The sequence below is a fragment of the Flavobacterium psychrotrophum genome (assembly GCF_003403075.1).
GTDB classification, from domain to species: Bacteria; Bacteroidota; Bacteroidia; order Flavobacteriales; family Flavobacteriaceae; genus Flavobacterium; species Flavobacterium psychrotrophum.
Map to the genome: position 1 here is coordinate 4266754 of NZ_CP031557.1, position 57671 is coordinate 4324424.

A 57671-nucleotide genomic window follows, 5' to 3' on the forward strand; every position below is an offset into this window, starting at 1 on the left:
ATGGCCTGCCAGAAGAACAAACCAAACGAAAAATCATTAATTAACTTATCCATTATTTATAATATAGAGGTTGTAATTGCTTTAATTGTAAAACAACACCTGCAACCAACCGTTGCAGGTATCGCTTTGTTTTTTTGTCTTAGTTTTTACCAAGGATAAGTGCACCGAAAGCAAGACCTTCAAGTAGTGCACCGATGATGATCATCGCAGTCTGGATTTTACCAGCAGCCTCTGGCTGACGAGCAATAGCATCCATTGCAGAACCACCAATTTTACCTAGACCTACACCAGCTCCGATTACGATAAGACCGGCACCAACTAAATTTGGAATTTCCATAATATATAAATTAAATTAAGTTTCTAAATTTTAAAATCAAACACAAATTATACTACAGGTATCTCAGGATCTTCTTTATAATGATCGTCATGAGCGTGGTCATGGTGATGATCGTGTTCCTGAACCGCCATACCAATAAATAATGATGACAACATGGTAAAGATAAATGCCTGAAGGAATGCCACAAGAAGCTCGATAAGCGAGATAAATAGTGTAAGCAGCATTGAAGCTCCTATACTACCACCCACGGTAAGCTGTTGTTTCATTACATATATTACTGCTATAAGTCCCATTACTACAGTGTGGCCCGCAGTGATGTTTGCAAATAAACGTATTAAAAGTGAGAATGGTTTTGTAAAAAGACCCAACACCTCTATAGGCGCAAGTATTATCCTCATGATGTAAGGCACGCCCGGCATCCAGAATATGTGGCCCCAGTACTCTTTGTTAGCACTAAACTGTGTAATAACAAAAGTAAATAATGCAAGACATACTGTTACAGCAATGTTACCGGTAACGTTTATACCCAGTGGCGTAAGGCCAAGAAGGTTAAGCGTCCAGATAAGAAAGAATACTGTAAGCAGGTAAGGCATGAATTTTTTATACTTGGTCTCACCGATGTTTGGCCTTGCTATCTCATCTCTTACATATATTACAAGCGGCTCAAGCACACGGTTAAAACCTGTAGGCAACGTGTTTGGCCCTCCTTTTTTGAAACCTCTTGCAAGGCTTGTAAAAAGGATAAGTAATAATGCAGATGTAAATAATAACGCCACTACGTTTTTAGTGATCGAAAAGTCAAGCGGCATTTCGTTAGACGGGTGGTGGTGCTCATCAAAGTTAAGCGTACCAGCCGCATCTGTCTTATATATTTTTCCGTGAAAAAGTTTGTAGTAGTTGCCATCAGCTTCAGCTACGCTTTCACCGTGGTTAAATTTAGCAGCCGAAAATACTTTAAGGCCGTTGTCAACAAGAATTACAGGAAGCGCAAAACCATAGTGCTCATCGTTCTCCTCATCAGAAAAGAATACAAACTCATGAGCATCCTGTAAGTGATGGCTTATGTGGTCGTTAATCTTGTCCTGAGGGCTTGCCTCATGTGCGGTTTCATGTTGCTCACCGTGCTTTTCAAGCTTGGCTGTGTTGTACGCTTCTTCTCCACCATGAACGGTGTCCTGAGGCGCGTTAGCAAAAGAAATAAGGGGTACAATAGCAAAAAGGGCTGCTACAGTGGTCTTTAATTTTTGTGTGGAAAACACCATCTTATTAACTATCTTAATTTTACAGTCCTGAAATTTTGCGCAAAGGTACGTTATTAATTAATATAGCAAAGGTGTAAATGAAGTTTTTTTGAGAATAATCAACCAGTAAATTAAATTACTGCTTTTTGTTTAAGAGCTGCACTGTAAAATAGGCTTCTATAGATAGAAACAGCATAAATATTAACAAAAAGTTAACCCGCTCTGTTGTGGTATCAATCGTTTTCGAAATAATGGGCTGTGCAACAAAATAACTGCCAATGGCTTTTAAGGTAATTAAACCCAAAAAAACAAAGCCTGTTTGCGAAGCGCTGATCTCAGAAATTTTATACAATGCAAACAGTATAATTACAGAAAACACAAAGTATAAAAGGTATAGCGTTTGCACAGGATAAACAAAACCAGCATATTGGGCGTTTAATGATGGTATTTGAAACAGCAACAGGTTGGTAATTAGAAATACACCCGCTATGCCGGCAGTTTTTACTACTGCCTTAAAAAAGTCTTTGTTCATTTAATTGTTTAGTTTATTTACCTGACGGATAACATTATACAACGCAATGCCTACACCTGCCATGGTAAGTATGATAAACCAGATGTTGTTTTCGTTAGGGTATTTGCCATCGAGCCATTTACCCAGCCAGGAAAAAGCCACGATAATTATACCCATCTGGAACGGAATGTTTATGAGGGCAAGCCATTTGTTTGGCCTTTTATCATCCGGCTTGTTGTCGTTCATTTACGGGTGCTATGGGTTTTACATTACTCCTCATGGTACAGCTGGCTGTAAATACAGCGCCGGGTTCTACAGCAAGTTTGCCGGTAATAACCTCGCCCTCTATTTTAGCCTTGCCTTTTATGCTCAGCAGCTCTTCTACCTCTATGCGGCCGCTGTATTTGCCTTCTATATCGGCAGTTTTGCATTTTACATCTCCGGTAACGCTGCCTGCGGGGCCTATAACAATTCTGCCCCCCGAGGTAAAGTTGCCTATAAGGTGTCCGTCGAGCCTAAAGTCGGCTTGCGAAATAATGTCGCCTTTTATGGTAGTACCCTCTACAATACGGTTGGTCTTACCTAAAAGGTCGGTATATGATTTTGGTGATTTTTCGAACATTGCCATACTTACTGAATTGCTAAATACTGAACGTAATTCTTTTTAACCTGCACCACCTTGTAATCTTCGGTACTGATGATAACAGGAGTTTCGGTAACCTTGTATGCCTTATAATCTTTAAGGATGCTCACGCCGTCTACCGCCGCCAGTTTATTCATAAAGCCGTGTATAACCACCAGGTTTTCGTTTACGGTATAGATGTCTGTACTTACAGTAATGCTGTTGTTATTGCCGTCTTTAATAAACAGTTTTATTTTCTCAAGCAAAACCTTGGCTTTTGGGTCGTCTGCATTAAGCTTAAACATTATTTTATATGAGGTAGGCTTGGCGCCATAAGCCAACTTATCTAACGCAGGCACATTCTTTTTAAGTATGGCATCGGCCTCTTTACCTTCGCTCGCGTTAGGGTAGGTAAGTGCTACATAATTTAGCGCCGTTTTATATTCTTCAAGCCCTTCGAGCCTGCCGGTAACCTGAGCTTTAAGCAACTCAAATTTAGGGAGTATTTCTTCGCCGTTATAGGTATCTATCAAATCGCCTATTTCTGCATTTACCTCGCGCAGTTCGCCATTGTTATACCTGCTGTACAGGGCGGCATACACCGCGTCCGGGCTGCCTTTTGTTGCAGCATCAGACCCCGGGTTCTTAATAATTTGGGCATAGCGGCTGTCTGGGTACTGGTTAAGTACCTGCTGTTTATACTTTTCTGCATTAGCGGTGTCGCCCAGTATTTGGTATAATTTGTACAGGTTGTATTTAGACGGAAGCACCAGGCGCTCTTCGGGCTGGTTTTGCAATAGCTTCTCCAGCCTGTCTACCGCGCGGCGGTATTCTTTAAACTTTTCCTTATATATAACGCCCAGCTGGTAGTAAGCCGTATTACGGTCTTTAGCAAGGCTGTCGAGTACTTTTTGGTCAGATGGCAATTGTCCTATATAAAACGTAGGGTTGTATTTAGGTTCCAGCTTAGCATCGGCTGTAGCGTCTTTTCCGCCAAGCGAGTCTTTTGCAGTTTCATCATTCTCATCAATGGCCGCAGCACCTCCTCTTATTTCAGAGAAAACCCTCCAGTTATCAGCCTGTGGCCTTTTGCCCCATTGTGCCTGAAATGTCATTTTGCCATAGGATACAGATGCCGGTGTGTAAAAGTAAAACACCCCGCCCGTTGTGGATCCGCCGCCGTTTGTCATTCCCGCACCTTTAGCATCTCTGCGGGGAGCAGCACCGTTTAGCATTTTGCTGCCTGATGGGGCGCCTGCAATATCTGCGGCACTTCCTAAGCTTGTTACACCGTTCATAGTGGGCGCATTTGGCGACGTAAGGCCTGCTGCTGCACCCCCTGCCGGCCTGGCAGCTGCATTAGCAGCAATGTTAGCCTGCCTGCGCGCTTCATCTTCCGCTTTTTTGCGTTGTATTTCTTCGGTAACCTTTAGCCTTTTAATGTAGTCTTCATAGTAAGCCACCCTTGCATCTGCAGAAAGCGACACTACGTGCAAAATACTGTCGTTAGCTGTAGCTATGGCTTCATATTTAATAACATCGGCCAGGTTGTCCCTTTTTTTCTTGATGGTTTTGTATTCGCGGGTACGGAAGTCCATATTAACCAGTGTACTGTCATAATACCTACCGGCCATAACATATTTTGCTTCCCTAAAATTTATCTCAGCAATGTTGCGGTAGTTAGAGGCCGCCAGGTAGCCATCTGTAGCTTTTTTGCGTAACGACCTGTTGTAATAAGTAACTGCCTTGTCGTTTACATTTTGCCTGTCATAAAATATACCCACCTGGTGGTTTATGATGTCCAGGAAGGGGCGGTTTTCGCGATCATCCAGCAGGTCGCGGTATTTTTCCATAAAAGCCAGTGTGTCTCCTGTTTTATAGTCAAACTGCCCTGCCTGCATGGCGTGTGCCTGTATGGTATATATGCGTGGCGATTTGCGCTTCATTTCTATTACCTTTTGGTAAGCGGCAAAAGCGCTGTCTGGTTTTTTTGCCTTAGTATACAGTTGTCCTTTAATAAAATAGTAGCGGGCTTTTTTCTCGTTATCACGGCTGTGGTTTGCGGCATTATTAAGGGTAATTATGGCGCTGTCGCGTTTTTCTTCCTTAATATAAGCCTGGGCAAGCATGGCATTAGCATCGCTGTAAATCTGCTCGTCCATCTTACCTGTTTTCTCTTTAAGCAGTTTGGTAAGGTTTTTAATGGCTACACCATCATTATCCAGGCGAATGTTTGTTTTTTCGCGCCATACCTTTACCTCGTCTATCCTGCTGCTGGCAGGATACTTAAGCAGTACATAGTTAAATGCCTCCAGTGCCGGTACAAAACGGTTGTCATAATAACGGGATTGCCCCAGTAAAAGGTGGGCTTCGTCCATTTGTGGGTTGCGTTCGCTGCCGCCTATGTACATAGAGTGTTTTTGAATGGCTTTTGTAGCTTTAGCTTCGGCACGTTCAAAGTTGGCATTACGCTTATCTGTAGGTTCCATTTCTTCTACCGGACGCTGCATGCGCTCTACCGAGAGTATATCCCAATAGTTATCTGTATAACTGGTTTTAAGATCGGTAACGCCCGCAGTAAGCGCGTTGTTGCCGTTATATAACACGTTATACTCGGTAGTAACCGCATGAAAGTTACGGTTTACAAAAGAGTCCTTCTTGGTAGAACAGGCTATGGTAATAGCTGCCGTACCAAAAAGTAAAATATATTTATACTTGCTGGTTTTCAATGCAAAAGCTTTTTATCCTTAACTTTTAAATTCCCTTTTTAGTATAGGGAGGGGTAAAAATACGCTTCTTTTTTTTAATGCAATATATTTTAAGAAAAAACAATGCACTATTAAGCCCACTGCAACACTGTATACGGCATCAATAAATGTTATCTTAACTGCCTTGCAATAATTATTTATTGTTTTTTAAATAATTATTATTGTTTTTCGATAATTTATATATCTTTGCCTTAACCAAAACATACAACCCGTTATGACAAAGATTAAAATACTCCGTTTTGCCCTTGGGCTTTTTATTGGTGCTAATGTTATTTCTGCATTTATCATTAGTTACATCGCATTTTTTACCGACCTGTATTATAACCTTCCCAGGCGTTATGAAGATTCGCTACGCATTATTCAAAATTCCTTTTACTTAAACCAGGCCGCGTTACTACCTGCTCTGATATATATATACTGCGCCGTAAACGGATTTATTAGTATGGGATATTTTAATGATACCAGCGCTAAATATCTTAAACGCGGAGGTATGTTTTTAATAGCTTCAGCGCTTATAAAATCTTGTCTTTCGATATATAAAGTAGCGAATTCTGACGATGAAAATAAGTATGTTTTTTTAGAGCCTGCAGTATCCGGCATCTTAGTGATCCTTATCATTGGATTTGCCTTATTTATAATAGCCGATTTTTTACGCAAAGGCGAAGCCATAGAACGCGAAAATAACCTTACCATATAATAACCTGAAATACTTTTTTAATGAAACGATTACAATTACTCAAAATTCTGGTTACCATAGCCTTTGTACTACTAATGGTTGGGCTTATTTTTGGTTTGCCGTTTATACTGATACTTGCCATAGCGCCAGATCAGGTTCCATTTACCTTTAGCGGAAGATGGAGCCCCGTTTTAATGCTGTCTTTCTTATATGTAGTATATGGCATTATTACCTATGGCGTATACCAGTTTAAAACTACGCTGGAACTGTTTCAAAAAAATGTATTTTTTGATGACCGGGTTATCAAATCGCTAAACCATACCGGGCTGAGTTTTATAACAGCATCGCTCCTTAGCATTGTAGTGCCTTTTATATATACCATGCTTGTGCTTGGCGAGTTAGAGGTAACGGCAGGCTTTTCATCCGGTAGTCCGTTGTTTACGCTTGGTTTAGGATTATTCTTTATTGTACTGGCAGAAGTATTTGGCAATGCCAAAAGACTAAAAGAAGAAAACGACCTTACTGTATAAAACCAACCAACTTTATATCATGAAACATCATTTATATGTATTGCTCATTGCCCTGCGGGTACTTGTTGTGGTAGTGGCCTTTGCCGCCATCGGAAAGTTTTTGTATGCTTACTCTTCTTTTACCGATGCAACAGAGGCAGACCGCCTTACCCGCAGCAGTTTTAGTGTAGCAGCACCGTTATCGCCTGCGCACTATGAATATGTACCGTATTACTTTATAGGCTATGGCCTGCTGCTATGCTACCTTACATATGCACTAGTTATGCTTTACAGAAGTTTTAGCCGCCTGCACAGTGGCGAGGTATTTTATGATCAGCAGGCAACACAATTTAAGCGGGCAGGTGCGGGCATTATTATTTTTGCCAAATGTTTTTACCTGTTGCATTGTGCCTTTGGTGCCATATGCTTTAGGGATATTACCAGCTTTATAAGCCAGGTGCCATTTTTTCTGGGTTTGTACCTGGGCGGAAAAGTGATACTGGTACTGTATTACATGGCCGAAAAAGGTACTGTACTACGCGAAGAAAATGACCTTACCGTATAAACCAACCAACTTTATATCATGAAAAGAAACATTACCATTATTACCATAGCTCTTAAAGTGCTGCTTATAGCACTGGCACTATATATTGCAGTTTACGCACTGGCTATGCTGGCGCAGTTTATTGTTAACGGGTCTGATGTAAGCCGTGCCCTGCTAGACGACGTTTTTACACCACTTAAGCCTGCCGCACCGGGCGTAGAAGCGGCCTTTATGCTGCTTTACAGTGTGTTGCTGGTATTTTTGTTTACCCGCCTTAATAACTTTAGGCTTACCCTTAAGAGCCTTAAAACTGCCGAGGTTTTTGAAACCAACCAGGCAGAAAGCTTTCGTAAAACGGGTAGTGGCATTATTATTTTTGCTAAACTTAAGTATTTGCTTATCTGTGGCTTTGGGTCAATTGGCATGCTCGATATCCGCACGTTTTTTAATCAGGCATTACCCTACCTTGCCCTTTATATTACAGGAAAATTTATACTGATACTTGCAGAGATGCTAAAGCGTGGAGAAATGCTGCGCGAAGAAACCGAACTAACAATATAACCCATGCCCATAATTATAAACCTGGATGTAATGCTCGCCAAACGAAAAATGCGTAGCAACGAACTGGCCGATAAGGTGGGCATTACCACGGCTAATCTTTCTATATTAAAAACAGGCAAGGCTAAAGCCATACGCTTTAGTACCCTTGAGGCCATTTGCCAGGTACTGGAATGCCAGCCGGGCGATATTATGGAGTTTATTGAGGAATAGTCCTGTCATTTATTTTTTAGCAAGTTGCTCCAGTAAAAAACTATACATCTCTGCATCTAAAGCTATGCGCTCTTCGGTAGTATTACTGCCGTTATGCCCTGCATTATGTATGGTGCGCAGGTAAACGGGGTTAGTTTGTGCTTTGCGGTTTTGCAGGCGTGCAGCAAATTTATAGCTATGCATAGGTGGCACACGATCGTCAAATTCTGATGTTACAATAAGTGCGGCAGGATAGTTTACGTCTTCTTTAATATGCTGGTACGGCGAGTAGCCATACACGTTTTTAAAACCAGCTTCGGTAGCGGGGTTGTCATACTCTGCCATATTGCGGGCACCGGTGCCAAAGTCTACCCTGCGGCACATATCCAGCACGCCCATTTTGCATACTACTGCCTTAAACAAATCTGGCCTGAATATCATGGCGTGCCCCACTACCAGCCCACCGTGCGATGCCCCCGTTATGCCCAGGTGCTGTGGCGCCGTGTATTTTTGTGCTATCAAAAATTCGGCAGCATCTATAAAATCGTTCAGGCAGTTTAGCTTGTTTATACCTTTTCCGGCCTGTGCCCATTTGCTGCCCTTTTCGCCGCCGCCCCTTATTTCTGCGTAGGCATAAACGCCACCCTGTTCTAAAAAGTAAACCAGCGCGTCGCTGTAATTGGGTTCGCTTACCATGCCAAAGCCACCGTAAGCTTCCAACAGGGTAGGGTTAGTACCGTCTAAGCGCAGCTTTTTTTTATGGATGATTGTTATGGGCACATCCTTGCCATCGCGGCTCTTATAGGTTATAGTCTTTGTTTCAAAATGATCTGAAGGAAAAAGGGTAGGTTTTGGTTTGATGTAATCGTTATAAAAAGGTTCAAATTCGCCGGTCTTTAAACTCAGCGAAAAATTTTGTGGCGATGCCGTATACGATTGTAGCTTTAAATACAGCTTTTGTGTTTGTTTATCATAAAACATGGGCTGGGCATCTACGCCGGGCGCAATGTCTATTTTTTTAAGAAATGTGGCATTTGCATCATACACCATAAAGTGGTACTTGCCCAGTGTTTTATATTTACAAATAAGGTAGTCATCATAAAAATATGTACCATCAAGCAGCTGCCCATAAAACTGCGGAACTATAATTTTTTCGTCGGCACGGTTATCTAAAGGGCACGACCGCACATCGCCCCACTCAAATTTACTGCTGCTGTAATACAATTTTCCATTACGGTATTTTATCAGCCTGAAGTCATCGTCTTCTCCTTCAAAAAGGCGTTTTACGGTAAAAGGTTCTGTGGCAAGGTCAGCATAGTAAATATTTCGTGTTCGCTCTGCGGCATTCCGTTCAAATATAAAAAGCTTGTCCTGTTCTACATAATAGGTAAGAAAACCTTTGTTCTTAGTAGTGTCAAATACCAGGGCATCGTCTTCCTGTTTGTTGCCCAGTGTATGGTAATATATTTGGTACGTGCTGTCCTGGGCAAACATATTTACATTGCTGTTTCGGGTATAGAAAATACCTTTTTTGCCGTTCCAGCTCAGGTCTGCAAATTTTACATTTTTAATTACATCATCAAGGGGCAAGCCTCTCAGCATGTCTTTAAACCTAATCGTCCTGCGGTCGCTGCCATCGCCGGATATGGTATAAGCCAGGTAGCGCGACGCTTCAGAAGGTTCATAATCTGCAATAACGGCTGTTTCGCTAACACCGCGCGACATATCTACCAGTAATTCGGCACGGCTGTTAAGGCTCTTAAAATAATATAGTGATGCGGCCAGCCCGCGTGGTTTCATCAGGGTATAAAAATAGTCGCCTTTTTTTCGGGGCATACTGTGTATGCGCGATTTACGGTATTCCTGTATGGTGTTTTCAATGTCATACTGCGTGCCTATGTCGCGTATCTTTTGGTCTGTATAATCATTTTGCTCGTCAACCCATTTTTTTACTCCTTTGCTGCGCATTTTTTCCATGGCAGAATATTCATCGGTATAGGTAATGCCAAAGCTTGTATACATTTTCGGTGTTTTTTTGACGATGGGATAACTTTGCGCAAAGCAAAAAAATGGCAGTAGAAATAGTATTGGCAAAAATGGTTTCATTGGTATTGATTGTAGGGTAAAAATACAGCTAAAAGTTTATAGGCAAAACCATCTGTCACATTATATTGCGGTTAAAAAGAAAAGCACGAATTACAGCAATTTTTATTGTGATTGCTATAATTCGTGCCTCAAACTGGGTGAAGACTCTTACTTCATTAGATGATACATCAAAAAGCTGTAAAATTCTGATTTTTCTTCGATACGGTCTTCATAGTTTGTAAGTACACCATAATGGCCGGAGTCAAGCCTTGTTTTTAGGAAAACCGGATTAGTTTGTGCCTTGCGGTTTTGCAGCCTTGCGGCAAATTTATAAGAATGCACGGGTGGTACCCTATCGTCATTATCGCTTGTAATAATTAGTGTTGTAGGGTAGTTTACATCTTCTTTAATGTTGTGGTATGGAGAATATTCCATCATGGCATTAAATTCGGCGGCCACTTCGGGATCGCCATATTCGTCATAATGAAAACGGCCTATGGTATACTGGTGAAACTTAGCCATATCATAAACCCCTACTTTAGGTATTGCCACTTTAAAGAGTTCCGGATGTTGTACAAGTGCAGATCCTATAAGGAGCCCGCCCTGCGAACCTCCGGTAATGCCCAGCCTGTTTGGGCTTGTGTACTGCTGGTCTATCAAAAACCGGGCGCCGTCTATAAAGTCATTCAGCGTATTTATCTTTTTAAGGCGCATACCATCCCTGTGCCATTGCTGGCCTTTATCGCCACCACCGCGCACTTCGGCATACGCATATACGCCGCCATTTTTCATAAAGTAGATAATGCCATTGTCATAATCACGGTCTGATATAGACCCAAAGCCGCCATAAGCTTCCAGCAGGGTAGGGTTGTTGCTGTTTAACTCTAATCCTTTTTTGTGCACTATGGTTATGGGCACCTTAGCGCCATCCCGGGCGGTATAGGTTGTAGTTGTGGTTACAAAATAATCTACAGGAAACGGTGCAACGGTTTTTTCAAACGTTTTGCTTACATAGCGGTCATAAGCGCCAGATTGTAAGTTTAGCGTAAAGAGTATGGGTGGTATGGTATATGAGGTAACGTAAAAGAAAACATCGGTATCAAAATAATCATTGCCCGCCAGGTTTACGTCCATACCCTTTTGGCCTTCTATCTTTTTGATGAATTTACCCGTATAGTCAAACAGCATAAAATAACTGCCCGATGTGTTTTTGTACTTACACACAATACGGTCTTTAAAAAATGTAGTACCCGTTAAAAGCTGGTTTTGGTACTGAGATATGAGTATGGTACGCTCTTCGGGCTTATCGGGGTCAAAACTGCGCACATCTCCCCAGTTAGATTCTTTAGATGAGTAATATACACGCCCGTTTGTATAACCGGACAGGTCAAAATCAGGCGGTACATTATCAAGAAATTTCTTTAGCTCGAAAGTTTCTTGAGTAAGGTCTGCATAATACACATCTACATGGCTTTCGTTTTTGTTTGCTACTTCCAGAAACAGGCGTTTACCGTCCTGGCTGGTGAAGTAGTAGGTTTGTCCGTTTATTTTACTGGCATCAAAAACCATTTCGTCCTTAAGCACATCGGTACCCAGGCGGTGGTAAAATACCTGAAAGGTAGAATCTACTGCAAACTGCGATGCATTGATGTTCTTGTTGTAAAAAACACCTTCATCGCCCTTCCAGGCCATACCGCCAAATTTTGCATTAATTATTACCTCGTCGATCTTTTTACCTGCAAGTGTTGTAAACCTTATCTCGTGCCTGTCGCTGCCGTTTATCATTAGCTTATAGGCAAGCATCTTTGAATTTACCGATGGCTCATAGTCTATAACCGTAACCGTTTTTCCGCTGTAAACGTAATTAGGGTCTACCAGTTTTATGTAATTACCATCGAGTTTCTTTTTATAGCATAGTACAGCTCCCTGGTCCAGCTTGTCCTGAAAATAAACATTTGCATAATAGCTAGCCCTCTTTTTGTTAGGGATGCTATAAGCCGTCTGGCTCTGGTATTTTTGTAAAGTGGGCAGCGGGTAAATACTTTTTATTAAGTTGCCCTGATGACTTTCGGTAACTTTATTCTGGGCATTTATCCAGTTTACAACCTCGGGGCTGCGCATATCTTCCAGCCAGGTATAATCGTCTGTGTATGTTTTGCCGTGTTTGGTAATTTTTTGAGGTGTTTTTTTAGTTGACGGAAAATTCTGGGCTACAGCAATAAAAGGCAACAAAAGTGCCAGTAGTAGTATTGGTTTCATTTGGTTAGTTAATTATGGCGCAAAAGTACTGTAAAGTTGGCAAACCTGCATTAAGCAAGGGTTAATACCAAAAAAGAAAGGGCTACCCAACCGGGTAGCCCTTTTATAAGAAGCAAGCTGTATGCTTAGTTTTTTACAACTTTTATAGTACCAGATTTGCTTCCGGCTGTAACCTGTAGCAGGTATGTTCCGGCAGCAAGGCTGCTTACATTAAGCTGGGCATTAGTACCGTTAGCTTTTTGCTCCATTACTTTTTGGCCAAGAAGGTTATTAAGCACCAAGTGCGTAATGTTTTCGTTAGCAGTAATGTTTAGTACGTTGTTTGCAGGGTTAGGGTAAACCACAAGCGATTTAATGCCAAACTGATCTGTATTTGCAGTAAGGTTAGCTATGACAGCTGTGTAGTCGCTTGTACAAGTACCTACAGTTTGTGCTACATAATAAGTAACACCGTCTGCAAGTGCAGTTGTAGTTTCTACAGCAACATATTCGCCATCAGTAAGTACATACCAGGTAGCAGTAGCGCCGGCGGCAAGTGTTACATCAAGGTTAGCAATAGTTTCGCCTTCTGTAAATGATTGCTCTCCAAGAGCTTCTGGAGCATCAGGAGTTGCGTTTACAGTAACGGTAACTGCTGTTGTAGCACTGGTACATGTAGCTGCAACCTGTGCAACATAGTAAGTACCTGTTTCAAGTACTGTAGCTGCACTTAGCGGCGTAGTACCATCTGCATCTGTATACCAAACAAGGTTTGTACCTGTTGCAGTAAGCTCTGCAGCGGTAGCGCCAGAACAGAATGCCTGAGCCTCAGCTGTAGGAGCAGCAGGTATAGGGTTTACTGTAATTGCTACAGTAGTAACAACGCTGGTACAAGTACCTAGTGTTTGTGTTACATAGTAGTTTCCTGTTTCAAGAACAGCAGTTTCGCTTAGCGCGGCACCACCTTGTGTAGCAGACCATGTAAGTGTAGCACCGTCCTGAGCTGTAACATCAATGTCAGCAACAGTTGCGCCCTGACAGAAAGTTTGTGTAGCAGCTACCGGAGCAGCAGGTGTAGCGTTAACAGTTACAGAAACAAGAGTAGCAGTACTTGTACAGCCATTCAAAGTTTGTGTTACATAATAAGTACCTCCGGCTAGTGTAGCGGTAGCAGCAAGAGCTTCGCCACCCGCTGTAGCAGACCATGTAAAGGTAGCGCCAGTAGCGCCTGTTACCACAAGTTGTGCAACCGTAGCGCCAGAACAAAATGCCTGGGCAGCAGCTGTAGGAGCATCAGGAACAGCGTTTATAGTTACGGCTACCGTAGCAGCAGCACTTGTACAACCGTTTAGTGTTTGTGTTACATAATAGTTACCTGCTGTAAGTGCTGCAGTAGCCTCAAGAGCTGTGCCACCCACTGTAGCATACCATGTAAGTGTAGCACCTTCAAGCGCAGTAGCAGTAAGCTGTGCAGCAGTAGCGCTTCCGCAGAATGTAAGCGGAGCAACAACCGGAAGGGCAACCGTATTTACAGTTACTGCAACAGATGTTCTTGTACTTTCGCAAGTACCTACTGTTTGAGATACAAAGTAAAGGCCAGCAGTTACCGTTGCAGTAGCTGCAAGCGGTGTAGTTGAGGCAGCACTTGCATACCATGTAAATGTAGCACCTGTAACACCTGTAACTGTAAGGCCGGCAACAGTTGTTGCAGCACATACCGCTTGAGCCGCAGCTGTAGGAGCCGCAGGAGTAGTACATGTAGTAGTAAAGGTACCGTTTACAGGAGCAGATGTACACGCACTGTTTATAGCTGTAGCGCTATAGTAGTAAGTGGTAGATGCCTGAAGTCCTGTAAGAGCTAAGCTTGTAGTTGCAGATGTAAATGGCGAACCAGCTACAGGAACAGTCATTGCCTCATCTGTATACAGCGATAGGCTGAAAGATGTAGCGGCACTACTGCCCGCAAGTAAGCCAAATGTTATGCTTGCGCCATTTGCAGAAGCAAAAGGGAATGCAGAGTTAAGTACCGGACACTCATCTATAACTTTACCAGATACGGCAAAGATGTTTGGTACCGGCTCTGTAGCGCCTGTAGATGTTTTAGTAATTGTTATTGATGCAACCAGTTTTGTCTGGTTAGCTTCAAGTATTGGCAGGGTTACATAGAATACTTTAGAGTTACCCGTTTCTATATTACCATTTGTATCTGCCCTGTTTACACGGCCAATGTTTGAAATAAGTGCAGGCTGTGCTGCTGTACCGGCATTGTACCAGTCGATAAGCGAGAAGCTTGTTGCAGCCTGGCTTGTACCATCCTGGAAGTTTACTACCGCAGATATGGTAGACGCGCCACTACCCGATGTAAGGGCAAGGTAAAGGTTACTTAGTTTTACAGGTTGTGTAAGTGTAAGTGTACCCGACTGGTTTTGTGCTGGAAGCCTTAGTGAGTTGTTTCCTGTATAATCAGGGAAGATAAACTGCATGCCCGCAAGGCCTGTATCTGCAAGTATTCTGTTTACAGGTAAGCCAACAGTAGCAACAGTGCCACTTACTCTTTCATAATTAAGAGACTGGTAAGCATTGTTTACTGCATCTACAGCATTTGTTGTAGAAAGGTTTGCAATGCCTGTACCGTTAGCAATAACGTCTGCATTATAACCTGTAACGTCTATTGGTGTAAAGCCACTTTGTGTAGTAAAGCTTGCAAGTGCGCTCCACGCGTCATCATAACAATCTGTAGTTACTGCTTTAACGCGGTACCAGTAGGTAGTAGCTATTGTAAGGCCTGTAAGGGCATAGCTGTTTGTAGGAGATGTATATGTGTTAAGTAATGTATTCATGGCCTCATCAGTATATACCTGAACGGTATATGTAGCAGCGCTGCCATTATTACCTACAACATTTGTAAAATTAAGGTTTGCACTATAGTTGCCTATGTTACTTGCACCAGAGTTAATGGTAGCAATTGCGCAGGTAGAAGAATCTGCCGCTGCAACAGGGCTGTACATAGGGCCAAAACAAGTAAGGCCACCATCGTTATATGCAAATGCATAATAGTAGTAGTGAGAGTTAGCTGCAAGGAAATGGGTTGTTGTAAGGGTAGTACCGTTTACAACTACACGTCCGCCGCCAAAATCAGTACCTACAGCATAGCTGGCACCGTTTACCGGAGTGGCGCTAAGTGTAGCATCTGTACTGCGGATGATAAGATATTTAGTAATATCAATAGCATTTGCAGGAGGTGTAACTGTTGCAGTTATTTCGCTCGATGTAATGCCGCTAAGGGCAAGTACCGGCGCATCCGGCGTAGTACAGTTTGCAGGTTGTTCTGCAACGGTAACTGTATAATCTTCAGTTTCTGAATAATAAAGCTCGCCACATGGAGCCAGTGTGTAGCCACTATAATAAGTAGTCCTGATACGAAGCCTGTAGCTGCCAAGAGGTGTACCTGCAGGTATTGCTATAGCACCAGTATGTACTGATGGCCCGTTTGCAAGAACCGCAACGGTTTCGCCGGCATCGGTAAAGCTAAGGTTGTTATTCCAGTCAACATAAATTTCTGATTTTGCAAGTGTGCTTGATTTAGTAAGGCTAAAATCAAAACTTGTACCTGCAGCTTTACTAACAACCATAGCAGTATAATCAGTATAACTGTTTGCGGTTGTAGTATTTGCTATGTTACTGTAACCACCTGTTGTAGTAAAGTTAGAAACACTGTAGAATGTAGATGTACCTGTAGGTGTACAGTATTGTATAGTTGTAGAACCTGTTACAAAAGCAGACTCACAAGCAGTAGTTACGGCTTTAGCCCTAAAGTAATATGTGTTGCCAAAGGTAAGGCCGCTTACTAACTGAGATGTGGTTGTAAGGCCTGTAAACGGAGAGCCTGTTACAGGAGATGTAAAATCTGCATTATTATATACCTCAAGCGTGTAAGTAGGGGCATCGCCGTCGCCTACAGAAAGTGTTGTCCAGCTTACGGTAATACCAGTAGCAGATGCTGTAGCACCTGTAACAGCATTCATTACCGGGCAGCTTCCTACCACCTGACCTGATACTGCAAACACGTTAGGTATTTTTGCAGTTGCAGTAGCACCTGTTGCAGTACTGTTTTTAATGGTAAGGCTGGTAACGTTTTTAGACTGGTTAGCAGCAGATACCGGTACAGTGATCTGGAAGATTTTTGAAGCGCCGGTTTCTGGCGTTGTACCTGTTCTTGATACACGGCCTATACCGCTAACAAGAGCAGGCTGTGCAGTTGTAGGAGTACCAAACCAGTCTAAGATAGATATGTTAGATACGGTTTCGTTAGTGTCATCGGCAAAGTTTACCTGTACATCTATTGCAGATGCGGTACTGCCCGATGTTACTGCAAGATATACATTACTAAGCTTAAGCGGCTGGCTAAGTGTAAGGGTACCTGTAGTATTTTGCAGGGCAAGCCTTAGACTGTTGTTGCCGGCATAGTCCTGAAGTATGAACTTAAGGTCTGCATTAGTACCATTAGTAAGTATCCTGTTTACAGGAAGCCCCACAGTAGCTGCCGCCGCAGTAGCATTAAACTTATAATCACGGCTTATGTAAGCATAGTTACCACCGTCTACGTCGTTATCAGTGCTAAGGCCAGGAAGCCCTGTTCCGTTAGCAATTACGTCAAAGTTAAAACCTGTTACACTTATAGGTGTATAGTTACTTTGGGCAACAAAGCTGCCGGTAGCATAAGTAGCGTCAGAACAAGCGCCTGTTGTACTGCCCTGTATGCGGAAGTAGTATGTAGTACCATTAACAAGGCCTGTAACATTCTGGCTTGTGTTTGCTGTAGTATAGGTAGTGCCTACCTGTGTAGTATAAGCAGCATCGCTGTACACTCCTACAGTGTAAGTGGCAGTGTTACCACCGGCACCTGCTATAGAAGACCAGTTTAATGTAGCCGTTGTAGATGTAATGTTGCTAACCCCTATAGTAACCGGGAATGTAGAACATGTAGTAGTATCTGCACTAACAGCAGTTGCACTATAGGCAGGGCCTAAACATGTAAAAGTGCTGTCGTAGTTATAAGCATATGCAAAATAGTAGTAGTGCGAGTTAGGGTTTACAGCAGTATCAGTAAACGTAAGTGAAGCACCCGAAGCCACTACTGTACCACCGCCAAGGGCAGCACCTGCAAGATATTGTACATTAGCAACAGGCTGTTCTGTTAGTGTTGCAGCTGTGCTTCTCACTATAAGATATCCGCCTGTAGGGGCAGTAGCCGATGCTGTAACAGTACCGGTTACCGATGTAGAAGTAACACCCGAAAGTGCTACCGATGTTGCAGCATCTGCCGCAGCACACGCCGCAGGCAGTGCAGTAAGGCTTAGCTGTATGTTTGGCCTGTTATACGTCCTGGTAAGTGTAGAAGACCATGGAGTGCTATCGTTTTGATAGTAGCTGGCTCTGTAATTAGTTGATGTTGAGGTATACGCATAATTAGGCGCAACAGCCGCAGAACTTGTCCATTGCTGGAAACCTTTAACTACAAGTATAGAAAGGTTAGCAGCGGTGCTTGGATAAATAAACGGTGTTGTAAGTGTTACCGTTTGCCATGCCGGAGCCGCAGTGTTAGTATAAGATCCGCTATATACCTGCGTGTATCCTGTAAGGCTTGAAGAAGTACCTACCGTAGTTTCGTTTGTACTTTTCATATAAATAGTAACCGCTTCTATAGGGTCGTTGTTTGTACCCGATAGCTTATTAAAGCCAATAGAAGTAATAACGCCGGCACTGCCTACCTCTGTACCAAGGTAAAGAATCTCGCTGGCAGAATTGCCATAATACCTGTTTAGTGGTGCCAGGTTTGAGCCACTGGTACCATCTCCTATTGTAACAGGTGTTTGTGCATAAAGCGATGCTAAGCCGCTGCTAAAAAAAGCTGCCAGCATAAGCAGGCAATATGCCATGGATGTTTTTTTTGACTTGCCGGACCCAGTTTGGGTAAGTCCTGCAAAACCTCCGGAATCTGCCGTTTTTTTTTGGCAGACGCCCTGAGGGGCTGTGTAATTTTCTCTCATGGTTTTTAATAAAATTTAATGTTTTTAAAAATAGTGCTTTTAAGGATAGGTTAACACTATTTTGTTAATATTGAAACATAGTCAATATTTGGTGTTTATAAGTGTAAAGTATTCTTTATTTTAATTAAAAAAAGAGGTTATACTTAATATTTTGTATTAAAAAAATGTTAAACACTATCTTTGGCGGCTGCTTGGTGTTTTATATAACAAATTAGATAAAATTGTGTTTTTATATAACTTTACGGTTTAAAATATATATTTTTTCAATAAATATTGTGGTTTATTTAGTTTTTATGATAACTTATATGTTTTTACTGCTGCTTTTTGTAATGAAATTTGTTTTGTGTAAATTATTGGTTTTTAATCAATTAATTTGACGGCTTGTTGTTTTTTTAATAGCTATAATTCAATTTTTTAACAAAATATATCAAAAATTTAATTTCAGGCCAGTACGTGTTTTATTTTTGTGATATGTGTACACATTTGTGTTGCGAATGCCTGATAGTTTAGTATGTGCAGTTATTGTATGATATATTTTTAAAAAATTGTGTTAAGTATCGAATAACAAATAGGTAAAAAAATACCTCCGCAAAGGGAGGTAAAATATATCGTGAAATTACTGAATTTACATAAACAGTGCTTTCAGCTCAGTAGCATCATGCGGACTCATTTTACCTGCAAGTACCAGGCTAAGTTGTTTGCGGCGCAGTGCGGCATCAAAACGTAGTTTTTCGATATCGGTTTGCGGTTCCAGTGGGGGTACTGCAGTAGGCTTCCCGGTTTCATCTACCGCTACAAAGGTATAAATGGCTTCGTTTGCCTTAGTGCGCACACCGCTTACACGGTCTTCCAGCCATACATCAATAAAAGTTTCCATACTCGATGTAAAGGTGCGGCTCACTTTAGCTTCTATAGTTACCACACTGCCCAGCGGAATAGCATGGTTAAAGGCTACGTGGTTTACAGATGCCGTTACTACAATGCGGCCACTGTGCCTGCGTGCGGCTATGCTTGCGGCACGGTCCATGCGGGCAAGGAGTTCGCCTCCAAAAAGATTGTTTAGCGGATTTGTTTCGCCTGGCAGTACAATGTCGGTCATTATACAAACAGAGTCAGAAGGGGATTTTGGCTGCATGTGTATTTTAATTTTGCACAAAGATAGCGTTAAGGCACGTGCAAAAAAAATCCTCCGCATTAGGGAGGATGTCTTTTTATTGCTGCTGAACCAGTATCCAGGCTTCTTTGTCGTTTGTGGCGTGAATTTCCCTCATGGTTTTCTGCGCTTCAGTATAGGTTGTAAAGCTGCCGTATACTACAGGATACAATCCGTATTTGTTTAAAGGAAGAGAATGTGCTTTAAAGCCTTTAGATTCAAGCTCGGCTACAGCCTTGTTTGCATTAGCCTCACTTTTGTATGCCCCTGCCACAACGTGGTAAGGCGTTACTGCCGGAGCCTCTTCTTTAAGCGGAAGCGTAACGGCAGGTAATGGGTTTTCTATAAAAAAGGTAGCTTGTTGCAGGCGTTGCTGTACTTTAGCCTGTACGGCGTTTTGCACCGCAAGCGTTTCTGCATCTATTTGTGCATCGCGGTAGTTTTTATAACTTACGCTGCCTGCGCCTAACAGCACAGCAAATACTGCGGCATACTTAAGGTAGCTGTAGCTGCGTTTCCTTTCGGGCGTAAATATAATAGGGGCTCTTTCTTCAAGCGCCTCTACCTCGGCTTTAAGTGCTTCGCGTTTTATCGCAGAAGATACCACGGTACTAAGCCCGAATGAGCTTGTAAGATAGTTAACGGGCGCATCTGGCGTAAACACAATGCTGCCTTCGGCGTTAAGCCCAAGCTGGCCTATGTTTTTAAGGAAAATGATGTCAAGATTGTCAAGCGTTTCTTTCCATTGCGCTACGCCCAGGGCAATTGCTGCCACGGCATCGGTATAAGAAATTTTTTCGGCTACTGCGATATGGTTCGCTAAAAGACCGTCATTATTTTTTACATTCGCGTTAAAAGAAACCACTTTTTTTGGAGGATAGAAGGTATGCTGCGCCGCATCTAAAAATGCAGGACGAAGCTCTGTAAGGAAAGCGCCAAAACCGGGTACAGTAACACACTGGTAACGGTATAGTAAAGCGGGTAAGTGTTTTTCTATCATCATAACAACAAAATTAAGCATTGAGAGGGCTGTGCAAAATTTTATTCACAAATTTTATTAACAATAATAAGGTGCTTTTGCACAACGGTTTACATTTTTAATGACAGAATCAGAATTATTTAATACCCTGGCTTTGATGCGTATAGAGGGTGTGGGCGATATTGTGGCAAAAAAGCTGATTAACCACCTGGGCAGCGCCGAAGCCGTTTTTAAGGCCAAGCGTTCGCAGCTTTTAGCTATTGAAGGTGTGGGCGAAGTGCTGTGCAATAACCTGCAAAATACATCGGTTTTTAACCATGCCGAAAATGAGGTGCGGTTTGTACAGGCTAACAATATTAAGGCCTCTTTTTACCAGGATGCAGATTATCCTGAAAGGCTAAAGCATTGCATAGACGGCCCGGTGGTACTGTTTAGTTCCGGGAGGATAGATTTTGCGAAGCGCAAAACCATAAGCATTGTGGGTACCCGCCAGATGACCAGTTATGGTGCCGATTTTTGCCGTAAGCTTATAGAAGATCTTGCGCCGCTAAATCCGGTTATTGTTAGTGGCTTTGCTTATGGCATAGACATACACGCTCATATACTGGCTATGGATAACAACCTGCAAACAGTAGGGGTGGTAGCGCACGGCCTTAACCAGGTATACCCCAAGGTGCATAAAAAGTATGTGGCAAAAATGGAGGAGAATGGTGGTTTTATGACCGAGTTCTGGAGTACCTCTAACCCCGATAAGGAGAATTTTGTAAAGCGTAACCGTATTGTAGCGGGCATAAGCGAGGCTACCATTATTGTAGAAAGTGCAGATAAGGGTGGTTCGCTTATTACGGCTAACCTGGCCAATGATTATAACCGCGATGTGTTTGCCGTGCCCGGCCGCGTTACCGATAAGTACAGTATGGGCTGTAACAACCTTATAAAGAGCCAGCGTGCCAATCTGCTTACCAATGCCGCCGACCTTATATATATGCTGAACTGGGAACTGGAAGAAAAAAAGAAAACCCCGGTACAAAAACAACTCTTCATAACTCTGGAGCCCGAAGAGGAACTGGTATACAACTACCTGCTTAAAAACGGTAAGGAACTAATGGATATAATAGCATTGCGTTGTGATATGCCGGTATATAAATTATCATCGTTACTACTTACTATGGAACTTAAAGGGGTAATACGACCATTGCCGGGTAAATTGTTTGAAGCGGTGTAGGGTTTTTGTAATTCATTTATGGATAAGACAGAATCAAAAAACTAGGTTATAATTAAAGGTTGCCAAATAATCTTCATCTTTTGCCTTTTGCCTAATGCCTTCACTTCTTTCCTCCCTTTTCCTTAATTTTACAGTATGGAAGAAGCCCCCAAACCGCAGCGTAAAATAATCCATGTAGATATGGATGCCTTTTATGCATCTGTAGAGCAGCTGGACAACCCCGAGCTTAGGGGCAAGCCACTTGCTGTAGGCGGCGGTGAAATTCGTGGGGTGGTTAGTGCAGCCAGCTATGAGGCGCGCAAGTTTGGCGTGCGTAGTGCCATGAGTGGCTATCTGGCTAAAAAGCGTTGCCCACACCTTATATTTGTGCCGCCCCGTTTTGACCGTTACCGCGAAATTTCCCAAAAAATACGCAGCATCTTCCATGAGTATACAGATCTTGTAGAGCCACTTTCGCTTGATGAGGCTTACCTTGATGTTACCGTAAATAAAAAAGGCAACCCAAGTGCCACGCTTATTGCGGCCGAGATTCGCCAACGCATACTGGAGGTTACGGGGCTTACGGCATCGGCAGGCATTAGTGTAAACAAATTTATTGCCAAGGTAGCCAGCGACTATAACAAGCCTAATGGACAAAAAACCGTAAATCCACCCGAAGTATTACCGTTTTTAGAAGACCTGCCCATAGGTAAATTCTACGGGGTGGGTAAGGTTACTACAGAACGTATGTACCAGTTGGGCATTTTTACAGGCAAAGACCTCAAAGAAAAAACCGTTGAATACCTTACAGAACATTTTGGCAAGTCGGGTGCCTATTATTACCATGTAGTGCGGGGCGTGCACAACAGCGAGGTAAAGCCCGACCGTATTGTAAAATCGGTGGGTACAGAGCATACCTTTGACGAAAACCTGGTGTCTGAAGTGTTTATGCTCGAAAGGCTGGAACGTATTGCCGATGAGCTGGAACGCCGTTTAAAGAAAAAAAAGATAGCCGGAAAAACGGTTACCCTCAAAATTAAATACTCTGATTTTACGGTACAAACCCGCAGTAAGACCATGCCTTATTTTATATCAGACAAAAGCCTGATCATCGAAATTATTAAAGAGCTGCTTTACCAGGAAAAGCTTAAAGAGTCGGTACGGTTGTTGGGTATTTCGCTGGCCAACCTTAATAATGAAGCCGGTGAGAAGAAAGTGGTGGCAGTGCAGCTAAAGTTTGATTTTTAGGGGTATTAATAAATGCGATTAGCTTATATGTCAGTATCTTAAAATTGTTTATCTTTGCGGTATGCAAGACAAAAAAAATGACAGCCAAATTTTGACATCCGCTAAAAAATTTTTAGAGGATAAAAAAATGGTGTCTGCTTATTTGAGAGGTGAAGTTACTAAAGAAGCCCTGGATGATAAAGGAATTAAACTTGCCATGCCGCTATAAAGTTTCTTTTAATTCAGAAACATTACTGTTCTTCTTTACTACTAAAAACAACATTCACTATCAGGTTGCATTCATTGATAGTATTCATCTGTTTTCAGGGACATCAGTAGAAGCAAAAATCGCAAAAGTTTACAGTCTGAATATAGAAAAAATTTCAAAAGTTACAGAGCCCTTAGATATTGATGTAAAGGAGGCTGTAGATTGTATTGTGACAAACTTTTTTGAGGATAAAGAAAATTCACTTATATATTGTTGCGACAGTTCTGATGCGAAAGAAAGGCTAAGGATGAAGAAGTTTAGTAAATGGTATGAGGAAAGTTTATTTAAAAATAATATTATAAAGCTTGATGATGAGTTAGGTACAGAACCTATAAATTATACGAGTTTTTTGTATCACTATCAAAATCCAATCAGGGATTATCTTGAGAAGGGATATGCTGAAATTATACAGGAACTGCAAAAACCGGAATAAATTTTCCAACAAATCTTATAAAACTAAAGAAACCGGTAATGGGGGCAACCGGTTTCTGTAAGGTGGCATTAGTAATTAAAATGAAGAAAGTTTGGACAATGCCTAATGTAGAGTTTGAAATACAGTGAATAACGTTGCCTGCATTAACCATTAGCAGGCCTGTATTTCTATATCAAATGTACCATCTGTTTTGTGTCGAAATCTAAAATTTAGGCAAGCGCTTATTTTGTGCCGACGAACGGAACTTTAGCTTCGTTAATATGTGGCGTCGCTTTATTAACGTGTATTAAAATATAAGGTGCAAGTGGTTATTTTTAAGTGTATTTTTGAAAATACCGTATTTATAAAATACTTTTTTTACACAAAATATAAATAGTATATATTTGGGGGTACATTGTTTTGGGCGCTTTTCGATGATAAAAAAACTACTTATACTTTTATTGCTGCTACTGTTTCGGTTAGGCTTTGCTGCCGGAAACGACTCCCTGCTTACTGCCCTTGATAAAGAGATGGCGAAACGGGAGGTGTATGATGCCGCTAAAATAAACCGTATAAATCAGCTCAAGCAATACCTTGCTGCCGGCGGGCTTACCACGCCCGAACGCTACAGCCTTAACGGGCGGCTGGTTGCCGAATTTATTCCGTACCAGTTTGCGCAGGCAGTACAGTATTTAGAGCATAATATTAGCCTTGCCCAAAAGACGAATAATCTGCTGTTTTTGTATAAAGCTAAGCTACAGCTTGCAGAACTATTGTCGTCATCCGGCAACTATGCCGAGAGTGCTGCTGTACTGACTCAGGTAAACCGCAGGCAGGTGCCGGATGAACTATTAGATTACTATTACTACTGCCACACATGGCTTAATTTCAGGCTTAAATTTTACAGCGCTTATAATGCTACCCGCGATGCTTACAGCCAGCGTTACCATGCTTATGCTGACAGTGTTATGGATCGCCTGCCAAATAATGGCGAAGATTATCTGCAAATAGCCGAAACCCGCTACCGCGATACCGGCGAAAACCTAAAGAGCCGTGAGGCTAACCTTAAACGCCTTGCTATGGCTGCTCCGGGTACGCGTGCCTACAGCCGTATTACATTCTTTTTGGCGCAAAGCTACCTGCCCGATGATATTGGGCAGTATAAAAAATACCTTATACTCAGCGCGCTTTCAGATATACGGGCATCGGTAAAAGACAATGCCTCGCTTACGGCACTGGCAGTACAATACTTTAAAGAGGGCGATATAGAGCGTGCACACCGTTACATCAACTTTGCTTTTGACGATGCTTCGTTTTACAATTCGCGCCTGCGCCTGCAATCCATATCCAGTGTGTTGCCGCTTATAAACAAGGCTTACGAAAAAGCCGTGCAAAAAGAAAAGGCTAAACTTCAGGTTACAGTAATTATCATAAGTGTACTTGCGCTGTTGTTGCTTGCGCTGTTTTTTTACATTTACAGGCAGGTAGCCAACCTGCGCCGCGCCCGAAAAAATTTACAGCAGGCCAATGAGCAGCTTAATGCGCTTAACGGTCAGTTACAACAGGCACATAATGAACTTAAACACTTGTATACCGAACTTACCGATACCAATCGTATTAAAGAATACTATATAGGTAATTTGCTTAATGTATGTTCTGACTATCTTGATAAGCTTGATACTTACCGCAAAACGGTCAAGAAAATGATCATGGGCAGGCAGGTAGCAGAGCTGTTAGAAAAAACCAAATCATCTGAACTTATTGATGAAGAGCTTATCCTGTTCTACAAAAATTTTGATGCCATCTTTCTCCAGATCTACCCTGATTTTGTAGAGCAGTTAAATGCGCTACTTTTGCCCGAAGAACAAATTACTCTTAAAAACGGCGAATTGCTTAGTACCGAGTTGCGTATCTTTGCCCTTATCCGTCTTGGCATAACAGACAGCGCCGGTATTGCACGCCTGCTGAGGTACTCTGTAAATACAATTTACAACTACAGGGTAAAAATTAAGAACAAGGCCTTATTCCGCGATGATTTTGAAACTCAGGTTATGAAAATTGGTGCTTTCAATAATCTGTAGTAGTTAAAATATGCATGAAAGGTCAATTAATGTGTCCACTTTTTATAAACGGCTATCTTATTTCAATCTGTTGTTATTTAGTGATTTGTAGTTTTTAATTTCCACGTCGAGTCCACTTTTTTACTGTGTTGTCCGTAGTGGCGTATATATTCGCAGTTTCTTCGCAAACGATGTAGAATAACCCAAACCTCACATCCTATTTTCATATGAAGAAACTCTTACTATTATGCGGCCTGGCACTTGCGGGCTACATGCAGGGGCAAACACTCCAGCAATCTATGTACGTAGATTTTGGCCCCACAGGCGGTACAGGCGGGGGCATAACACCCAGCCCCGATGCTAACGGCCATTACTGGAACAATGCTACAAACGGCGCGCTAAATGCTACGCTCGACATTTTTAACAGCAATAATGCCGATACCGGTATCGACATGACCGTGACGGATAATTTTGTGGTAAACACCACTACAAATTATGGTCCTACGGCTCCTGCCGCGGCACTGCTGGGCGACCTTGCCATAGGCACCGCCACGCAGGATTATTTTTACCTTGAATCAGGCGGGTCTGCAAATGCAACCGGGCAGCTTACCCTAAGCGGGCTTAATCCGCAAAAGGGGTACAAATTTTATGTGTTTGGCTCACGCCCTACAAGCAATACACGTATTTCGGGCTATACTTTTACAGGGCTTAACAGTTTTACCGGCCAGTTGCAAACCAGTAACGGCACCACCGGAAACCTGGATACCATACTTGCTACGACCATGCTTTCGCCTACGGCAGATGGGCGCATTACCATTAATGTAGCCATTCTGCAAAATGCATTTGCCTATCTTAACATTCTTAAGGTAGAAGAATATACAGATCTGCCTGTGGTAGATGTTACCGCAATAACCGTTACGGGAACTGATATTACCGTAAGCGGACAAAACAGCCAGATGGTAGCTGCCATAGCACCGTCTAATGCTACATTTAGTAACGTATCATGGACAACCAGCAACAGCAGTGTGGCTGTAATAAGCAGCTCGGGCGTGCTAATGCCTGTGGGTAATGGTACCGTAACTGTAACGGCTACAAGCGCGCAAAACACTGCTATAACGGGTACGGCTACCATTAACGTTAGCAACCAGAACACGGCACTATACTTTAGCGGTACCGCTACAGAAAATGGCGATAATACCGCAACTGCCATCCCTATGCACATGGTTACAGGTACGCAGGGTACGGTAAGCAATGTTTTTGAAATATATACATCGCTAAACGAGGCGGGTACATTTAACTTCTATACTTCGCAGGCGGCAGGCGCTACGGTATTTGGCGCAGGTTCAGCTGCGGGTACACTTACAGCTGCGGGCGCGGGTATCGACCCAACGCAAGCGGGTCCGGTACTTATTACCGTAAACCTTACTACAAATACCTACACCATTACACCAATAAACTGGAGCGTTACCGGCAGTACCATTGCTAACGGCTGGAATGGCGATGCGCCACTTACTTACCAGGGTAATGGTATATGGAGTGCTACGTTAGACATGAATGTTGTAGGTACAGATACCAACCCAAGGTTTGTATTTAAAGGCAACCAGTCTTGGAGTTATGTGTTTAAAAAAGTAACAGGCAGCCAGCATTCAGTTGCGCTTGAAGCACAGGCGGGAGAGTTTGGCATTGCGCTTCAGGATATCGACCTTACCTATGGTAATTTTATCATTACCCTTAACCTTGCAGATTATACCTATGGTATAGCGTGTGTGGCGGTAGACGAAAACAAGATCGCCTTTATGGGATCTAGCGTAATGAATGGCCAGGGCGGTACTAACATGCAGGGCTATGCATACCTGTACAACCAGATACTTGCACAAAGGGCTACCGAAGGAAGTCCGGCATTTTACAGGTACAATGTTTCGGTTAACGGAAACAACACTACCGCAGCACTGGCTCGCGTAGAAAAAGATATGCTGGGCAGTTGTTCTGCTTATGTGGTGTATGGCCTTGCCCTGGGCAACGAAGGCATTCACGAAAACGGACAACCGGCTTACGACAGCTACAATACCAACTTACGACGCCTTATTCAGTTAGCGCGCGATAACGGTAAAACACCGGTAGTGGTAAACAACTATGTAAGGGCAGATTATACCGCTGCTGATTACAACTTTGTAAAACAAATGAACCTTGCTATGGCACAGTGGGATGTACCAAGTATAAACACACTGGGCGCTACAGACAACGGTACCGGAAACTGGGTAGAAGGTTACTGGTGGGATGCACTGCATCCTAACGATGCAGGCCATGCAGAAATGGCGTATGCCATAGTACCATCTTTATTTGATGCGCTTGAGGCAGAAAAACCACAGCCGGTATATACCGCAACAACATCGGTAACACCAGATCCTGTTACAGGCGGCGGTAAGCTTACCTTTACTCCGGAAAATACAATCCATCCTTTTACAACATCCTTTGGTATAAAAACTACAGGTACCGGAAACCTGCTGGCATTTACTACAAATGGTACTGCTACAGGCAGCCTTTCTATAACAGCTGAAGGATATGTACGTTATACTTCGCCGGCAGGCACAACTATTACAGGCACAACGGTTGTAAACAATGGCGAATGGCACACCATAACCCTTACGCATTACTATGCATGGGGTAATACCCAGCTGTATGCAGATGCAGTGGCACAGGGCAATGTAAGCGAGCAGCTTCAGGCTAAGGCATTCAGCCTGCACGGTACTGCTGCCCCGGCAAACATTCAATACCGCAACTGGTTCTTTTACCGTTCGGGTATGAACAACCTTGAGGTAGAAGCACTGCACAATGGTACCATGCTTAAATCGAGCCTTGAGCTGTATGCCCCGTTAAATGACGAAGCTGCAACTCCGGAAGCGATGTTTGCTAACCTTGCACAAAGCACTAATACTATAGATGCTACGGGATTTACAGCATTGGGTACTAATACCGTGGTGGCAGATAACAGCACGATGACGGCTTATCCTAACCCTACAAGCGATATTCTTACCATAAATACGCGTGCAAACGTGATGGCAGATACCATACAGGTATACAATAGCCTGGGTATGGAGGTAGCTACAGCAATACATAGCCGAACAATTAACCTAAGCAGGCTACAGGCAGGTGTCTATATCGTAAAGGTAAAGGCAGGAAATGCGACAGGTGTAATTAAAGTGGTTAAGAAGTAGATAGTTTTTAATTCATGTATTTTTACAGGGGCTTCCGGGAAACCGGAAGCCTTTTACATTGCTGATATTGATGTATTTATATGCTTCTGAATAAAACTTTATTGTATTTTGTAAAAAATACGAACAATATGATTTTTACGATTTGTTTACTTAAACAGTCTTTAAATTGTTTACTTGTTAAAATTTATCCAAAAGTGCTGTTTAAATATGTAATTAAAAGTACTTAATTAGATGTTTTTAAACGATGGAATGTGTATTTCATCTATAACTTGCTGATATGTAAGTTGTATGAAGCAAATCTTCGGTTTGCTTTTGGGCTATCTAACCCCAAAATAAAATGAAACTAAACTATTACTACTACTTACTTATAGCCGTTGTTACACTATTTACAACAACTGCAAACGCACAAATGACTTTTGGCCACGATGAGGCATCTTACTACACTACTGAAAGCTGGACGCAGTGGAACTCTCAGGGTGGTATCGGTTTTACGCCCTGGATCATGTTTACTAATGGCGGCGACCCTGCGGGGGCAGCAGGTCATTTTATAGGCAGTGCTGTTGAGGCTGGTTTTGGCAATGCAGATACAGATGATAAAGCCTTTGGTACTTATGGTTACGGTGCTAATGAGGCAGTGATATACCGTTATTTTAATAATACCGGTGCACCCGTATCAGACGGCAGGTCACCATTAGTTACAGGGCAGGTATTTTCTATAGATCTTGCCGTGGCATACAGAAACGGTTATAAGGGTATTGACCTGCTTACAAGCCAGGGTCAGTTTTTATGGAACTTTGGTATGGATGGCGACAGGCGTTACCAGGTAAACCAGGAAGACATTTTTCAAAATGAGTATTTACAACAATCGGTATTTGAAATAAAAGCAACCCAAATAAGCGCCACTACTTTTAAAGTAACCATTACCCGTGGCGAAGAAGTTTGGCAGTCTGGAATTTACAATGGTACAGTAGGGGGCTTTAAAATTTATGAAGGTAATACCACAAATAATGATCCGTTAAACAGGTTGTACTTTAACAATCTTACGGTTAAAGGCTGTATTGAATCTACCACATGGAATGGTACTGCATGGAGCAACGGCGAACCCGATGTTGCTAAAACAGCCATTATTGAGGGTAATTATACTTCTACAGCAAATGTGTTTGCCTGCATGCTTATTGTAAGGAATAATGCAGCTGTAAATATTCTTACGGGGCATACGCTTACGGTGGTAAATACTGTTGAGGTTGTACCGGGGGCATCGCTAACGCTGCAAAACAATGCGGCATTGGTACAAAACAATAATAATGTACAAAACAGCGGAAACATTATACTTATAAAAGAAAGTAACCCACTGCGCAGGCTTGATTATACCCTTTGGTCGTCGCCGGTAGCAGGACAAAACCTAAAGGATTTTTCTGAAGAAACATTAAATAGCCGCTTTTACGAATATAAGTATGCGCAAAACAGTAACAACGCCTGGATAGAGGGTTACTGGTCAGTAGATCCTGCAACTCACAATTTTGAAACTGCAAAAGGCTACCTTATCCGTATGCCCGATACCGCAAGCTAGCCAGACTACAATGGCGGTACCGCTATGGCAACTTTTACAGGTACGTTTACCGGTACGCCAAACAATGGTATCATTAGCAAATCACTTTCTACAGATGCTAACCGCTACACAGCCATAGGTAATCCATACCCTTCGCCTATAAGCTTAGAGATTTTTTTGATGCAAACAGCGATATACTTTATAACGGTACAGGGCTTTACCTGTGGAGGAAACATAATAATGCAACGTCATCATCTTATGCTACCGTAAGTATGGCGGGCTACGCAGCTAACCCTTCAGATACTACTACAAGTACATCAGGGCTGGGCAGTTTTTACAGTGGCAATAACAGCAGCTGGGTAATAGCACAGGGGCAGGGTTTTATTGTAAAAACAGTCGCGAATGTAAATAATCCCGTGCTAAAATTTAATAATAGCATGAGGCGCGCTTCGGCGGCATCACAGGCATTTTTCAGGCAGGGGCAGGGTTCAGCATCAAAACTTTGGCTTAATGTTAAAGCCCCTGATGCGGGTGCGGCACAGGCGCTTGTAGCTTATATGGATGGCGCTACTACAGGGCTTGACTATGCTCTGGACGCTACAGGATTAAATGATGCAGCAACCATAGGCCTGTATTCTATTGCAGAAAACACAAAACTTGCCATACAGGCACGACCGGGCTTTACTGCTACAGATGTAGTTACTATGGGCTTTACTGCGCCAACATCAGGCCAATATACCATAAGCATTGACCATACCGAGGGTATCTTTACACAAGGCCAGGCCATTTACCTTAAAGATAATACTGAGGGCATTACCCGAAACATAACCGACCGCGAATATACCTTTACCTCTGAAGCCGGTACGTTTGAAAACCGTTTTGAGGTTGTATATACAACTACTGCGCTGGATACTGATAACCCGGTACTGAATGTTGAAGCAGTTATGGTATACAAACAGGGTACTGGCATAAACATTAATACAGGCAGTACACTTATAAATAGTGTTGCGGTTTATGACATTAGTGGCAGGCAATTGTATAGCAAAGAAAACATCAATGCTACTGAAACCGTTTTAAATAACCTTAGCGTTGCACAGCAGGTGCTTATAGTAGAGGTCACTACACCAAAAGGCAAAGTGTCTAAACGAATTGTTTACTAAATTACATAGGTATTCCCCAGATAAAGAAATCCCCTATTGCTTTTTGCAACGGGGATTTTGATTTTTAAGACTGATGGGTTAAACTCCGGCTGTTAATTATGCCCTCTCCCAAAAGAAAGGCGGCTCTATGCCCAGTGCGCGCAGGTATACATAACCCTGGCCGCGGTGGTGCACCTCATTATCCATAAAATAAAGGATGGTGCTTAAAATGGTACCGTCATACATGCCAAAGGCTTTAACGGCATCGTCAAATTTTTCTGTTGATATTTGAGGCCAGTAGGTTTCAAGGCGATTTGTAGTTTCATCCCAAATGGTAAGCAGCTCCTCTTTAGTCTTTGGCATACCCTCGCCAGAGATGTGTGCCATTGGATTCTCGCTCCATTCGCCTGTGGCTAGCCCTTTAATACCGGGGCCGGTAAGGTCTACAATTTCCATAGCCAGTACCGCAAAGGTGCGCATACCGCCAATACTGAATTCAAAAAGGTCTTTCTCAGGAAAGGCTTCAATAGTCCTGCGGGTAAGGCCGCGGTGACCCTGCCAATGTTTTAGTAATGCTTCGGAAGTTAAAAGTGCTGCTGTTGGTGCCTGTACATTTTCCATAATGATTGTTGTTTTAAGATTTATATGGCAAAGGTAAAAGCGCCTTGTGACAACCCAGTGTCAGCAGTGTTTATAGAAAGTGAAGATTTTTATTCTTTGTAAGAATGCCGTTCATTTTTTTCTCGCAAAGATGCGAAGGCGCAAAGCTTTATGAGTTATCACTAACATTATTCAGTCAAATATTCCATAGTCACTTTGCGTCTTCTCGCCTTGGCGAGCCACTTAAATTATTAGATAATGGCAACCTGCAAAATGCTGTAAATAAAGCTTAAGGAGGCGAAAAGCAAAAAGCCACCTGAATAAGATGGCTTTTAAAAGATGATGTGTGTGCAATATTTATACGGCAATTGCCGAAATAGCCTTATCCAGTGCGGTTTCCTGTAATGTAGGCACACCCAGCCCTTCGGCACGAATTACCTCAATATCTGTAATCCCTATAAAGTTAAGTACTCCCTTAAGATACGAAATGGCAAAATCAAAAGAGGTGTACGGGCCTTCAGAAAATACAGCACCCGATGCTACAGCTATATATGCTTTTTTGCCCTTAATCAATCCTTCGGGACTACCTGAGGCGTATGTAAAAGACTGCCCTGCGCGTACTACATTATCAAGCCAGCTTTTAAGTGTTGAGGGAATGCCAAAGTTATATATTGGTGCGCCTATAACAATTATATCAGTAGCAAACAATTGTGCTAGTGCGTCGTCAGAGCGTTTAAGTAATGCTTTGTGCTCAGCAGTATGTAAATCGGCCGGTGTGCGTAATGCTTTTATCTGTTCGCCATCAATATGCGGAAACGGGTTTACAGTAAGATCCAGTTGGGTAACACTGCTCCCCGGAAAAGTTTCGGCAACCTGTGCGGTAATTGCATTGCCTAGTTTTACACTTATAGATTCTTCACCACGCGGGCTTGATATGATGTGCAGGACGTTTTTCATTTTTATGTCGTATTTAATTTGAACCAAAATTACTTACATTTGCTTTCAATAAGTTAGTACTATACAAAAGGTAAGCGGTTACCTTTTGGTAACTCTAAACAGAAAGACCATGGTAAACGATTGTAACGGAGAACATTCGGCAACAGCGTGCTCTGCAAGACTGCGAAATGTGGGCGATGCACTATATGTAATTGGTGGTAAGTGGAAGCTGCGCATTATCATCGCCCTGTCTGACGGGCATATGCGGTTTAACGAGCTGCAACGCATTTTAGACGGCATTTCTGCCAAGGTGCTGAGCAACGAGCTAAAAGACCTGGAGATAAATGGTTTTGTAAAACGATCTGTAAATACCGGTACACCCGTGGTTGTTACCTATGAGCCTACAGGGTACACATCGTCGCTAAAAGAAGTTTTACAGGCGCTGGGCAACTGGGGCGAACAGCACCGCGAAAAACTGCGCATGGAGGGCAGGCAGGCTTCTTAAAGAACTGCGATTTTACCACAAGGGGCACAAAGTTTTCACAAAGAACACAAAGCTCGTGTGACAGATATTTTTATTTATACTCTCTCAAGAGTCCTGTCTAATACGACGGCGTTGTGTTCTTTTTAATTTATTAGTAAGTAATTATTGATGCAGCTTTGTGTTCTTTGTGAAAACTTTGTGCCCCTTGTGGTTAGATTATCGGTATAATTCCTAATTGTTTCCTGTTTGCGGTTATAGCTTGCCGCAAAATGAAACGATTATGAAGAATGTATTTGCCATTATTGCTTTTACCTTAAACATTGTTGCGGCCTTTGCCCAAACTACTACCGACAAGCCTAAACCACTAAAGCTTTCGCATGCAGAGCCCTTGTATATCGACCTGATACGCGACCTTGGTGCACGCAAAGGCGAGCACGAACTTAATGTGGGTTTTGGTATTAACGATGAAAAAAAATACATTACCTACTCCGGTTTTGCCGAGTATGAATTTGCTGTGGCAAACCGCCTTGGTGTTGAGGTAGAAGTGCCTTTTGAAATGTATGCGCCGGCATCTGGCCATACAGATGCTACATTGCCGGGCAACCGTGTAGAGGGTATTAAGCTGGCTACGCAATATACCTTTTGGGTTTCGGCAAAGCACCAAACCAGTATGGCAATAGGCTATATACAGGAAATGGAACTGCCCGATTTTGATGCCCTGGGCAGCAATGCGCCGCTGTTTAAAGGCACGCTTTACAATCCTATTTTTATTGCTGCCAAAAGGCTTACGCCAAACATTCATACGCTGCTGTATACCGGGCCTGTAATTTCGCAGGAATTTGCTACCAATGCTACAGAAACCCTGCTACAGGTAAACGCTAACCTGCACTATGTGTTTAACAACGGGAATTTTGCAGGTGTAGAAACCAACATGGAATTTTCTGATGAGAAGCCCGAAATTGTACTACGCCCACAGTTTAAGGTGGCATTTTCTAAAAGTGTAAGCCTGGGTGTGTTGGCGGGTATTCCTGTAACGCACCACAACCACGGCCCCAGTGCCATGACCCGCATGATATGGGTGCCATAAAAAAGGCTACCCATTGGGCAGCCTCGTTATTATTGCTTTTTAGATATAAGTTCAATTGCTTTTTCCAGTACTTCGTCGCGGCCTGCCTGTATTCCTTTTATGGTAGGTTTTACCTCAATGTCCGGCACTATGCCTACACGCTGGGTTTCGGTACCATCGGGGTAGTATACGCCTATGCCGCTAATCATGGTACGCACCTTGCCCGGTAGTATAATGTCGCTTGCGTTACCATCTGCCCCGGCTGTAGTACTGCCTATAATTACAGCACCGGTAGCACGAAATGCCATTGCGGTATACTCAGCCTGGCTTTGAGAAGTTTCGTTAACCAGTACTACCACTTTTCCTTTATACAATTTTTTACCGCCAACAGAAGCGTGGTCGCCATATGTAAACTCTCCCGGATTTTTAAGGCCGCCCTGGGTAAACTTTACAAAGTCTTTGTCCTTTTCGCCCAAATGGTTGCCCAGCGAAAAAACAATAAACTCTGACGGATAGCAACGCAGGTCGATAACAAGTCCGTCGGTATCTTTTATGTCTTTTAGTATTTGTGGTAGATAGTCGTTCTTAATGGTACCCGGATATAAATAAGCAATTTTAGGGTTTATGAATTTAAAGCAGGTATCCTTCTTTTGGTAACTGCTATAAATATTTATGCTGTTAGATGGGTAGGTACTAATTGTTTTGCTCAGCTGCTTGCCCGCCCGGGTATAATTTATGGTAATGGTGCTATCGTTACTGCGCAGTACGCCCCGTGCTATATCTCTTAATTTTGTAGGATAGTTAGAGGCAGGGTAGTATTTAAGCTGCTCCTTTACAAAATCGGCCACTGGTTTATTGTTAACTGCCGTAATGATATCACCTTTTTGCAAACCTGTTTTCTTACCTTTTTCTTCATCATAAAAATTGGTAACTAAAGCCTGCTCTTCAATAAAAGTAACTTCGGCAGCGGCAAAATTACTGCCCCTAAAAGTACTTAGGGCGTTATCATATCCCCATACATTGGCATGAGTATCGCTTATCCTGCCAATTATTTCTAACAGGGCTACTTTATAATCGGTTTCGTTTTTAGCATTTGCAAAGCGCGGAACAAATTCGGTTAACACATCCTTCCAGTCGCCATCTATAAGGTGCCTGTTCGGGAAAAAGTATTGTATCATGTTCCAGTAGCGGTAGAGTGCCAGCATGCGGTAACCGGTATCGTTAAAGTCCATGTCGGCATACGGCCTCTCGTGCTTAAACTCAGGGTTATTAACACCGCTGTAAAACCCAATGTAGTAACTTTCGTCAGCACGTTTTGCATCTTTAAGCGAAACAAGAAAACTTTGCAGTTCATTACTAAGTCCTGATTTTTCTATCCAGGCTAAATCCGGTTGTAGTTTGGCATCTTTATTAAGTTTAGTGGTGCCGGTGGTAAATTTCCCTTTAGAAGAAGCCCATGTGTATAGCACTTTATCACGCTGCTGTGGTGTGCTGGCAGCCAGTACCTTTGGCATGATCCTGAAAAGTTCGGCATCCCAGTTATAATTTCCTGCCACTACTGCCGGATGGTAGTATTTAAGATAGCCCCATACCAGCCCCAGTATTTTAAGGTCTTCTGTTTTTTGCGGCGTAAGGTTTATAGATGGTATTTTAGAACCGGCATCAAATTCGGTATCCTTATCAGCGGCATACAGTTTTGGGGTTTTTAATTTGGCTTTGCTGATGTCTTTACCATTTATCAAAAGTTCAAGGCCGTCTGCCCAAACTTTACCTGTACCGCTGTTTAAGGCGCCAAAGTAAATCTTCTCGGCATTTTCCGGCAAGGCTAGTTCTATGGCATATTCTTTCCAGTCGGCAGTTCCTGTAATATTATCTTTGAGCATGTTTTCGAACTGCAAAACACCTCCCGCACCGTCTATTCTTAAAAATAGCCCTGCGCTGCCGTCTTTAACGCCCTCCAGCTTTAGCCAACCTTTTATGGCAACGGTATTACCTTTATAAATTGCGGGAATTCCCTGTGCTACGCAGCCAAAGCTTGCATCGTCTTTTACCTTTTGCATTAGTACGGACTTTTTACCGCTATGGCTCACGGCAGAATCGGTTACGACAAGGTAATCTTTGCCCCACTCCTGGTAACTAACCGGGAGCTTAGTGCCGTTCATGGTCGATTCGAAGTCGAGGTTAAAGTCTGTTTTAGCGTCTTGCGCCGTTGCTGTTAATGCGCACAGCAGGGCGATAGCCACACAAAAAGCATGTTTCATTATTGGTTTATTTTGATTGTTGATCGCAATAACAACGTGCTTTTTAAGGGTGTAGTATAAATTTCCTGATCTGTAAGGATTAGAATAAGGTTATGCCATTTGCATATTTATTATGGTCAATGCTTTAAATGTCTCGCAGAGGCGTAGAGCTTTGCGCCTCTGCGCCTTTGCGAGAAAAAATATCTGACCTATAGTATATTTTTATTTGGTATTATTTTACCTCTTTAATCTCGAAGTTCTCAAACGTAACAGGGAAGCTAAGTTTGCCGGGTGCAGCGGCTACCATGCCCACTTTTACCTTTACCTTTGGCGGGAAATAGGCCAGGCGCAGCATCTCAAATTTCTTTCCGTCAAAAGAGAATTTCACCTCTACATAATCGCCTTTGCGCAGCACCTTAAGCCAAACTGACTTCGGGCTGTCTTTACGCGGAATAACCGACCAGTCGGAGAAATCGCGGGTAACTACGGCGCTTACGTTTTGTTTGCCATCTACATACTCGATACCTGTTTTTATCCAATTCTTTTCGTCTATGCGCAGCATTATGCCCGCCTGGTGAAACAGCTCTTTATACGCTCCCGTAACCTTAACGCTTACCTCAAAATCGCCTTCTACTTCTACATAGCTAAAGGGGCCGTTATCGCGTATAAAGCCATAATGGGTTACCTGCCAGTAGTCGGTACCGGGTTCTACCGTAAAGGTTAGCTTATCAGTAGTGCCGCTCCATTTTTCGGGTTGGTTGTACCATTCCATTTTTCGTTGTGCAAACGTGGCAAGTGATGCCAATAGGGTAAGGGACAGGATGAGGTTTTTCATGGTGTTTGTGGATAAGATGTTTTTGTAAAGGTAGGGAACAAACTTAAATTAGGAAAGCCGGATAGTTCTGGATGATGGAAAGGTTTCGGAGGAATTTTAAAGGTTGTTGGGTGTGAACTAATATTAAATACACTTTACGTTATACGTATGCGTCAGTATCTACACGTCTTCAATACCTATACTTTTAAAAAATTCGAAAGTTCCATCGTAAATAAACGGTGGCCTTGTTATATCTTCAGGATTTCCTTCAGGAATATAAATAATCATGCCCTGACGTGCCCTTGTTAAAAGTACTCTATAAGAGTTAATAAGATATTTAATGATTTCAGGGCTACTAATATTTTGCCACTTTGTACCTTTAAACTTTTTATAATTCCATTGATTGTTATGGTAATGTAAATCGCCATCCCAGGCAACACACGTCCAGTCCAGTTCTAATCCCTGAATATCAAATTCTGTGGCCACTTCTTCCAAAAAGAATGAAGAACGGATATCATCTTTATCATTAAGAAACCAGATAGGAGCATCTATTTTAGCCTTTACATTTAATCCGAACGGTCTTAAGCGTATAGCTCCTGACGAAGCTACTATTCCCATGCGTTCAGATCCAATAGTTTTAGATTTTAACCAATTACGTGCTGTTTCTAAATTTCTTGTAATAGCAATTGGGTAACTTTCTTTAATAAAGTTGAGATAAATGTTTGCTGCTTCCGTTGGGTTATTATTAATTATCTCTTGGACAAAGTTCGATAATTGGGCACTTCTAAAAGAGCGCAAGGAAACGGAAAGATGAAGTTCAGGTTTTTCCATTGCACCTTTTTGTTTTAAAATGTGAAGTGTACTAGGATTTCTTATATAATTTCCATCATTAGTAATTTCCGATGAATAATAAATATTCCAATCTTTAAAGTGTTCTGCGAAAGGTCTAATCCACTCTTCTAGTCCAGCTTCTCCCGTATTAATTTCTTGTCCTCCACCAATAAGGCAAACAATGGTGCACCAATCTTGATGCCTGTCCATAACTTCAATAAGAAACTCAGGCTCTGATTTATTAAAATCAGCCATACCTTTATTTCTTTTCATGAAGCTAGAGGCCTGTTCTTTCGTCCAAGCGCGCTGTGCCTCATCAAAAATTGTAACTTTTTCAATAGGCGCACCAACATCTCTAAGAGAAGCATCTCTAAAATGGTGTATGTTTTGTATGAACGATTTTACGTGAGAAGAAGCCATGAATTTTGTAATTGATACATTTTCTTCTTTTGCAGTTTTGACTTTATCGCGGGCTAGGGCTTCCCTCAATACGTCTACTAGAGGACCATTACCCGATAAAAATACGGCATGTTCTTCCTGCTCATAATTTGAACGTAAATTTGCAATATTTAAACCTGCGAGAGTTTTACCTGCGCCCGGCACACCCGTTATAAAACAAATTGATTTTTTGTTATTCGTTTTTGAGAAGTCGATAATTTGAGAAATGCATTCTGAAGTTACTGAAAGATTTTCTGCTCCGGCATCACTTCTTGATATTTCTTCAACATTATGTTTTTTATATAATGCGGTAGCGGCCTCAATAATAGTAGGAGTAGGTTTATAGATAGAATGTTCCCAAAGTTCGATATCAATTGATGGCGCGCCATCAAAATGCAGTAAGGCTTCACTAATAACGCTAGCTAGATCTGAAGCGTTTGAGTATATGGTATCATAAAGATTATCATAACTTCTACTAAAGATATTCTGAACTGTGGCGGCGTTCTCGGCCACCAGAATTGGGATGATGATTTTATTATGGCTTCCTTCATGAAAGTTATTCATGTCTAAACCGTAATTAAAAGCTTGCTCTTTTGCATAGTTATCATAAACGCTTGAGCCGATCTTGAATTCGATAATGAAAATGCAATTGCCAATAATGAGGATATTATCAACCCTCTTGCCCATTCTTGGAATGGTAAACTCAAAGTAAATTTTACCTGTGAAATTTTTGAGTGAATTCTTAAGTATTATTGTCTGATTTTTCCAAGCATTAGATTGTTGAATGGCCAATTTGTTTAAGTCGTATTGTCCGGAAATCTTACCGTGGATACTATCTAAATCTTCTTTAATAAAACCAGATATTAATGCAGAGTAATATGCCCTATTCATCAAACAGGTCTTTAATTTTTACTCCTAAAGCTATTGCTAACTTTTCAATAACGGTGATGGATACATTACGTTCTCCTTTTTCGATAGTTGGAAGATATGTTCTATCTATCTCGGCAAGGTTGGCTAGCCTCTCTTGCGATAACTTCTTAAGCTTCCGTAACTCTTTAATTTTAAGTCCGAATTTTTGTTTGATATCCATATCAACAAAAATTCAAAAATGTAGACTATAAAACAACGGAGTACAGTCGGGTATTTACTACATTTGAATAATACTTATAGTTTATTATGCAAGCCATAACCCTTAATTATCTTTACCGCGACAGTAGCAACTATAAAAACTTTGGAAGTGTAAACTTTTCAAATCCCACTAATATTTCAATTGAAGAAATTGAAACTGCAATACAATCTAACCTCATAGATGGCGAATATTTTGTTGCAGAAGATTGGGGCTTGCCAACATTATATTTTGATGAATGGACTGAGGATGACCACTACTGGCATGAATTCTTAAACATTGAAATTACAGAAATACAAGATGAGTTTATATCTATAAGCTTGTTTCTACGAAGTATGCCAAAACAAAAAACGGGGCTTTAAAGCCCCGTTTTCAATTATCATAAAGGTCAGATTACTGTACCTTAACGTTGTCAATTTGCATAGTAGTAGTAGGGCCAGACCTGCCGTTACCTACATACTCAAATATAAAGAAACCGTTTCCTGTAAGGGTTGCCGGAATGGCATAATCGCCACTGTTTGTAAAGTTATTTGCATAACCGTTAGCTGTTCCTGTAGCAATAGCAAAGTTAGAAGTAATGTCTACAAGGGTAGCAGCATTAATGTCGCCGCCTGGTGTATAGTTTGTAGAGTAATATACTTTAAGTACTTCGCCTGTATTATAACCATCTTTAGTTTGGAAAGAGAAGGTATTAGCCGTAGTAAAGTTAGCCGGTACAGCATATATTGTTCTGTTAGCCGCGGTGTTTCCGCCACCAAATGCTGTAACCTGAATGTACTTGTTGTTGTTAAACGATTTTACCTGCCAGTAACGGATACCTGTTATAGCATCATTAACTGCATTGTTAAATGTAGCGCTGTCAAGTGTGTAGCTTTCAAATGTTTCGTTGTATGTGCCATATGCTATTGTACCACCTATAATTGGCGGAGCAGCATCAAATCTTGGCTCAGTAAGGTTAACATCTTTTGCAGAACGTGCAAGGAACTGGTAAGTATCGTTATACTTTGTAAGTATACCTCTTATCTTACCGCTGTTGCCGGGAACTTTATCTCCTGCAAAGTTAGAAAAGCTGCTGGTACGGAACTCTACAGTAACGTTGCCACCTACTGCACTTACAATTTTTCGGTTAGTAGATCCGCCCGCAGTATTTGCAGTATCATTTTCGTCATAATAAGTACCGTTTACAAAAGCATCGTCAAACTGTACACCTGTAAGTTCTATAAGCGTGTTTAGGTTAGCAGTACTAACGGCTTGTGTTAATGTAAAGCTTCTTACCAGTTGGTCTTCGCTTACTTCATCACAGGTAGGAAATGTAAATTTCTTGTAGTCATATTCAGCTATCCTGCCTATAGCACCGTTATAAAGGGCGCCTAATGCAAGAGCACCGTTTACCCTGGCATAGTACAGGTCTTTTAGTTTGATAACTACTTTTTTGCCCGGATAAAAATTAACGCCAAAAAGGCTTGTCCTGTCTATAGCAATGCTAAATCCTACAGGGGTACCCTGAGCCGGAAGCGTTTGCAGGTACACCGTTTTAAAGATGTTACCTCTTTCATCGCTGGATGTTACATAGGCCTCAATAATATCATCTGCAGTATATTGCCTTACAACGGTTGTAGAAGCAGCAAATATATCGGCAACTGTTTTAGTAGTAGTAAGTCCCGGGTCTACACAGTCTTTAAGAGGTATGCCGTAATCATCATTGTTTACACAGCCCGTAAGCAAAGTTGCCAGTGCCAGGCTAAATATTGCGGGTTTAAGAAAACTCATTTTCATAATTTTTAAATAATTAGTAAACAACAACATTGTCTATTTGATAAGAGCCATCAAGAGCCTGGTCTGTACCAGAGCCGGTAACTTTAAAGGCAACGCGTACATTTCCTTTGTAAGGAACAAGGCTTATTTTGCCCGACGCAACAAATGCAAAGTTTACACCTGCAATTTTTGGTGCCTTAAAGGTTACAGGTGTCCATGTGGCAGTAGCTACATCACCATTATAGTCTGAAGATATAAATACTTCAAGCTTATTGTTAGCGTTACTTGTAAATGCCTGAGAGGCTTCAAACGTAAGCGTTTTGTTGTTGGTTTCACCCAGCTCAATAGCAGGAGAAATAAGCCAGCCAATATTTACAGGGTTGTTACTACCATATGGGTTAAACTCTGCATATCCGTTATTGCTGTAACGCTGTATTGTCCATGCGGCGGTACCGGCCTGTAAAAAGGTTGACCAGCCTTCTGCCTGAAACGGAGTGTTATCATCTCCTATTTCAAATTTTTCATACATTACAGGTTCTCTGTAAGTAGGCAGTTCAGTATCATCATCGCAGCTTACTAATGCTGTTGTAGCTAAAGCGGCAAAGAAAAAGTTTTTAAAAAATATCTTCATAGCATTTTTAATTAGAAGTTGATGTAAAGGTTCACGAAGTAATTTCTTCCGAAACCGTAGAAATATTTAGAACCAAACTGAGGTCTTCCGTTCTGAGTATCTGCCGCAAGTGCACCATAAGTAGCATTACGTGATTGTTCAAATCCACCTGTTTTGTATGTTTTATCAAGCACGTTGTTTACGCTGATAAATACACCTACAAGCTGGTTACCTATTTTCCATGACTTACCTCCCTGAAGGTTCATAAGGAAGAAGTTGTCAAAACGCTCTTGTTTAAGTAGCTTATTTGCAAGAGAAGTGTCTATACTTTCGTAAGGAACACCATTTTGAGTAGCTGGGTCTTTAAAGAAGTTCTCTGTTCTTAAAAGAGAAGAAACTTCTGAATAGTTATCTGCAAGGTAGTTACCGTTTACACCTACCCACCAGAAATGAGGGTCATGATATTCCAGTCCTAATGAATATGCCTGCTGTGGCATGCCACCCAGTTTGTAGTTTTTCAACTTAGCCTGGCCATAGCTAACTGTTGTAGTGGGTACGTTTCCTGTAACACCACCTATGCCGCTATCATCAATAGCTGCTGCAAGAGCATCGTTGTTAATGCTTACATTAGGGTTGTTAGTATAAATGTACTGGCCATAAGATGCCGCACCTTTTACAGTAATTGTACTGGTAAGGTTGTACTCAATACCAAATTCACCACCCATCATGCGCTTATCTGCACCTGTTACAGTTTCTGCGACAAACGCGTTAGCGTCGTCACCTTCAAATATACCGTCTCCAAAGAAGAACGATGTTTTAATAGAGTTTTGCATTTGAGTATAAAAACCGGTAAGCTTTGTTTTAAGCCTTGGTGTTCTTATTACATAGCTAATATCTCCACCTGTAATAACCTCGTTTTCTATACCGTTTACAATCTGGTTGCTTAGCCTTGCATTAGGAAAAGCATTTCTAAGCGTAGGAGCCTGCGTCATGTGTATACCGTTTAGCACGATCATGTTACGGCCATCTATTTTATAAGTAACGCCACCTTTTACACCAAAGGTGTTAAAGTTAAGTTTTTCGCTTTTACCTAAAGAGTTGTTAGCATAAAGTCCGTTCTTGTAAAGACCATCCCTTTGGTAGTCTGTATAAGTAAAGTTACCGCCTACATAAAAATCAAACTTGCTGTAGTTAAATTTAAACTGTGCAAAAGCATCAGCTACGTTAGCATACAGGTTGTAGTTGTAGCCATAAGTATCGCCCACACCCACCTGGCGGTTAGGGTTGTTAAGGTCGCTCTGAGAAAAATCTCCTGAATAGTAGTTGTCAAAATCTTCAAAGAACTGGCCGCCTAAAAGGTCTAGCAGGTTCTGGAAGTTGTGGCTCTTAAGGTGCCTGTATGTAGCACCACCGTTCATAGAAATATTATCACTTAGCTGAGAGCGAAGTATTGTATTTGCAGTAAACGTTTTATCGTCTGTACGGTCTTCATAAAGCACATAAGCACTACGGCCGTTAGCGGTGTTCTGGTTTGTTTGGTAAAGCTGGTTCCAGTCTATTTGCTTGTTGGTTGTAAATAGTGCATGGCTGTTAGCATCTGCTTCAGAATCGCCAATTTCGGCATTCATGTAGTAGCTTGGCAGGTTTCTGTAGTAAGTAGGATCAGGGTTGTTAGCATTCTGGTAATCCAGGCGGCTGTTTCCGATAGATCCAAACTGGTAAGAAACGTTTGTGTTTAGCGATGTAGTTTCGCCTATAGTCCAGTAGTGGCTTAGCATTAAGATAGGCTCTTCAACATCCTTATCGCGGCTGTTGCGTTTTTTTCCATCCTGCCATCCCCAGTAAGAGTTGTATTTTTCGCCGGCAATATCAGTAACTTCTTTAGTATTTGGCGAGTTTTTGCCTCTGCTGTTTTGTGCATATATACTTGTAAAGTTAATGCTGTGGTGGTCGTTTATCTTTTTCTCAACACTTGCAAAAAATGAATTTGCAGCATAGTCAGTACCATCAAAATAACCTTCTACAGCCCACCTTCTTGATGCAGATATGCTGTAAGCCCATCCGTCAGGGCGAAGCCCTGAAGAGTAGGTAGCCATAGACCTCCAGTTGTAGTTAGTGTTTGTACCTGAAAAAGATATTCTTACACCCGGCCTGAATATAGAGGCACGTGTATTAATTTCCTGAGTACCCAGCACACCACCAAAGGTGTAGTCGCTTGGCGCAGAACCCATAGTAAACTCCTGGTTACGGGTTACATCATTAAGTCCGCCCCAGTTGCTCCATTGTGGTCTTCCGTCATATATTTTATTCATTATAACACCGTTAATCATGGTAGTACCATACTGGTTGTCAAGTCCACGGATTCTAAAACGTGCCTGGCCCCAGTTAAAGGCAGCTACCTGCTGGTAGGTGTCGCGCGATGCCTGTAAAAGGCCCGCTGTATTTTCTGAACCACTGTTGTCATCACCAAGGTCATTATCAGTAATGGTAATAAGGCCCAGCTGTTGTTCAGATGTAATGTCTTCTTCAAGAGATACCACACCAAGGTCAAGCGCTTGTCCGGCTGCTACTTCTACAGTAAAAGTTTGGATGGTGTAGCCTGCTGTACCCACAGTAAGCACATGGCTCTCTGCGGCAACGTCTTTAAATATAAAAATACCTTCAACATTGGTAATAGCCGTCTGGCCGGTAGCTTCAATGGTAGCCACAACATTCTCCAGGGGCTTTTGAGATTTAGAATCGACTACCTTTCCCTGTACTGATGCTGCGTTTTGCGCCCAGGCAAACACAACCTGCATCACTAATAAAAGACTGAGTACGAGTTTTTTCATAGATAAATATAAATTATTTCTTTTCTGCGTTAAGTTAAATATTTCTTAACGGCGGCAAATGTACATCATTTGAAAATATTATTTACTTTTGGCATCCAGTTTGTTATAAAAATTGATGTTAAATTAATATTGTTAAGAATGATTAAAAAGATCAGCTTTCTTGTCCTGCTTTTAGTGATGGTAACCGGTGCAAAGGCGCAGGAAAAAAAGTTTAAGGTTCAGACCATTGCCTTCTACAATGTAGAAAACTTATTTGATACTATTAATGGCCCAAATAATGATGAAGAGTGGCTTGCAAATGGCAAACAGGCCTGGACAGGAGCCAAGTACAAGCTAAAGCTACAGCACCTTTCGCGCGTGCTTGCAGAACTTGGTACGGGCGAAAATTCGCAATCTCCTGCCATAATAGGCCTTGCCGAGGTAGAAAACCGCGGTGTGTTAGAAGACCTGCTTAAGCAGCCCCTTTTAGCCGATAAAGGATATGGTATTATTCACTTCGACAGCCCCGATAAGCGTGGTATAGACGTGGCACTCCTTTATAAAAAAGCCATATTTAAGCCTACAAGCTATAAAAATATACCGCTTATTATATATGACCAGGAGCGTGCCAAAGAAAAAATACAGGCAGAGAAAGATGCTGCGGCCGGTAAAAAAACCGAGGATACCGAAGATATGGCCGTATATATAAACGTAGACTACAGTGGCCGTATTTATACCCGCGACCAGTTACTGGTTACCGGTATGCTGGATGGCGAGCAAATAAGCTTTATTGTAAACCACTGGCCATCGCGTTCTGGTGGCGAAAAAAAGAGCAGCCCTAACCGTGAGGCAGCAGCGGCACTTAATAAAAAGATAATAGATTCTTTATATAGCATAAACCCAAATACTAAGCTTATTACCATGGGCGACCTTAACGATGGCCCTTATAATAAGAGTATAAAAGTTGTGCTTGGCGCAAAAGCGCATAAAGATGAAGTGGGTACAGGTGGCCTGTTTAACCCTATGGAGGAGATGAGCAAAAAAGGTATTGGAACCCTGGCATACCGTGATGCGTGGGATCTTTTTGACCAGATGATTATTACTGAGCCCCTTATTAAAAAAGATTATACCTCTTACCGTTTCTGGAAAGCGGGCGTGTACAACAAAACCTTTTTAGTACAGCCTAGTGGCCAGTACAAAGGCTACCCGCTAAGAAATAGCAACGGACAGGTAGGTTATAGCGACCACTTTCCGGTATACATGTACCTTATTAAGGAACAAAAATAAAAGAACTGAAGCCCGCTGAAAAGCGGGTTTTTTGTTTTTTAAAGTTCTGAATTTAAGTGATGAGTGAAGCTAAAGGCATTAAACTTCGTTGCGTTAAGCAAATTAGACATTGAGGCGTAAAAAGATTTGCTGTTTGAGCGTAGCGAGTTCAAATCTTTTAGCTGAAATGGATAATTTGTAGCATAAGAAGTTAGCGCCTTGATCTTTTGTTTCTTTTGTATCAAGACAAAAGAAAATAAAAATCATTACATTCGTACAAACCTTAACCTTTATGAAATTCCTTAAAAAACTTCTCAAATGGTTTGTGCTGCCCGTTGCAATACTTGTGATGCTGCTCTATATTTTTGATGTAGACTATCTTTTAAAAGCCGTGCGTGTGGTATACCTGCATGGCAAAACTACCGCATACCTTGATGATTATACCCATTTTGATAATCGTATTGTACATAAAGGTACAGCGCAGCCATGGGCAGAAGCTACAGACTATAATAAAGTAAAAGGAACTGAAAGGCTCGAAGCCGTACATAAAGAACTGGGCACTGTTGCCTACCTTATTATAAAGAACGACAGCATTTGGCATGAAAGCTATTATGATGGTTATGGTCAGGACTCTAAGTCCAACTCGTTTTCTATGGCTAAGAGCATCGTTTCTGCGGCAATGTTTAAGGCTATTGAAGAGGGCAAAATAAAAAGCCTTGACCAAAAGGTGGGCGACTATTTTCCTGAATTTACTAAAGGCCTTGGCGCTAAGCTTACCGTGGGCGATTTATCGTCTATGGCTACAGGGCTTGACTGGAATGAGGAATACAGCAGTGCTTTTAGCATTACCACCCGCGCTTACTTTGGCAACCACCTTTGGGATACCATGCTAAGTGTGCCTGTGGTAGAAGAGCCGGGGCAAAAGTTTGTATATGTTAGTGGCGCTACAGAGCTGCTTGCTATGGTAGTAACAAAAGCCACGGGGCAAACCCTTAGCGATTATGTGTCTGATAAATTCTGGAAGCCTATGGGTGCGGCTAACGATGCACTGTGGCAAACAGATAAAGAGGGCGGTATCGAAAAAGCCTATTGCTGTTTTGGTAGTAACGCGCGCGATTTTGCCCGTTTTGGTAAACTCTTCCTCCATAATGGCTCGTGGAATGGCGCTAAGTTGTTAGACAGTACCGATGTTGCCAAAATGGTTACACCACGTTTTAAAGATGCGCCAGAATATGGCTATGGCTGGTGGATAAATAATTACCTGGGCAAAAAAATGTATTATATGCGCGGGCATTTAGGGCAGTTTGTTATTTGCATTCCGCAGGATAATATAATTATAGTGCGCTTAGGCCATACTAAAGGTAAGCAACTCGATAAAAAAACCGATGCGCATAGCAACGACTTTTATGTTTATGTAGACGAAGCCTACAAAATGATGGGCAAAATGAAACCCGAAGAAGGGGAGGGCAACAAACGTGAAATGAAATAATAATGGATGGTATTTTTGTTTGGGATGCCAACCCAACAATGGTTAAAATAAGCCACAGTTTTCAGGTAGGTTACTACGGCGTGCTCTTTGTAACCGGGCTGATAATTGGTTATTTTATTGTGCAGCGCATTTATAAGAGGGAGGGTGTACCTACAAACCAGCTCGATATTATACTGCTACACATTGTTGCGGGTACTATTATTGGCGCGCGGTTGGGGCATTGCCTGTTTTATGAACCCGGTTATTTTTTACACCATCCGTTAGAGATTGTATTGCCCATGCAAAAAATGGGGGGCTCGTGGCAGTTTACCGGTTATCGCGGGCTTGCCAGCCACGGCGGGGCTTTTGGCGTATTTGTAGCCATAATAAGATACTGTTATAAATACAAAGTAAAAACGCTTTGGCTTATGGATAGGCTTGCCATACCCATACCCATTGCGGGGGCGTTTATACGCTTTGGTAATTTTATGAATTCAGAAATTTATGGTAAGCCTACTAACGGAAAATGGGGTGTGGTCTTTAAACGTGCCAATGCCATACCAAGGCACCCTACACAATTATATGAAGCATTTTCTTACCTTGCCATATCGGGTATATTGTATTACCTGTACCTGCACCAAAAAAACCGACGCGACGGATTTTTGTTTGGGTTGTTTATAGCACTGCTGTTTGCTGCCCGCTTTGTGATAGAGTATTTTAAAGAAAACCAGGAAGCCTTTGAAGATGGCATGGTGCTTAATATGGGGCAGTGGCTCAGTATACCGTTTATATTGGGTGGACTGGGATATATTGCTTATGGCTACCTGCCAAAGAAAAACAAGGAGGCATCAATATAATTTTGTTGACTCCTTTATCTAAAGTAAGATGTTAGAAAAAATAAGACTTGAAAATATACTGTTTCTCGATATAGAAACCGTTCCCGAAGAGGAACACTATAACCTGCTCGACGAAGAAACCCAACAGCTGTATGCGCTAAAAACCCAATACCAGCGTAAAGATGATATTACCGCTGAGGAGTTTTATGAACGTGCAGGCATCTGGGCAGAGTTTGGTAAGATTGTATGCCTTTCTGCCGGATTTTTTACGTTTAAAAATGACATCCGCCACTTTAGGGTAACTTCTTTTTTTGGGGAGGAAGAAAAAATACTGCGCGATTTTAGCAATTTGCTAAACAACCATTTTAGCCAGCCCCAGCATATTATGTGTGGGCATAACGCAAAGGAATTTGACTTTCCGTTTATAGCCCGCCGCATGATAATCAATAACGTACCCATACCCAATAAGCTGAACCTCTTTGGTAAAAAGCCGTGGGAAGTGCCGCACCTTGATACTATGGAGTTGTGGAAGTTTGGCGATTATAAAAGTTTTACATCACTTAAGCTGCTTACAAAAATATTAGGCATCCCTTCGCCTAAAGGCGATATAGACGGCAGCCAGGTAGCCCATGTGTTTTATGTAGAAAAAGACATTGACCGCATTGTTACCTACTGCGAAAAAGATGTGGTAGCCACCGCACAGGTATTTCTCCGTTTCCGTAGAGAATCAATACTTGTGGATGACGAAGTAATACACGTTTAATACTCAATAAACCTGCCTAAAAAATAAACGGCTTACGATTGTAGAAATTCTAATATGTGAAATACGAGATCCTTCGCTCCGTTCCTCCGTTCAGGATGACAGAGGAGCTCTTTGTCATTCTGAACGAAGCGATAGCGTAGTGAAGAATCTCAATTAACATATTTGAGACGGTTCAGGTATTTTTATTGTGAGGTGTCTTAAAGCTCTTTATCAGCGTGCTTGCGTTCAAGCTCTGCCTGAAACTCCTCCATAACCGGTTTTACGGTACTTTCCGGCAGGTCTGCAATACGAATGTACATCAAACCATCTATGGCATTGTTGAATAGTGGGTCTACGTTAAAGGCAATAACACGTGCATTTTGCTTTATGTACTTTTTAATAAGTACCGGCAGGCGCAGATCGCCCGGTTCTATTTCCTCAATTATCTTGTCAAATTTATTAAGGTCGGCTTCCGCTTCGTTAAATACAAAATCTTTATCACCATCCTTAAGCCTTACTTTATACTCCTTTTTAGGGTGCACATACTGCGCTATATAAGGGTCGTAATAGTGCGATTTCATAAACTCGATCATCAGCGATTTAGAGAAATCGCTAAACTGGTTACTTATGCTTACACCGCCTATAAGGTATTTGTGCTCAGGGTAACGCAGGGTTGTATGTACCACACCCTTCCATAAAAGGAACAGCGGCATGGGTTTTTGCTGGTAATCTTTAATGATAAAGGCACGCCCCATTTCGATAGACTTGCTCATCATATCATACAGTTCCGGCTCAAAACGGAAAAGGTCGTGCAGGTAAAAACCGTCAATACCGTGCTTTTTATAAATGTCTGCACCAAGCCCCATGCGGTAAGCCCCGGCTACACGCTTGGCATCGTCATCCCACAAAAACATATGGTGGTAGTACTTGTCATACTGATCCAGGTCGAGCGACTCATTAGTGCCCTCGCCCACCTCGCGGAAGGTAATTTCGCGCAGGCGGCCCAGTTCGTGCAATACATAAGGTATCTTATCTGCCGATACAAAAAATACTTCGTAGTTTTTGCTTTGCAGCAGGCGGTAATCATCTTTGCGCAGTTGCGCTATTTCGGCAAGTATCTTGTCCTGGTTTGCAGGCAGTGCTATTTTTTTTGGCTCCTTAGCTATTTTAAGGTTCAGGCTTGCCGCATCAAGCAATTTTGTCTCTTTAACAAAGGCATTGCTTAGCATGTATGTTTTGCGACGCAAAAACTCACTGTAGTCGGCTATGTTTTCAAACTCGGCCTGTTCGGCAACCGATATAGGCTTGCCTATGCGTACCTTAATAACGCGGTGTTTTTGCGTAAGGAGTTCGCTTGGTAATTTAGCGGTACGCAGGGTATCGCTTATTTTAGACAACCAGTAAAACACACGGCTGTTTTTGGCATGAAAGTAAATGGGTACCACAGGCACCTTTGCCTTTTTAATAAGCTTTATGGCACCTTCTTCCCACGGGCGGTCTACAATAAGTTTGCCGTCGCGGTAAGTGCTTACCTCCCCGGCCGGGAAAATACCCAGTGGGTGGCCGTCAGAAAGGTGACGAAGCGCATCCTTAATTCCGGCTACGCTGCTCTTGGCATCTTTATGGGTTTCAAAAGGGTTTACCGGCATTACATAAGGCTTAAGCGGCTCTATGCGGTGCAGTAAGAAGTTTGCAATAATTTTAAAGTCGGGCTCGCGCTCTACCATTAATTTAAGCAGCAAAATACCATCTATACCGCCCAGTGGGTGGTTAGATACTGTTATATACGGACCGGTTTTGGGCAGTCGCTTAAGGTCTTCTTCAGGTATCTCAAACTTTATCTGGAACTCGTCCAGTAAAGAGTTAAGAAACTCCAGGTCGCTCAGGTGCTTATTACGGTCATAAATCTTATTCATGGTCGAAATCTTCAGGATCTTCATTAAAAGCCATCCTGAAAAAGTCCCTAAGAATCCGTATTTGTCTGTTTTTATTGCTTTTGCAACCTCTTTAGGGGTAACTAAACTCATTCTACATAGTGTGTTTCGGGCAGGAAACAAAGATAGCAATAATACTCAAACAAGAGGGGTAAAAGTTTTACAGGCTATGGTTTGCTCTTTATTGGTTAGTGCCGTGTTGATAATCGGGGGTTTGTGTAGCAATATTCGTACCAGTTGTTAATTATTTCTTAATTATCCTCACCTCCTAAACGCTTATATATGCACTTAGCATCTTAAACTATGACACAGAGATTCTCTGCGCTACAGCTATAATCTGTATAAATATGATAGTTATAGAGGGTAAATAATAACTACACTTTTGTTTTTGAGCGATATAACTTTCATGAGGGTTTGAGCATATTGATAGTTGGTTGGCGCTAAGGCATTAAATTTTTTGCATTGAACAAATTAAGTTAGATAAAGATTTAAAATTTAATGTAAATGTTTAAAATATCACAAACAGATTAAGATATTTGCGTACACATTACTTAAAATATTTATGAAAAAAATTACTTTTATCGCCCTGCTGGCATTTTCAGCATTTACTGCTACGGCACAAAATTTTTACAATTTTACCAAACTTGATCAAACCTATGCCGACCTTGAAAACTCTGTTTCTATAAACAATGGGCAAGTATGGGATTATGATGATTTTGATAGCGTTACCCTGCCATTTGCGTTTACAGTAATGGGGCAGTCAGTAGACCGATTTCTGTTTGCAGATGATGGTTTTGTACTGCTGGCACCCGGCGTTGACTACAATGATGACAGCGAAGGCATATTCTACATAAACCCTTCAAATCTTTTTATTCAGGATCGTGCTGTAAACACAGAGGTATCGGCTTCACCCATTAGTTATACGATTGAGGGCGCCGCGGGCAGCCGAATCCTGAAACTGGAAGTTAAAAACGCCACCATTGAAGATGCAGACGCTTATGGATATGATGCCGATCATTTTTACATGAGTTATCAGGTATGGCTATATGAGTCTGGTAAAACACTGGAATTTCATTATGGCGCAGATAATATTACAGACCTTGACAACCTTACTGATGGCGATGGCCTGCTGGCTGGTTTTGGCGATGATTATGGTGTCGTAGGCTTTGTGTATGGCGATGTAGCAACCCCTTCTTATATAGAACTTACCGAAGATACCATTGAAGAGCCTGTTTTACTAAGCGATTACCCAACTAATGGTTCAGTATACCGCTTTACGCCTGCACGTGCTGCCGGCCTGCCTTCTGTAAAAAACAATTTTGTAAGCCTGTATCCTAACCCTGCAAAGTCTGCGTTTAATATTGTTTCAAAAAACACGCCGGTTTCGCAATACGCTATTTATGATGCTACAGGTAAGCAGTTGCAGCAAAAAAGCTTTAGCCCTGCCGCAACAGTAAACATTAATGTAGAAAACCTGGCTACAGGTGTATATTTTGTTGATGTAAACGGGCAACACCTTAAGTTTGTTAAAAACTAATCATTAAATTTGCGCTCATTATAAATTTAAACATTGATTATGTTACAGACAGCATTTATCAGGGAAAACCGTGAGAAAGTAATACAGGCGCTGGGCAAACGCAATTTTGACGCTGCACCGCTTGTAGATGAAGTAATAGCGCTAGACGACAAAAGAAGGTCGACACAAGTGGCGCTTGATACCATCCTGGCGGAATCCAACAAGCTGTCGCGTAGCATAGGCGAGCTGATGAAAACCGGCAAAAAAGACGAGGCTGCTGCTCTTAAAGAGCAAACAACCCAGTTTAAAGAGCAGAGCAAAGAGCTTGAAGAAGTGCTTGCCGTAACCAGCGATGCGCTATTGCAGGTGCTTTATAAGCTACCTAACACACCGGCAGACATTGTACCAGAAGGTAAAACCCCTGAGGAGAACCTTGAGGTATTTGCCGCCGGAGAAGTACCCGTACTTTTTGATGGCGCACAGCCACACTGGGAGCTTGCCAAAAAATATGACATCATTGATTTTGAACTGGGCGTAAAAATTACCGGGGCGGGCTTTCCTGTATACAAGGGTAAAGGCGCCAGGCTGCAACGCGCGCTTATATCATACTTTTTAGATAAAAACACGGCTGCCGGATACAAAGAGTACCAGGTGCCACACCTTATTAACGAAGCTTCGGGCTACGGCACAGGACAGCTGCCGGATAAAGAGGGGCAAATGTACCACGCAGGTGTAGACGACCTGTACCTTATTCCTACGGCAGAGGTACCGGTAACTAACCTTTTTCGCGATGTAATTATTGAGGAGAAAGACCTTCCGGTATTGTGTACGGCATACACGCCATGTTTCCGCCGCGAGGCAGGTTCTTACGGGGCACACGTGCGCGGCCTTAACCGCCTGCACCAGTTTGATAAGGTAGAAATCGTGCGTGTAGAAAAACCAGAGAACAGCTATGCTGCGCTTGATGGTATGGTAGACCACGTTAAAGAAATACTGGATGAGCTAAAACTGCCTTACCGCATACTGCGCCTTTGTGGTGGCGATATGGGCTTTACATCGGCACTTACTTATGACTTTGAATTGTTTAGCACCGCACAGGACCGTTGGTTAGAAATCAGTTCGGTTTCTAACTTCGAAACCTTCCAGAGCAACAGGCTTAAGCTGCGTTTCCGCGATAAAGAGGGCAAAAACCAACTGGCGCATACCCTTAACGGTAGCTCACTGGCATTGCCACGCGTGCTTGCAGGTATTCTTGAAAATTACCAGACACCAGAGGGTATTGTAATACCAGAGGTGCTAAGGCCATACACAGGCTTTGATATTATTGACTAAGCATTTTTGCTTTAAATACAGAACCTGCCCCGAAAGAGGCAGGTTTTTTTGTACAATATACCGCAAAAGCAGTATTAAGCAAGTTGTTGTTTTTTGCCGGCAAGCTTTTTCCTTATAACCAAAGCAATTATCCAGGTAGTTAACAATGCCACCAGTATGGCAATTTTAACGGAGCTCATTTCTGAAAAGAAATTGTTAAGCGAATGAAAAGCCGATACTGCAAGTAAAGACTGGGTAGTGTCTGCAACTTTACCTATACCCCAGGTGCCCAGTATTAAAATACCATAAAACAATAGGTTAGAGCTTGTAAGGTCGAAGTTTAAATGCCACAAAAACCATAGCGTGGCAACAATAATAATATTAAGTAGCAATGGTAACGATTTTAGCTCCTGCTGTAAAAATCCTCGCCATCCTATTTCTTCAAACAGGCCATAAATTAATATTGCCGTAACGGCGGCAAATGAAACCGTACCTTTTATAAAAAATTCTGCACCACAAATTAAAGCAACAGGTAATACCCAATATAGCAATAACGGAGCCAGCGTTTTTTTGTAATTTCCTTTCAGGCTCATTACGGGTTTTATTTTAAAAACGGTAAAAGCAACAACAGCGCCTACTGTGGGGCCTATGCCATGTAAAATTGCCTGTAAAAAACTATTAGATATTCCGCTTAGTAAATCTGTTTTATCGGTAAGGTAGCGTAGTGCTATTGCAATGATATAAAAGGTAAGTATGGCGAAGTAGTTGATTCTGGTTTTCATGTTTCTTAGCTGTTTTTATTATGATCCAAAAGTATAAAGATGATCCGGCTAAAAAATTGACGATGGGTAAGAAATGATAATCTCACGAAATTTTTTTCCTTATCCGGCTCAGGCTTTCGGCTGTAATGCCAAGGTAAGAGCAGACTATTTTTAACGATGTTCTCTGAAACACTTCCGGGCGTTCTTTTATCAGTTTCAGGTAGCGTTCTGTGGGCGATAGGGTAAGCAGGTTTATTTGCTCAGATTGCTTGCGGATAAACATAGCATCAGATATGGCTTTGCCAATAGTAAGCCCCGTAACAGATTTCGAATACAGTTCGTTAAGGTCATTATGGCTTATAGACCATACAACGGTGTTTTCAAGCGTCTGTGTTTTTATAACCGTTTGCGCCTGCGTTAAGAACGAAAGGTAATCGCTAAAAAACTGTTTTTCGTAATACAGGTTAATGCAAATCTCTTTGCTGTCGGTGAGAACAAAGTGCCCAACCGAGCCTGAAATTAAAATATTGATATACTTTTCGGTAGCGTGATATTCTTTGATTACGGCATTTTTTTCAAATGTGCGCACCTCAAGATAACCGGCAAACGCTGACCATAAGCTTATGTCGGCTTTGTAAAATGGGTCAAACAGTTCTTTTACTTTTTCAGGTGTCGGTTGTTCCATAAAGTCAGGCATTAGCAGCATGTGTGCTATAAGGTTGTGTTGTTGCAAAAATAAGGCTGGCGCGCATTAAATACAACTCATATGTGTACAATGATGTACCGGCCGTCTGGTATTACATCGCTATTTATTTAATATATTTGCTAAAGGCAGCATACTGAAGGTGTATTGCCGGCGTTTTAATTAAATCTGCGGTGAAGAACTGCGCATGCCTGCCGCCATATGCGGGTTTCGTAAAATGAAAAAAATATTCCTCTATATCGCTTTTATATTCTCGGTAGCGGCATTCGCCCAAAACGAGCAGCTTGCCATGAACTATTTTGAAAAAGGCGAGTTCGAAAAAGCAGCCATAATTTATCAGGATCTTGATAAGCTACAACCGCGTAACCCTTATTTTGCGCAACGCCTTGCAGAATGCTATCAGCAGCTTAAGCAGTTTGAAAAGTCTGAAAAACTACTACTCGAAAAACTCGACCTTACCAAGCAGCCGCAACTGTATGTAGACCTTGGCTATAACTACCAGTTACAAAAAAATCAGGCAAAGGCCGATAAATATTACCAGCAGGCCATAGATGCCGTAAAAGACCAGCCCGGCATGGTAATGCTCATTGCCAATGCTTTTGAGAAAAAGGTGCTTATAAAACAGGCGCTTAGTGCTTATGAGGTGGCTATGGCTAAGAACCCCGCACTTACGTTTGATTATCAGATGGCAATTTTGCAGGGGCAACTTGGCAATATGGAGCTTATGGTAGAAAGCCTGCTCAACTTTGCCTTTAAAAACCAGCAAAATGTAGGCATGGTGCAAAATCAGCTGTCGCGTTTTATGAATGAAGAAGGTACAAGCGATAACTTTAATGCGTTGTTGCGCAAGTCACTATTACTTAAGACCCAAAAAGATCAGGATATTTTTTGGAATGAATTCCTGAGCTGGTACTTTGTGCAGCAAAAAGAATACGGTAAGGCTTTTATACAGGAAAAAGCCATTTATCGCAGGGAGCCCGAACTCTTTATGAATATTGTAAGCCTCGGTCAGCTTGCCGCCGAAGAAAATGAAGATGCCACAGCTAAGGAGATCTTTGCCTTTGTGAGCCAAAACACACAGGAGCAGGATATATTAATGAATGCCGAATATTATTTACTGCAAATAGATCTAAAAAATATACAGGATAAAGACCAGCCGCTGATGAAGCAACGTATAGATGCTGCGGTAGAAAAATTTGGTACAAATCCGTACACGCTTAAGCTACAATTGCTGAAAGCCGACTTCGAGGCATTTCAGTTAAAAGACACCAAAGCTGCTATTGCTACGCTGGATAAGGAACTTAAATTACAACTGAATAAATACCAGGAGGCTTCGGTAAAGCTGAAACTGAGCGATATTTTACTGCTTGATGAAAAGTTTAACCAGGCGATTATTTATTATGCACAAGTAGAAGAAGACCTTAAAAATGATGCTGTGGGTAATGAGGCCAGCTTTAGGGTGGCGCGTGCCAGTTACTTTAAAGGCGATTTTACCTGGGCACAAAAACAGCTTAAGGTGCTTAAGTCGAGTTCGAGCCAGCTGATTGCTAACGATGCACTGGAGTTGTTTCTGTTGATAACCGATAATACGGTAGAAGACAGCACACAAACCGCGCTTAAAAAGTTTGCGCGTGCCGATTTTAAGTTATATCAGAATAAGAAGCAGGAAGCACTTGCTGAGTTTAAAAACCTGCTGGCTACAGATAAAACAGAGAGCATACAGGATGTAACCCTGCTACGTGTAGGCAAGCTCTACGAAAGCCTGGGTCAGTATGACCTTGCCCTGCAAAATTATCAGGAGATCATCGACAAATATAAAGAAGGTATTTATGTAGATGAAGCACTATTCTTTTCAGCAGAGATCTATAATAAAAAATTACAGCAGCC

Annotated in this window: 45 protein-coding genes and 1 pseudogene (2 of these 46 only partly in view); 22 read left to right on the top strand and 24 right to left on the bottom strand. The window is 42.0% G+C overall.

Going from position 1 to position 57671, the window contains the following annotated elements; genetic code table 11:
* The 7 genes from DYH63_RS18520 to porW all read right to left on the bottom strand — a co-directional run.
* On the bottom strand, positions 1–53 hold the beginning of the coding sequence (locus DYH63_RS18520) for a F0F1 ATP synthase subunit B (RefSeq protein ID WP_116790212.1). 448 nt of this gene lie to the left of the window's left edge; the window shows 53 of its 501 coding nt (coding positions 1–53); it begins with the start codon at positions 51–53; its stop codon lies off the left edge, out of view.
* Between the two features lie 86 nt (positions 54–139).
* Complete coding sequence (locus DYH63_RS18525; RefSeq protein ID WP_020214867.1) at positions 140–337, bottom strand: ATP synthase F0 subunit C; 198 nt, start codon at positions 335–337, stop codon at positions 140–142.
* A 47-nt stretch (positions 338–384) separates the two neighbouring features.
* A complete protein-coding gene (gene atpB / locus DYH63_RS18530) occupies positions 385–1599 on the bottom strand; it encodes a F0F1 ATP synthase subunit A (RefSeq protein ID WP_116790213.1) in 1215 nt (404 codons plus the stop codon).
* 115 nt (positions 1600–1714) lie between these two features.
* Positions 1715–2110, bottom strand: coding sequence for a DUF6168 family protein (locus DYH63_RS18535; protein ID WP_116790214.1), 396 nt, complete (start codon positions 2108–2110; stop codon positions 1715–1717).
* A complete protein-coding gene (locus DYH63_RS18540) occupies positions 2111–2335 on the bottom strand; it encodes an AtpZ/AtpI family protein (RefSeq protein WP_116790215.1) in 225 nt (74 codons plus the stop codon).
* Complete coding sequence (locus tag DYH63_RS18545; RefSeq protein ID WP_116790889.1) at positions 2313–2711, bottom strand: bactofilin family protein; 399 nt, start codon at positions 2709–2711, stop codon at positions 2313–2315. Before DYH63_RS18545 ends, DYH63_RS18540 begins: the two co-directional genes overlap by 23 nt.
* Positions 2712–2719: 8 nt before the next feature.
* Complete coding sequence (gene porW / locus DYH63_RS18550; protein WP_116790216.1) at positions 2720–5440, bottom strand: type IX secretion system periplasmic lipoprotein PorW/SprE; 2721 nt, start codon at positions 5438–5440, stop codon at positions 2720–2722.
* 253 nt (positions 5441–5693) lie between these two features.
* Between porW and DYH63_RS18555 the strand changes: the two genes are divergently transcribed.
* The 5 genes from DYH63_RS18555 to DYH63_RS18575 are packed head-to-tail and all read left to right on the top strand — an operon-like array spanning position 5694 to position 7979.
* Positions 5694–6176, top strand: a complete 483-nt coding sequence (locus DYH63_RS18555; protein ID WP_116790217.1) for a DUF2975 domain-containing protein — start codon at positions 5694–5696, stop codon at positions 6174–6176.
* A gap of 20 nt (positions 6177–6196) precedes the next feature.
* Positions 6197–6685, top strand: a complete 489-nt coding sequence (locus DYH63_RS18560; RefSeq protein WP_116790218.1) for a DUF2975 domain-containing protein — start codon at positions 6197–6199, stop codon at positions 6683–6685.
* Between the two features lie 19 nt (positions 6686–6704).
* Positions 6705–7229, top strand: coding sequence for a DUF2975 domain-containing protein (locus tag DYH63_RS18565; RefSeq protein WP_116790219.1), 525 nt, complete (start codon positions 6705–6707; stop codon positions 7227–7229).
* 18 nt (positions 7230–7247) lie between these two features.
* A complete protein-coding gene (locus DYH63_RS18570; RefSeq protein WP_116790220.1) occupies positions 7248–7769 on the top strand; it encodes a hypothetical protein in 522 nt (173 codons plus the stop codon).
* Positions 7770–7772: 3 nt separating this feature from the next.
* Positions 7773–7979, top strand: a complete 207-nt coding sequence (locus tag DYH63_RS18575) for a helix-turn-helix domain-containing protein (RefSeq protein ID WP_116790221.1) — start codon at positions 7773–7775, stop codon at positions 7977–7979.
* Positions 7980–7988: 9 nt separating this feature from the next.
* Here the strand turns inward: DYH63_RS18575 and DYH63_RS18580 are convergent, their stop codons facing one another.
* From DYH63_RS18580 to DYH63_RS18600, 5 genes are all read right to left on the bottom strand, one after another.
* Positions 7989–9980, bottom strand: a complete 1992-nt coding sequence (locus DYH63_RS18580) for a prolyl oligopeptidase family serine peptidase (RefSeq protein WP_162927091.1) — start codon at positions 9978–9980, stop codon at positions 7989–7991.
* A 231-nt stretch (positions 9981–10211) separates the two neighbouring features.
* Positions 10212–12302: a prolyl oligopeptidase family serine peptidase gene (locus DYH63_RS18585; RefSeq protein ID WP_116790223.1), complete on the bottom strand. Its 2091-nt coding sequence runs from the start codon at positions 12300–12302 to the stop codon at positions 10212–10214.
* A 125-nt stretch (positions 12303–12427) separates the two neighbouring features.
* Positions 12428–18331, bottom strand: coding sequence for a T9SS type A sorting domain-containing protein (locus DYH63_RS18590; RefSeq protein WP_116790224.1), 5904 nt, complete (start codon positions 18329–18331; stop codon positions 12428–12430).
* Between the two features lie 625 nt (positions 18332–18956).
* Positions 18957–19466 (bottom strand): acyl-CoA thioesterase, encoded by a 510-nt coding sequence (locus DYH63_RS18595; RefSeq protein ID WP_116790225.1) that lies wholly within the window; start codon positions 19464–19466, stop codon positions 18957–18959.
* A gap of 76 nt (positions 19467–19542) precedes the next feature.
* Positions 19543–20487: an HU domain-containing protein gene (locus DYH63_RS18600; RefSeq protein ID WP_162927092.1), complete on the bottom strand. Its 945-nt coding sequence runs from the start codon at positions 20485–20487 to the stop codon at positions 19543–19545.
* 97 nt (positions 20488–20584) lie between these two features.
* Here DYH63_RS18600 and dprA point away from each other — a divergent pair, with 97 nt between their 5' ends.
* From dprA to DYH63_RS21840, 7 genes and pseudogenes are all read left to right on the top strand, one after another.
* Entirely contained in the window at positions 20585–21688 is a 1104-nt protein-coding gene (gene dprA / locus DYH63_RS18605) for a DNA-processing protein DprA (protein ID WP_116790226.1), read from the top strand.
* A 135-nt stretch (positions 21689–21823) separates the two neighbouring features.
* Positions 21824–22915 (top strand): DNA polymerase IV, encoded by a 1092-nt coding sequence (gene dinB, locus DYH63_RS18610; protein WP_116790227.1) that lies wholly within the window; start codon positions 21824–21826, stop codon positions 22913–22915.
* Positions 22916–22976: 61 nt separating this feature from the next.
* Entirely contained in the window at positions 22977–23123 is a 147-nt protein-coding gene (locus DYH63_RS21390) for a hypothetical protein (protein WP_162927093.1), read from the top strand.
* Positions 23089–23595: a DUF6169 family protein gene (locus tag DYH63_RS18615; protein WP_116790228.1), complete on the top strand. Its 507-nt coding sequence runs from the start codon at positions 23089–23091 to the stop codon at positions 23593–23595. The genes DYH63_RS21390 and DYH63_RS18615 overlap by 35 nt, the downstream gene beginning before the upstream one ends.
* Before the next feature lie 413 nt (positions 23596–24008).
* Positions 24009–25655, top strand: a complete 1647-nt coding sequence (gene susR / locus DYH63_RS18625) for a SusR family glycan utilization regulator (protein WP_116790230.1) — start codon at positions 24009–24011, stop codon at positions 25653–25655.
* 206 nt (positions 25656–25861) lie between these two features.
* Positions 25862–28849 carry a T9SS type A sorting domain-containing protein gene (locus DYH63_RS18630; RefSeq protein WP_116790231.1) on the top strand — a complete coding sequence of 996 codons (2988 nt, stop codon included), beginning with the start codon at positions 25862–25864 and terminating at the stop codon, positions 28847–28849.
* A 799-nt stretch (positions 28850–29648) separates the two neighbouring features.
* Positions 29649–31558 (top strand): annotated as a pseudogene (locus tag DYH63_RS21840) (RemA C-terminal-like gliding motility protein).
* A 96-nt stretch (positions 31559–31654) separates the two neighbouring features.
* Here DYH63_RS21840 and DYH63_RS18650 read toward each other — a convergent pair.
* Both DYH63_RS18650 and DYH63_RS18655 read right to left on the bottom strand, forming a co-directional pair.
* On the bottom strand, positions 31655–32158 hold the full coding sequence (locus tag DYH63_RS18650; RefSeq protein WP_116790235.1) for a DinB family protein: 504 nt from the start codon (positions 32156–32158) through the stop codon (positions 31655–31657).
* A 336-nt stretch (positions 32159–32494) separates the two neighbouring features.
* Complete coding sequence (locus tag DYH63_RS18655) at positions 32495–33094, bottom strand: FMN-dependent NADH-azoreductase (RefSeq protein ID WP_116790236.1); 600 nt, start codon at positions 33092–33094, stop codon at positions 32495–32497.
* A gap of 109 nt (positions 33095–33203) precedes the next feature.
* Between DYH63_RS18655 and DYH63_RS18660 the strand changes: the two genes are divergently transcribed.
* Together DYH63_RS18660 and DYH63_RS18665 are read left to right on the top strand one after the other, a co-directional pair.
* On the top strand, positions 33204–33578 hold the full coding sequence (locus DYH63_RS18660; protein ID WP_116790237.1) for a winged helix-turn-helix transcriptional regulator: 375 nt from the start codon (positions 33204–33206) through the stop codon (positions 33576–33578).
* A gap of 259 nt (positions 33579–33837) precedes the next feature.
* The gene (locus DYH63_RS18665) at positions 33838–34644 is read left to right on the top strand and encodes an HAEPLYID family protein (protein ID WP_116790238.1); all 807 of its coding nucleotides are present in this window, start codon (positions 33838–33840) and stop codon (positions 34642–34644) included.
* Positions 34645–34673: 29 nt separating this feature from the next.
* On the opposite strand, the gene DYH63_RS18670 is transcribed toward DYH63_RS18665, so the two are convergent.
* From DYH63_RS18670 to DYH63_RS18685, 4 genes are all read right to left on the bottom strand, one after another.
* Positions 34674–36884: a S41 family peptidase gene (locus DYH63_RS18670; RefSeq protein WP_116790239.1), complete on the bottom strand. Its 2211-nt coding sequence runs from the start codon at positions 36882–36884 to the stop codon at positions 34674–34676.
* Between the two features lie 211 nt (positions 36885–37095).
* The gene (locus tag DYH63_RS18675) at positions 37096–37698 is read right to left on the bottom strand and encodes a DUF1349 domain-containing protein (protein WP_116790240.1); all 603 of its coding nucleotides are present in this window, start codon (positions 37696–37698) and stop codon (positions 37096–37098) included.
* A 159-nt stretch (positions 37699–37857) separates the two neighbouring features.
* On the bottom strand, positions 37858–39837 hold the full coding sequence (locus DYH63_RS18680) for a DUF2075 domain-containing protein (protein WP_116790241.1): 1980 nt from the start codon (positions 39835–39837) through the stop codon (positions 37858–37860).
* Positions 39830–40036 carry a helix-turn-helix domain-containing protein gene (locus DYH63_RS18685; RefSeq protein ID WP_116790242.1) on the bottom strand — a complete coding sequence of 69 codons (207 nt, stop codon included), beginning with the start codon at positions 40034–40036 and terminating at the stop codon, positions 39830–39832. The genes DYH63_RS18680 and DYH63_RS18685 overlap by 8 nt, the downstream gene beginning before the upstream one ends.
* An 86-nt stretch (positions 40037–40122) precedes the next feature.
* On the opposite strand from DYH63_RS18685, the gene DYH63_RS18690 reads away from it, so the two are divergent.
* Entirely contained in the window at positions 40123–40434 is a 312-nt protein-coding gene (locus tag DYH63_RS18690; protein WP_116790243.1) for a hypothetical protein, read from the top strand.
* 31 nt (positions 40435–40465) lie between these two features.
* On the opposite strand, the gene DYH63_RS18695 is transcribed toward DYH63_RS18690, so the two are convergent.
* Genes DYH63_RS18695 through DYH63_RS18705 form a run of 3 tightly spaced genes read right to left on the bottom strand, consistent with a single transcriptional unit; the run spans position 40466 to position 45268 of the window.
* The gene (locus tag DYH63_RS18695; RefSeq protein WP_116790891.1) at positions 40466–41842 is read right to left on the bottom strand and encodes a DUF5689 domain-containing protein; all 1377 of its coding nucleotides are present in this window, start codon (positions 41840–41842) and stop codon (positions 40466–40468) included.
* Between the two features lie 19 nt (positions 41843–41861).
* Positions 41862–42458 carry a choice-of-anchor J domain-containing protein gene (locus DYH63_RS18700; protein ID WP_116790244.1) on the bottom strand — a complete coding sequence of 199 codons (597 nt, stop codon included), beginning with the start codon at positions 42456–42458 and terminating at the stop codon, positions 41862–41864.
* A gap of 11 nt (positions 42459–42469) precedes the next feature.
* The gene (locus DYH63_RS18705) at positions 42470–45268 is read right to left on the bottom strand and encodes a carboxypeptidase-like regulatory domain-containing protein (protein WP_162927094.1); all 2799 of its coding nucleotides are present in this window, start codon (positions 45266–45268) and stop codon (positions 42470–42472) included.
* Between the two features lie 138 nt (positions 45269–45406).
* Here DYH63_RS18705 and DYH63_RS18710 point away from each other — a divergent pair, with 138 nt between their 5' ends.
* The 4 genes from DYH63_RS18710 (at position 45407) to DYH63_RS18725 (ending at position 49580) form a co-directional block, all read left to right on the top strand.
* On the top strand, positions 45407–46534 hold the full coding sequence (locus DYH63_RS18710; RefSeq protein ID WP_116790246.1) for an endonuclease/exonuclease/phosphatase family protein: 1128 nt from the start codon (positions 45407–45409) through the stop codon (positions 46532–46534).
* 271 nt (positions 46535–46805) lie between these two features.
* The gene (locus tag DYH63_RS18715) at positions 46806–48002 is read left to right on the top strand and encodes a serine hydrolase domain-containing protein (RefSeq protein ID WP_116790247.1); all 1197 of its coding nucleotides are present in this window, start codon (positions 46806–46808) and stop codon (positions 48000–48002) included.
* Positions 48003–48004: 2 nt separating this feature from the next.
* On the top strand, positions 48005–48838 hold the full coding sequence (gene lgt / locus DYH63_RS18720; protein ID WP_116790248.1) for a prolipoprotein diacylglyceryl transferase: 834 nt from the start codon (positions 48005–48007) through the stop codon (positions 48836–48838).
* 28 nt (positions 48839–48866) lie between these two features.
* Positions 48867–49580 (top strand): 3'-5' exonuclease, encoded by a 714-nt coding sequence (locus tag DYH63_RS18725; RefSeq protein WP_116790249.1) that lies wholly within the window; start codon positions 48867–48869, stop codon positions 49578–49580.
* 197 nt (positions 49581–49777) lie between these two features.
* Here DYH63_RS18725 and DYH63_RS18730 read toward each other — a convergent pair whose 3' ends face one another.
* Complete coding sequence (locus DYH63_RS18730; RefSeq protein ID WP_116790250.1) at positions 49778–51586, bottom strand: GNAT family N-acyltransferase; 1809 nt, start codon at positions 51584–51586, stop codon at positions 49778–49780.
* A gap of 469 nt (positions 51587–52055) precedes the next feature.
* Here DYH63_RS18730 and DYH63_RS18735 point away from each other — a divergent pair, with 469 nt between their 5' ends.
* Both DYH63_RS18735 and serS read left to right on the top strand, forming a co-directional pair.
* Complete coding sequence (locus DYH63_RS18735) at positions 52056–53030, top strand: T9SS type A sorting domain-containing protein (RefSeq protein WP_116790251.1); 975 nt, start codon at positions 52056–52058, stop codon at positions 53028–53030.
* A 39-nt stretch (positions 53031–53069) separates the two neighbouring features.
* Entirely contained in the window at positions 53070–54341 is a 1272-nt protein-coding gene (serS, locus tag DYH63_RS18740; protein WP_116790252.1) for a serine--tRNA ligase, read from the top strand.
* Between the two features lie 74 nt (positions 54342–54415).
* Here the strand turns inward: serS and DYH63_RS18745 are convergent, their stop codons facing one another.
* Both DYH63_RS18745 and DYH63_RS18750 read right to left on the bottom strand, forming a co-directional pair.
* Complete coding sequence (locus DYH63_RS18745; protein ID WP_116790253.1) at positions 54416–55102, bottom strand: CPBP family intramembrane glutamic endopeptidase; 687 nt, start codon at positions 55100–55102, stop codon at positions 54416–54418.
* An 82-nt stretch (positions 55103–55184) separates the two neighbouring features.
* Positions 55185–55766: a Crp/Fnr family transcriptional regulator gene (locus DYH63_RS18750; protein WP_116790892.1), complete on the bottom strand. Its 582-nt coding sequence runs from the start codon at positions 55764–55766 to the stop codon at positions 55185–55187.
* Positions 55767–56001: 235 nt separating this feature from the next.
* Between DYH63_RS18750 and DYH63_RS18755 the strand changes: the two genes are divergently transcribed.
* Positions 56002–57671 carry the 5' portion of a tetratricopeptide repeat protein gene (locus DYH63_RS18755; RefSeq protein WP_116790893.1) on the top strand. It continues 115 nt past the right edge of the window, so 1670 of the gene's 1785 nt are visible here — the first part of the coding sequence; its start codon is at positions 56002–56004; the stop codon falls past the right edge of the window.

Coding starts and splice junctions, on each gene's coding strand:
- DYH63_RS18630 (WP_116790231.1), top strand. CDS start 25,862: ATGAAGAAACTCTTACTATTATGCGGCCTGGCACTTGCGGGCTACATG.
- DYH63_RS18585 (WP_116790223.1), bottom strand. CDS start 12,302: ATGAAACCAATACTACTACTGGCACTTTTGTTGCCTTTTATTGCTGTA.
- DYH63_RS18580 (WP_162927091.1), bottom strand. CDS start 9,980: ATGTATACAAGCTTTGGCATTACCTATACCGATGAATATTCTGCCATG.
- DYH63_RS18650 (WP_116790235.1), bottom strand. CDS start 32,158: ATGGAAAATGTACAGGCACCAACAGCAGCACTTTTAACTTCCGAAGCA.
- DYH63_RS18595 (WP_116790225.1), bottom strand. CDS start 19,466: ATGCAGCCAAAATCCCCTTCTGACTCTGTTTGTATAATGACCGACATT.
- DYH63_RS21390 (WP_162927093.1), top strand. CDS start 22,977: ATGCAAGACAAAAAAAATGACAGCCAAATTTTGACATCCGCTAAAAAA.
- DYH63_RS18590 (WP_116790224.1), bottom strand. CDS start 18,331: ATGAGAGAAAATTACACAGCCCCTCAGGGCGTCTGCCAAAAAAAAACG.
- DYH63_RS18690 (WP_116790243.1), top strand. CDS start 40,123: ATGCAAGCCATAACCCTTAATTATCTTTACCGCGACAGTAGCAACTAT.
- DYH63_RS18655 (WP_116790236.1), bottom strand. CDS start 33,094: ATGAAAAACGTCCTGCACATCATATCAAGCCCGCGTGGTGAAGAATCT.
- DYH63_RS18680 (WP_116790241.1), bottom strand. CDS start 39,837: ATGAATAGGGCATATTACTCTGCATTAATATCTGGTTTTATTAAAGAA.
- DYH63_RS18665 (WP_116790238.1), top strand. CDS start 33,838: ATGAAGAATGTATTTGCCATTATTGCTTTTACCTTAAACATTGTTGCG.
- DYH63_RS18695 (WP_116790891.1), bottom strand. CDS start 41,842: ATGAGTTTTCTTAAACCCGCAATATTTAGCCTGGCACTGGCAACTTTG.
- DYH63_RS18555 (WP_116790217.1), top strand. CDS start 5,694: ATGACAAAGATTAAAATACTCCGTTTTGCCCTTGGGCTTTTTATTGGT.
- DYH63_RS18560 (WP_116790218.1), top strand. CDS start 6,197: ATGAAACGATTACAATTACTCAAAATTCTGGTTACCATAGCCTTTGTA.
- DYH63_RS18745 (WP_116790253.1), bottom strand. CDS start 55,102: ATGAAAACCAGAATCAACTACTTCGCCATACTTACCTTTTATATCATT.
- DYH63_RS18725 (WP_116790249.1), top strand. CDS start 48,867: ATGTTAGAAAAAATAAGACTTGAAAATATACTGTTTCTCGATATAGAA.
- DYH63_RS18670 (WP_116790239.1), bottom strand. CDS start 36,884: ATGAAACATGCTTTTTGTGTGGCTATCGCCCTGCTGTGCGCATTAACA.
- DYH63_RS18535 (WP_116790214.1), bottom strand. CDS start 2,110: ATGAACAAAGACTTTTTTAAGGCAGTAGTAAAAACTGCCGGCATAGCG.
- atpB (WP_116790213.1), bottom strand. CDS start 1,599: ATGGTGTTTTCCACACAAAAATTAAAGACCACTGTAGCAGCCCTTTTT.
- DYH63_RS18730 (WP_116790250.1), bottom strand. CDS start 51,586: ATGAGTTTAGTTACCCCTAAAGAGGTTGCAAAAGCAATAAAAACAGAC.
- DYH63_RS18600 (WP_162927092.1), bottom strand. CDS start 20,487: ATGATGATAGAAAAACACTTACCCGCTTTACTATACCGTTACCAGTGT.
- serS (WP_116790252.1), top strand. CDS start 53,070: ATGTTACAGACAGCATTTATCAGGGAAAACCGTGAGAAAGTAATACAG.
- DYH63_RS18715 (WP_116790247.1), top strand. CDS start 46,806: ATGAAATTCCTTAAAAAACTTCTCAAATGGTTTGTGCTGCCCGTTGCA.
- DYH63_RS18675 (WP_116790240.1), bottom strand. CDS start 37,698: ATGAAAAACCTCATCCTGTCCCTTACCCTATTGGCATCACTTGCCACG.
- DYH63_RS18525 (WP_020214867.1), bottom strand. CDS start 337: ATGGAAATTCCAAATTTAGTTGGTGCCGGTCTTATCGTAATCGGAGCT.
- DYH63_RS18710 (WP_116790246.1), top strand. CDS start 45,407: ATGATTAAAAAGATCAGCTTTCTTGTCCTGCTTTTAGTGATGGTAACC.
- DYH63_RS18660 (WP_116790237.1), top strand. CDS start 33,204: ATGGTAAACGATTGTAACGGAGAACATTCGGCAACAGCGTGCTCTGCA.
- susR (WP_116790230.1), top strand. CDS start 24,009: ATGATAAAAAAACTACTTATACTTTTATTGCTGCTACTGTTTCGGTTA.
- DYH63_RS18735 (WP_116790251.1), top strand. CDS start 52,056: ATGAAAAAAATTACTTTTATCGCCCTGCTGGCATTTTCAGCATTTACT.
- DYH63_RS18700 (WP_116790244.1), bottom strand. CDS start 42,458: ATGAAGATATTTTTTAAAAACTTTTTCTTTGCCGCTTTAGCTACAACA.
- DYH63_RS18750 (WP_116790892.1), bottom strand. CDS start 55,766: ATGGAACAACCGACACCTGAAAAAGTAAAAGAACTGTTTGACCCATTT.
- DYH63_RS18615 (WP_116790228.1), top strand. CDS start 23,089: ATGATAAAGGAATTAAACTTGCCATGCCGCTATAAAGTTTCTTTTAAT.
- dinB (WP_116790227.1), top strand. CDS start 21,824: ATGGAAGAAGCCCCCAAACCGCAGCGTAAAATAATCCATGTAGATATG.
- DYH63_RS18705 (WP_162927094.1), bottom strand. CDS start 45,268: ATGAAAAAACTCGTACTCAGTCTTTTATTAGTGATGCAGGTTGTGTTT.
- DYH63_RS18545 (WP_116790889.1), bottom strand. CDS start 2,711: ATGTTCGAAAAATCACCAAAATCATATACCGACCTTTTAGGTAAGACC.
- lgt (WP_116790248.1), top strand. CDS start 48,005: ATGGATGGTATTTTTGTTTGGGATGCCAACCCAACAATGGTTAAAATA.
- DYH63_RS18565 (WP_116790219.1), top strand. CDS start 6,705: ATGAAACATCATTTATATGTATTGCTCATTGCCCTGCGGGTACTTGTT.
- DYH63_RS18570 (WP_116790220.1), top strand. CDS start 7,248: ATGAAAAGAAACATTACCATTATTACCATAGCTCTTAAAGTGCTGCTT.
- DYH63_RS18540 (WP_116790215.1), bottom strand. CDS start 2,335: ATGAACGACAACAAGCCGGATGATAAAAGGCCAAACAAATGGCTTGCC.
- DYH63_RS18685 (WP_116790242.1), bottom strand. CDS start 40,036: ATGGATATCAAACAAAAATTCGGACTTAAAATTAAAGAGTTACGGAAG.
- DYH63_RS18575 (WP_116790221.1), top strand. CDS start 7,773: ATGCCCATAATTATAAACCTGGATGTAATGCTCGCCAAACGAAAAATG.
- dprA (WP_116790226.1), top strand. CDS start 20,585: ATGACAGAATCAGAATTATTTAATACCCTGGCTTTGATGCGTATAGAG.